This window comes from Methylobacterium hispanicum (assembly GCF_022179285.1).
Taxonomy (GTDB): domain Bacteria; phylum Pseudomonadota; class Alphaproteobacteria; order Rhizobiales; family Beijerinckiaceae; genus Methylobacterium; species Methylobacterium hispanicum.
Map to the genome: position 1 here is coordinate 1 of NZ_BPQO01000003.1, position 54,507 is coordinate 54,507.

Annotated in this window: 54 protein-coding genes, 1 tRNA gene and 2 rRNA genes (1 of these 57 only partly in view); 35 read left to right on the plus strand and 22 right to left on the minus strand. The window is 73.6% G+C overall.

Going from position 1 to position 54,507, the window contains the following annotated elements:
• From MFF56_RS03970 to MFF56_RS03995, 6 genes are all read left to right on the plus strand, one after another.
• Nucleotides 1-171: ribosomal RNA gene (locus MFF56_RS03970) — 23S ribosomal RNA — on the plus strand; the annotation flags it as partial.
• Nucleotides 172-376: 205 nt separating this feature from the next.
• A 5S ribosomal RNA gene (gene rrf, locus MFF56_RS03975) occupies nt 377-492 on the plus strand.
• A 52-nt stretch (nt 493-544) separates the two neighbouring features.
• Nucleotides 545-621 (plus strand) — tRNA-Met (locus MFF56_RS03980).
• Between the two features lie 57 nt (nt 622-678).
• Nucleotides 679-1,425, plus strand: coding sequence for a precorrin-6A synthase (deacetylating) (gene cobF / locus MFF56_RS03985; protein ID WP_066926109.1), 747 nt, complete (start codon nt 679-681; stop codon nt 1,423-1,425).
• A 160-nt stretch (nt 1,426-1,585) separates the two neighbouring features.
• Nucleotides 1,586-3,244, plus strand: coding sequence for a DEAD/DEAH box helicase (locus MFF56_RS03990; protein ID WP_238229556.1), 1,659 nt, complete (start codon nt 1,586-1,588; stop codon nt 3,242-3,244).
• Entirely contained in the window at nt 3,241-3,570 is a 330-nt protein-coding gene (locus MFF56_RS03995) for a PIN domain-containing protein (RefSeq protein WP_066923371.1), read from the plus strand. Before MFF56_RS03990 ends, MFF56_RS03995 begins: the two co-directional genes overlap by 4 nt.
• 55 nt (nt 3,571-3,625) lie before the next feature.
• Here the strand turns inward: MFF56_RS03995 and MFF56_RS04000 are convergent, their stop codons facing one another.
• Entirely contained in the window at nt 3,626-4,024 is a 399-nt protein-coding gene (locus MFF56_RS04000) for a group III truncated hemoglobin (RefSeq protein ID WP_066923376.1), read from the minus strand.
• A gap of 274 nt (nt 4,025-4,298) precedes the next feature.
• Here MFF56_RS04000 and MFF56_RS04005 point away from each other — a divergent pair, with 274 nt between their 5' ends.
• On the plus strand, nt 4,299-5,300 hold the full coding sequence (locus tag MFF56_RS04005; protein ID WP_156453789.1) for a sensor domain-containing diguanylate cyclase: 1,002 nt from the start codon (nt 4,299-4,301) through the stop codon (nt 5,298-5,300).
• 45 nt (nt 5,301-5,345) lie between these two features.
• Here MFF56_RS04005 and MFF56_RS04010 read toward each other — a convergent pair whose 3' ends face one another.
• From MFF56_RS04010 to MFF56_RS04025, 4 genes are all read right to left on the minus strand, one after another.
• Nucleotides 5,346-5,813: a hypothetical protein gene (locus MFF56_RS04010; RefSeq protein ID WP_238229557.1), complete on the minus strand. Its 468-nt coding sequence runs from the start codon at nt 5,811-5,813 to the stop codon at nt 5,346-5,348.
• Between the two features lie 56 nt (nt 5,814-5,869).
• Nucleotides 5,870-9,124 (minus strand): efflux RND transporter permease subunit, encoded by a 3,255-nt coding sequence (locus MFF56_RS04015; RefSeq protein ID WP_238229558.1) that lies wholly within the window; start codon nt 9,122-9,124, stop codon nt 5,870-5,872.
• A complete protein-coding gene (locus MFF56_RS04020) occupies nt 9,117-10,223 on the minus strand; it encodes an efflux RND transporter periplasmic adaptor subunit (protein ID WP_066926658.1) in 1,107 nt (368 codons plus the stop codon). The genes MFF56_RS04015 and MFF56_RS04020 overlap by 8 nt, the downstream gene beginning before the upstream one ends.
• A 104-nt stretch (nt 10,224-10,327) precedes the next feature.
• Nucleotides 10,328-11,512: a sensor histidine kinase gene (locus MFF56_RS04025; protein ID WP_066926656.1), complete on the minus strand. Its 1,185-nt coding sequence runs from the start codon at nt 11,510-11,512 to the stop codon at nt 10,328-10,330.
• A 158-nt stretch (nt 11,513-11,670) separates the two neighbouring features.
• Here MFF56_RS04025 and MFF56_RS04030 point away from each other — a divergent pair, with 158 nt between their 5' ends.
• The 5 genes from MFF56_RS04030 to MFF56_RS04050 all read left to right on the plus strand — a co-directional run bounded on the left by MFF56_RS04030 (nt 11,671) and on the right by MFF56_RS04050 (nt 17,038).
• A complete protein-coding gene (locus tag MFF56_RS04030) occupies nt 11,671-11,934 on the plus strand; it encodes a hypothetical protein (protein ID WP_066926654.1) in 264 nt (87 codons plus the stop codon).
• 649 nt (nt 11,935-12,583) lie between these two features.
• The gene (locus MFF56_RS04035; protein WP_238229618.1) at nt 12,584-12,871 is read left to right on the plus strand and encodes a hypothetical protein; all 288 of its coding nucleotides are present in this window, start codon (nt 12,584-12,586) and stop codon (nt 12,869-12,871) included.
• A gap of 200 nt (nt 12,872-13,071) precedes the next feature.
• Nucleotides 13,072-13,779: a carbonic anhydrase gene (locus MFF56_RS04040; protein ID WP_066920844.1), complete on the plus strand. Its 708-nt coding sequence runs from the start codon at nt 13,072-13,074 to the stop codon at nt 13,777-13,779.
• Between the two features lie 10 nt (nt 13,780-13,789).
• Nucleotides 13,790-15,364, plus strand: a complete 1,575-nt coding sequence (locus MFF56_RS04045; RefSeq protein WP_066920846.1) for a SulP family inorganic anion transporter — start codon at nt 13,790-13,792, stop codon at nt 15,362-15,364.
• Nucleotides 15,365-15,484: 120 nt separating this feature from the next.
• Nucleotides 15,485-17,038, plus strand: coding sequence for an alkaline phosphatase D family protein (locus MFF56_RS04050; protein ID WP_238229559.1), 1,554 nt, complete (start codon nt 15,485-15,487; stop codon nt 17,036-17,038).
• A gap of 78 nt (nt 17,039-17,116) precedes the next feature.
• Here the strand turns inward: MFF56_RS04050 and MFF56_RS04055 are convergent, their stop codons facing one another.
• Nucleotides 17,117-17,704 (minus strand): YgjV family protein, encoded by a 588-nt coding sequence (locus tag MFF56_RS04055; protein WP_082772889.1) that lies wholly within the window; start codon nt 17,702-17,704, stop codon nt 17,117-17,119.
• A 257-nt stretch (nt 17,705-17,961) separates the two neighbouring features.
• Between MFF56_RS04055 and mdoH the strand changes: the two genes are divergently transcribed.
• The gene (gene mdoH, locus MFF56_RS04060) at nt 17,962-20,094 is read left to right on the plus strand and encodes a glucans biosynthesis glucosyltransferase MdoH (RefSeq protein WP_283207409.1); all 2,133 of its coding nucleotides are present in this window, start codon (nt 17,962-17,964) and stop codon (nt 20,092-20,094) included.
• A gap of 82 nt (nt 20,095-20,176) precedes the next feature.
• On the opposite strand, the gene MFF56_RS04065 is transcribed toward mdoH, so the two are convergent.
• Nucleotides 20,177-22,021, minus strand: coding sequence for an AsmA family protein (locus MFF56_RS04065; protein ID WP_238229561.1), 1,845 nt, complete (start codon nt 22,019-22,021; stop codon nt 20,177-20,179).
• A gap of 324 nt (nt 22,022-22,345) precedes the next feature.
• Here MFF56_RS04065 and MFF56_RS04070 point away from each other — a divergent pair, with 324 nt between their 5' ends.
• On the plus strand, nt 22,346-23,083 hold the full coding sequence (locus MFF56_RS04070) for a CoA transferase subunit A (protein ID WP_066921538.1): 738 nt from the start codon (nt 22,346-22,348) through the stop codon (nt 23,081-23,083).
• Between the two features lie 107 nt (nt 23,084-23,190).
• Complete coding sequence (locus tag MFF56_RS04075; protein WP_238229562.1) at nt 23,191-23,850, plus strand: 3-oxoacid CoA-transferase subunit B; 660 nt, start codon at nt 23,191-23,193, stop codon at nt 23,848-23,850.
• Between the two features lie 216 nt (nt 23,851-24,066).
• Here MFF56_RS04075 and tatC read toward each other — a convergent pair whose 3' ends face one another.
• The 3 genes from tatC to MFF56_RS04090 all read right to left on the minus strand — a co-directional run bounded on the left by tatC (nt 24,067) and on the right by MFF56_RS04090 (nt 25,851).
• Nucleotides 24,067-24,867: a twin-arginine translocase subunit TatC gene (gene tatC, locus MFF56_RS04080; protein WP_066926136.1), complete on the minus strand. Its 801-nt coding sequence runs from the start codon at nt 24,865-24,867 to the stop codon at nt 24,067-24,069.
• Nucleotides 24,864-25,409, minus strand: a complete 546-nt coding sequence (gene tatB / locus MFF56_RS04085) for a Sec-independent protein translocase protein TatB (protein ID WP_066926139.1) — start codon at nt 25,407-25,409, stop codon at nt 24,864-24,866. Before tatB ends, tatC begins: the two co-directional genes overlap by 4 nt.
• Before the next feature lie 166 nt (nt 25,410-25,575).
• Nucleotides 25,576-25,851: a twin-arginine translocase TatA/TatE family subunit gene (locus MFF56_RS04090; RefSeq protein WP_066926142.1), complete on the minus strand. Its 276-nt coding sequence runs from the start codon at nt 25,849-25,851 to the stop codon at nt 25,576-25,578.
• A 209-nt stretch (nt 25,852-26,060) separates the two neighbouring features.
• On the opposite strand from MFF56_RS04090, the gene chrA reads away from it, so the two are divergent.
• Nucleotides 26,061-27,455 carry a chromate efflux transporter gene (chrA, locus tag MFF56_RS04095; protein ID WP_066926146.1) on the plus strand — a complete coding sequence of 465 codons (1,395 nt, stop codon included), beginning with the start codon at nt 26,061-26,063 and terminating at the stop codon, nt 27,453-27,455.
• Between the two features lie 146 nt (nt 27,456-27,601).
• Here the strand turns inward: chrA and MFF56_RS04100 are convergent, their stop codons facing one another.
• Nucleotides 27,602-28,168: a c-type cytochrome gene (locus MFF56_RS04100; protein ID WP_066926150.1), complete on the minus strand. Its 567-nt coding sequence runs from the start codon at nt 28,166-28,168 to the stop codon at nt 27,602-27,604.
• A gap of 83 nt (nt 28,169-28,251) precedes the next feature.
• Entirely contained in the window at nt 28,252-29,532 is a 1,281-nt protein-coding gene (locus MFF56_RS04105; protein WP_238229563.1) for a PQQ-dependent sugar dehydrogenase, read from the minus strand.
• Between the two features lie 236 nt (nt 29,533-29,768).
• Between MFF56_RS04105 and MFF56_RS04110 the strand changes: the two genes are divergently transcribed.
• Nucleotides 29,769-31,064 carry a serine hydrolase domain-containing protein gene (locus tag MFF56_RS04110; RefSeq protein ID WP_238229564.1) on the plus strand — a complete coding sequence of 432 codons (1,296 nt, stop codon included), beginning with the start codon at nt 29,769-29,771 and terminating at the stop codon, nt 31,062-31,064.
• On the opposite strand, the gene MFF56_RS04115 is transcribed toward MFF56_RS04110, so the two are convergent.
• Nucleotides 31,030-31,566 (minus strand): cupin domain-containing protein, encoded by a 537-nt coding sequence (locus MFF56_RS04115; RefSeq protein ID WP_082773396.1) that lies wholly within the window; start codon nt 31,564-31,566, stop codon nt 31,030-31,032. The genes MFF56_RS04110 and MFF56_RS04115 overlap by 35 nt on opposite strands.
• 570 nt (nt 31,567-32,136) lie before the next feature.
• On the opposite strand from MFF56_RS04115, the gene MFF56_RS04120 reads away from it, so the two are divergent.
• Nucleotides 32,137-32,640 (plus strand): response regulator, encoded by a 504-nt coding sequence (locus MFF56_RS04120; RefSeq protein WP_238229565.1) that lies wholly within the window; start codon nt 32,137-32,139, stop codon nt 32,638-32,640.
• A 67-nt stretch (nt 32,641-32,707) separates the two neighbouring features.
• On the opposite strand, the gene MFF56_RS04125 is transcribed toward MFF56_RS04120, so the two are convergent.
• The 4 genes from MFF56_RS04125 to MFF56_RS04140 form a co-directional block, all read right to left on the minus strand.
• On the minus strand, nt 32,708-32,929 hold the full coding sequence (locus MFF56_RS04125; RefSeq protein ID WP_066926666.1) for a hypothetical protein: 222 nt from the start codon (nt 32,927-32,929) through the stop codon (nt 32,708-32,710).
• Between the two features lie 116 nt (nt 32,930-33,045).
• Entirely contained in the window at nt 33,046-33,891 is an 846-nt protein-coding gene (locus MFF56_RS04130) for a metallophosphoesterase (protein WP_066926664.1), read from the minus strand.
• A gap of 1 nt (nt 33,892) precedes the next feature.
• The gene (locus MFF56_RS04135; protein ID WP_238229566.1) at nt 33,893-34,501 is read right to left on the minus strand and encodes a cation efflux transmembrane domain-containing protein; all 609 of its coding nucleotides are present in this window, start codon (nt 34,499-34,501) and stop codon (nt 33,893-33,895) included.
• A 132-nt stretch (nt 34,502-34,633) separates the two neighbouring features.
• Nucleotides 34,634-35,047, minus strand: a complete 414-nt coding sequence (locus MFF56_RS04140; RefSeq protein ID WP_238229567.1) for a hypothetical protein — start codon at nt 35,045-35,047, stop codon at nt 34,634-34,636.
• 169 nt (nt 35,048-35,216) lie between these two features.
• On the opposite strand from MFF56_RS04140, the gene croR reads away from it, so the two are divergent.
• The 9 genes from croR (at nt 35,217) to MFF56_RS04185 (ending at nt 45,065) form a co-directional block, all read left to right on the plus strand.
• Entirely contained in the window at nt 35,217-35,681 is a 465-nt protein-coding gene (gene croR, locus MFF56_RS04145; RefSeq protein WP_066918698.1) for a 3-hydroxybutyryl-CoA dehydratase, read from the plus strand.
• Nucleotides 35,682-35,745: 64 nt separating this feature from the next.
• Complete coding sequence (locus MFF56_RS04150; protein WP_238229568.1) at nt 35,746-36,603, plus strand: TrmH family RNA methyltransferase; 858 nt, start codon at nt 35,746-35,748, stop codon at nt 36,601-36,603.
• A 229-nt stretch (nt 36,604-36,832) separates the two neighbouring features.
• Nucleotides 36,833-38,401, plus strand: a complete 1,569-nt coding sequence (locus MFF56_RS04155) for a phytoene desaturase family protein (RefSeq protein ID WP_373324019.1) — start codon at nt 36,833-36,835, stop codon at nt 38,399-38,401.
• Nucleotides 38,402-38,406: 5 nt separating this feature from the next.
• Nucleotides 38,407-38,922, plus strand: coding sequence for a DUF2141 domain-containing protein (locus tag MFF56_RS04160; RefSeq protein ID WP_156453509.1), 516 nt, complete (start codon nt 38,407-38,409; stop codon nt 38,920-38,922).
• 4 nt (nt 38,923-38,926) lie between these two features.
• The gene (locus MFF56_RS04165; RefSeq protein ID WP_066919029.1) at nt 38,927-39,907 is read left to right on the plus strand and encodes an ABC transporter ATP-binding protein; all 981 of its coding nucleotides are present in this window, start codon (nt 38,927-38,929) and stop codon (nt 39,905-39,907) included.
• Nucleotides 39,904-41,097: an ABC transporter permease gene (locus MFF56_RS04170; RefSeq protein WP_066919027.1), complete on the plus strand. Its 1,194-nt coding sequence runs from the start codon at nt 39,904-39,906 to the stop codon at nt 41,095-41,097. Before MFF56_RS04165 ends, MFF56_RS04170 begins: the two co-directional genes overlap by 4 nt.
• 113 nt (nt 41,098-41,210) lie before the next feature.
• Nucleotides 41,211-42,761, plus strand: coding sequence for a phytoene desaturase family protein (locus MFF56_RS04175; RefSeq protein WP_066919025.1), 1,551 nt, complete (start codon nt 41,211-41,213; stop codon nt 42,759-42,761).
• Between the two features lie 388 nt (nt 42,762-43,149).
• Nucleotides 43,150-43,917 (plus strand): lysophospholipid acyltransferase family protein, encoded by a 768-nt coding sequence (locus MFF56_RS04180; RefSeq protein ID WP_066918875.1) that lies wholly within the window; start codon nt 43,150-43,152, stop codon nt 43,915-43,917.
• The gene (locus MFF56_RS04185; protein ID WP_066918863.1) at nt 43,914-45,065 is read left to right on the plus strand and encodes a glycosyltransferase family 2 protein; all 1,152 of its coding nucleotides are present in this window, start codon (nt 43,914-43,916) and stop codon (nt 45,063-45,065) included. Before MFF56_RS04180 ends, MFF56_RS04185 begins: the two co-directional genes overlap by 4 nt.
• Before the next feature lie 80 nt (nt 45,066-45,145).
• Here MFF56_RS04185 and MFF56_RS04190 read toward each other — a convergent pair whose 3' ends face one another.
• The 3 genes from MFF56_RS04190 to MFF56_RS04200 are packed head-to-tail and all read right to left on the minus strand — an operon-like array spanning nt 45,146 to nt 47,090.
• Nucleotides 45,146-46,273: a beta-ketoacyl-ACP synthase gene (locus MFF56_RS04190; protein WP_066918865.1), complete on the minus strand. Its 1,128-nt coding sequence runs from the start codon at nt 46,271-46,273 to the stop codon at nt 45,146-45,148.
• Nucleotides 46,270-46,761 (minus strand): 3-hydroxyacyl-ACP dehydratase FabZ family protein, encoded by a 492-nt coding sequence (locus MFF56_RS04195; protein ID WP_066918867.1) that lies wholly within the window; start codon nt 46,759-46,761, stop codon nt 46,270-46,272. Before MFF56_RS04195 ends, MFF56_RS04190 begins: the two co-directional genes overlap by 4 nt.
• A 20-nt stretch (nt 46,762-46,781) precedes the next feature.
• Complete coding sequence (locus MFF56_RS04200) at nt 46,782-47,090, minus strand: acyl carrier protein (protein WP_066918869.1); 309 nt, start codon at nt 47,088-47,090, stop codon at nt 46,782-46,784.
• Nucleotides 47,091-47,366: 276 nt separating this feature from the next.
• Between MFF56_RS04200 and MFF56_RS04205 the strand changes: the two genes are divergently transcribed.
• Entirely contained in the window at nt 47,367-48,491 is a 1,125-nt protein-coding gene (locus MFF56_RS04205; protein ID WP_082772839.1) for an AI-2E family transporter, read from the plus strand.
• Between the two features lie 26 nt (nt 48,492-48,517).
• On the opposite strand, the gene MFF56_RS04210 is transcribed toward MFF56_RS04205, so the two are convergent.
• Nucleotides 48,518-49,162: a L,D-transpeptidase gene (locus MFF56_RS04210; protein ID WP_066918871.1), complete on the minus strand. Its 645-nt coding sequence runs from the start codon at nt 49,160-49,162 to the stop codon at nt 48,518-48,520.
• A 192-nt stretch (nt 49,163-49,354) separates the two neighbouring features.
• On the opposite strand from MFF56_RS04210, the gene MFF56_RS04215 reads away from it, so the two are divergent.
• Nucleotides 49,355-49,825, plus strand: a complete 471-nt coding sequence (locus MFF56_RS04215) for a VOC family protein (protein ID WP_066918873.1) — start codon at nt 49,355-49,357, stop codon at nt 49,823-49,825.
• Nucleotides 49,826-49,847: 22 nt separating this feature from the next.
• On the opposite strand, the gene MFF56_RS04220 is transcribed toward MFF56_RS04215, so the two are convergent.
• Nucleotides 49,848-51,095 carry a flagellar biosynthetic protein FliO gene (locus MFF56_RS04220; RefSeq protein WP_308445264.1) on the minus strand — a complete coding sequence of 416 codons (1,248 nt, stop codon included), beginning with the start codon at nt 51,093-51,095 and terminating at the stop codon, nt 49,848-49,850.
• A 221-nt stretch (nt 51,096-51,316) separates the two neighbouring features.
• On the opposite strand from MFF56_RS04220, the gene flgB reads away from it, so the two are divergent.
• The 6 genes in view from flgB to flhB are tightly spaced (at most 49 nt apart) and all read left to right on the plus strand, a layout consistent with a single transcriptional unit that may run on beyond the window.
• Nucleotides 51,317-51,718 carry a flagellar basal body rod protein FlgB gene (flgB, locus tag MFF56_RS04225; protein ID WP_066921480.1) on the plus strand — a complete coding sequence of 134 codons (402 nt, stop codon included), beginning with the start codon at nt 51,317-51,319 and terminating at the stop codon, nt 51,716-51,718.
• Between the two features lie 35 nt (nt 51,719-51,753).
• Nucleotides 51,754-52,161 carry a flagellar basal body rod protein FlgC gene (gene flgC / locus MFF56_RS04230; protein ID WP_066921478.1) on the plus strand — a complete coding sequence of 136 codons (408 nt, stop codon included), beginning with the start codon at nt 51,754-51,756 and terminating at the stop codon, nt 52,159-52,161.
• Nucleotides 52,162-52,168: 7 nt separating this feature from the next.
• Nucleotides 52,169-52,483, plus strand: coding sequence for a flagellar hook-basal body complex protein FliE (fliE, locus tag MFF56_RS04235; protein WP_066921476.1), 315 nt, complete (start codon nt 52,169-52,171; stop codon nt 52,481-52,483).
• A 49-nt stretch (nt 52,484-52,532) separates the two neighbouring features.
• Nucleotides 52,533-52,799 (plus strand): flagellar biosynthesis protein FliQ, encoded by a 267-nt coding sequence (gene fliQ / locus MFF56_RS04240; RefSeq protein WP_066921474.1) that lies wholly within the window; start codon nt 52,533-52,535, stop codon nt 52,797-52,799.
• 45 nt (nt 52,800-52,844) lie between these two features.
• A complete protein-coding gene (gene fliR, locus MFF56_RS04245) occupies nt 52,845-53,606 on the plus strand; it encodes a flagellar biosynthetic protein FliR (protein WP_066921472.1) in 762 nt (253 codons plus the stop codon).
• Between the two features lie 42 nt (nt 53,607-53,648).
• Nucleotides 53,649-54,507, plus strand: the 5' portion of a protein-coding gene (flhB, locus tag MFF56_RS04250; RefSeq protein WP_066921470.1) for a flagellar biosynthesis protein FlhB. It continues 209 nt past the right edge of the window; the window shows 859 of its 1,068 coding nt (coding positions 1-859); it begins with the start codon at nt 53,649-53,651; its stop codon lies beyond the right edge, outside the window.

Consider the following 54,507-nt stretch of genomic DNA (forward strand, 5'->3'; position numbering starts at 1 on the left):
GCATAGCTATGTACGGACGGGATAACCGCTGAAGGCATCTAAGCGGGAAACCCCCCTCGAAACGAGGTCTCCCTTGAGGGCCGTGGAAGACGACCACGTCGATAGGCCGGAGGTGCAAGCGCGGCAACGCGCTGAGCTGACCGGTACTAATCGCCCGACAGACTTGATCGTCTCTCGTGATCCATCGCCGCATACACCGATCCCAGCAGGATCGGCACCGATCCGCACAGGATCGGCACAGCGGTCGCAACACAAGACCAGGCCCGGCCCGCAACACGCGGACCGTCGCCCGAACCTGCTTGCCGAACGATTGGGTCTCCCGCCGTCGCCGAACCCTGCGACAGCGAACGTCCCAAAAGAACCTGTGCTTGGCCGGTCTGGTGGCCTGAGCGGTGTGCCCAGAACCCGATCCCATCTCGAACTCGGCCGTTAAACACACCAGCGCCCATGGTACTGTGTCTCAAGACACGGGAGAGTCGGTCGCCGCCAGACCCGCCAAACACAGGACAGACACACCCCCTCGACACGATGCAGAACACCCTGGCGCGGGGTGGAGCAGCCCGGTAGCTCGTCAGGCTCATAACCTGAAGGTCGTTGGTTCAAATCCAACCCCCGCAACCAAATCCGAACGGCCCGTCCTCTCCAGAGGGCGGGCCGTTCGCATGTCCGGAGCATGCCATGCGAACCCTGCGCGTCATCGGGATCGGTACGGGCAATCCCGAGCACCTGACCTTGCAGGCGGTGCGGGCGCTCGCCGACGTCGACGCGGTGTTCGCCCTCGACAAGGGCGCCGAGACGGCGGACCTGCTGGCGCTGCGGCGGGCGATCTGCGCCGAGCACATCCGCAAGCCCTACCGCTTCGTCGCCGCCGAGGATCCGCCGCGGGACCGGCGTCCGGCCGATTACGGCGGCACGGTCGAGGCATGGCACGCCGCGCGCGCGGAACTCCTCGAAAGGCTGATCCGGGACAATCTCGGGGCAGGGGAGGTAGGGGCCTTCCTGGTCTGGGGGGACCCTTCCCTCTACGACAGCACCCTGCGCATCCTGGAGCGCATCCGGACCCGCGGCACCCTGCCCTTCACCTGCGCGGTGGTGCCCGGCATCACCAGCGTGCAGGCGCTGACGGCGGCGCATCGGATCCTGCTGAATCGGATCGGCGCGGACGTGGCGATCACCACGGGCCGCAACCTCGCGGACGGGGTGCTGCCGGCCGACAGCACCGTGGTGATGCTCGACGGCGATCCCGCTTTCGACCATCTCGACCCGGAGCTGACGATCTACTGGGGCGCCTATCTGGGCTCGCCAGACGAGATCCTGCTCGCCGGCCGGCTCGGCACGGTCGGCCCGGAGATCCGGCGGCTGCGCGCCGAGGCCCGCGCCCGCCACGGCTGGATCATGGACACCTACCTGCTGCGCAAGCCCTAGGTCCCGGTTTCGAAAGGCCAAGGCCTTTCGCGGGTCCAGGGCAGCGCCCTGGTTCTTGGCCGCCGCCCGGTGTGGCTGCGCCACCTCAGGGCTCCGCCCCGAGGCCCCGCCAAAGGGCGAAGCCCTTTGGAAACCCGGATCGGGGCCGTAAACGGCGCCCATGCTGCAGCTCAGGGATTATCAGCGCGCGAGCCTCGACGCGCTCCAGGCGGCGTGGAGTGGGGCAGGGGGGGCAGCGATCCGGGACGGGCTGATCGTGCTGCCGACCGGGGCCGGCAAGGCCCTGGTGATCGCGGCCCTCGCCCGCGAGACCCTGGAGCGGGAGCCTGGGGCCCGCATCGTCGTCGTGACGCACAGCCGCGAGCTGATCGCGCAGAACCACCGCGAGCTCGTGGGCTACTGGCCGGAGGCGCCGGCCGGCATCTTCTCGGCCGGGCTCGGGCGGCGCGAGGCGGGTGCGCAGGTTCTGGTCTGCGGCATCCAGTCGGTCTGGGACAAGCTCGGCGCGGTCGGCCCGCGCGACCTCGTCGTCGTGGACGAGGCCCACCTGATCCCGCGCGCCGCCGAGACCCGCTACGGGCGCTTCCTCGGCGGCCTGCGCGCGCTGCGGCCGGAGATGCGCGTCGTCGGCTTCACGGCGACCCCCTACCGGCTCGACAGCGGGCGCCTCGACGAGGGGCAGGGCTCCCTGTTCGAGCGCATCGTCTACGAGGCGAATGTCGGCGACCTGATCCAGCGGGGCTGGCTCAGCCCCCTGCTCTCGAAGGCGACGCTGACCGCCCTCGACGTCAGCGGCGTCGGGCGGCGCGGGGGCGACTACATCCCGAGCCAGCTCGAGGCCGCGGTGAACCAGGACTGGATCACCCGCGCGGCGGTCGAGGAGATGGTCGGCTACGGCCGGGACCGGCGGGCCTGGCTCGCCTTCTGCGCCGGCGTCGCCCACGCGGAGGCCGTGCGCGACGCGGTGCGGGCGGAAGGGTTCTCCTGCGAGGCGATCTCCGGCGAGACGCCGCGGCGGGCGCGCGACCGGCTGGTCCAGAGCTTTCGCGAGGGGCGGATCCGCTGCCTCACCTCGGTCGGGGTGCTGGCCACCGGCTTCAACGTGCCGGAGGTCGATCTCGTCGCCCTGCTCCGTCCGACCCAGAGCACCGGGCTCTACGTGCAGCAGGTCGGCCGGGCGCTGCGGCGGGCCCCGGGCAAGGTGGACGCGCTGATCCTCGACTATGCGGGGCTGGTGCGGATGCACGGGCCGGTCGACATCGTCACGGCGCGCACCGCCGCTGAGGTGCGGGGGCGGGAAGGGGCGGTGCGGGCCAAGCCCTGCCCCGGCTGCGGCGCGCTGATCGCCCTCAATGCCTCGACCTGCGAGGCCTGCTGGGTCGAGCCCGAGGCCGAGGAGGACGCGGAGGCCAAGCACGAGGCGGCGGCCGAGGACGCCCTGCCGATCCTCTCCGAGCGGGTCACGGCGGCGCTCCGCGCCGCGGACGGCTGGCAGCCGGTGCGCGCCTGGCATCTCGCCACCGAGCCCGCGGGCCTCGCGGTGGAACTCGCCTGCCCTGGCGGCCCGCGGCGGATCCGGCTGGCGCTGGAGGGCAGCGGCTACGCCCGGGAGAAGGCGGTGCTGTGGTGGCGCGGCCTCGGCGGCGGGCGCGACGCGCCACTCAGCGCCGCCGAGGCGATCGAGCGCCGGGACGAGCTGGAACGACCGGACGCGGTCCGGGTGCGGCAGGCCGGACGGCTCAGCGTGGAGGTGGCGCTGCGCTTTCCCGACGGGCGCGTCTTCACCGATACGCGGCGGGTGGAGGATCTGGCGGCTTGACCGGGGAGGGGGCTTTCCGGGACGACAGGCGCGCCCTCGCCGACATGGGCGGGCGCTGTTTCGGCCGGGAACGTTTGTATATACGATCTCGTATAGACGTCGACGGGGCATCTCGTGGCGCGGACCCGCATCTTCCAGTCCGGAAACAGCCAAACGGCAGGCTGCGCGCGGATCTGGCGGCGGCCGGACGTCTCATCGGCGGCAACGACCTCTGGATCGCAGCACACGCACGCGGGGCGGACCTGGCGCTGGTGACGAACAACGTCGGAGAGTTCGAGTGCGTGGACGGCCTCAGGATCGAGGATTGGACGATCGACATGGCGTGAGGCCCGGGGCTGAAGGCCGACACGACCGGGGAGGGTGCCCCGAAGGCCCCTCGCCTCAGGGCCGGCCCTGCCCGCCCGGCACGTCCGGCCGGAAGAACAGGCCGGCCTTCAGGCTGTCGCCGATCCGGTGGGCGCGTTCAGTCAGCGCTGCGGCGATCTCGGGCGGGAATCGCTCGGCCGCCGTCGCCTCGAACAGGCCGAGCCAGCGGGCGAAATGGGCGGGCTCCAGCCCGCCGAGGGCCTGATGCTTGCCGAAGGGGTTGCCCTTGTAGCGGCCGGTCTTCAGCAGCACCGAGGACCAGAAGTCCCGGATCGTCGCCATGTGGCGCGGCCAGGCGGCGTCCGGGACCGCCGCGGCGAAGACCGGGCCGATCAGCGGGTCCTGCCGCACGCGGGCGTAGAAGGCGTCGAGGAAGGCGGCGAGGGCGGCCTCGTCGAGGATCGGGTCGGGCATCGGCATCTGGCATGCCACGGTAGGACGGCGGGCATCAAGGCTCCGGACCAGCCGAGGCAGGCCCCCTCACCCGGTCGGATCGGCCCTTATGTTCCATAATATATCTTATGCGAACGAAGTTTCCGGCGGCGGACCCTGGCCGCGTGCCGGATCGCCAACCTACCCCCGGCCCGGCTTGACGCTTCTTTAACTCTCCTGCCGCAGGCTCCCGCGAATGGCCGATCACCCGGCATCGGATCCGCGACGAATCCGCCAGCGCATGCCCGAGGATGCCTTGCTCCGCCCTGCCCCGGTGCCCTGCATCGACGGGCCCGTCTCCGCCTTCGCGGCGACCGGGCCGGCGGCCCTGGCGCACTGGCATCGGGTGTTCGAGCAGGCTTCCGCGACCGCCCGGGTCGGGCTGTGGGAATGCCGCCTCTCCGACGAGGCGCTGTCATGGAGCGGCGCCGTCTACGACCTCTTCGGGCTTCGCCGCGGTGCCCCCCTGCGGCGCGGCGCCATCCTCGAATGCTACGCGCCGGGCTCGCTGGACCGCCTGCAGCGCCTGCGCCGGACCGCCATCCGGACGCGCACCGGCTTCCGGTTCGACGCCGAGATCGTCGCCAGGACGGGCGAGCGGCGCTGGATCCGGCTCACCGCCGCGGTCGCCTGCGAGAACGGGACACCGGCGCGACTCTACGGGATGAAGCAGGACGTCACCGCCGAGCTGTCCGAGGCGCAGCGCCTGCGCACGCTCGCCGAGCGGGACACGATGACGGGCCTTGCCAACCGCGCCCTGTTCGAGCAGCGGCTCGCGGCCGCCGCGGGCGGCCCGGCAGGTGCGGCGCTGCTCCTCGTCGACCTCGACGGGTTCAAGCAGATCAACGACGGCCACGGCCATGCCGCGGGCGACCTCTGCCTGGTCGAGTCGGGCGCGCGCCTCGCCCGCATCTGCGTCGCCGCGGAACTCGTGGCGCGGATCGGGGGCGACGAGTTCGTCGTGCTGCTCAAGGACGAGCGTGACCGGGATGCGCCGGAACGCCTCGCCGACCGGATCATCGCGGCGCTCAACAAGCCCATCTGGCGGGACGGCCAGAGCTTCCGCCTGGGCGCCTCGGTCGGGATCGCCCGCAGCGGGGGCTGCACCGGTCCCGAATGGCTCGCGCGCGCGGACCAGGCCCTCTACGCGGCCAAGGCAGCGGGCCGCAACACGTTCCGGAGCTTCGACCGGTACGGCGGCGCCTCGGCGGGGCCGGGGCGCCGCATCCCTCCTGAGGCACGCATCTGGATCGGGTGAGGGCGGCTTTCGGGCCCCTGCCCCGCCCAGGCGCCGCCGTGCAGATCAGCGCACCGAGACCTTCACGTCCGACTCGTAGCCCGATCCGTCGGCGTTGATCACGAGGAGGCGGAAGGTGTCGACGCCCTCGAATCCCGCCTCCGGCTCGTAGGTCAGGCGCGTGCCCGGCACCTTGCGGCCGTTGCAGGCGGCGAGCGGCGAGCCGGGCCCGTAGCGGGGGAAGGACTCGGCCGCCTCGACGGTCAGCTGCCCGCGCGCGGGTGGCGTCAGGGTGCGGACCACCACGGGGCCGATCACCGAGCAGTCCGGGTTGAGCGAGGCGTAGAAGGCGATGGCCCGCGCCTCGCCCTTCGGCACCACGCGCAGCAGCGGGAAGTTCGGGATGGTCTGTGGCGGAGGCGGAGGCGGAGGCGGAGCGGGCAGGGCCTGGGCGGCCGCCGGAGGGCTCGTGTCCGAGAGGGCCGGGGCCGGCAGGAGCGCGGCCGCGAGGGCAAGGAGCAGGGCCGGGGGCACGAATCAACTCCGCGATGGCTCGGGGAAGCCTAGCAGGCCGCGCCGCCGCGGACACGTCACCGGAGCGCGACCGGGGAGGGCAGACCCGCCCGCGGGCCGTCGCCCGTCTCGCCCCCCTCCCCGGCCGCCCGGCCGGGACCGGGCTCCATCCCCCTGCCCTGCGGGTCCCCCCCGAACCGGGCGAAGCGCAGCGCGAGGCCCGGCAGGATCAGCAGGTTCAGCACCGTCGAGCTGACGAGGCCGCCGAGGATCACGATGGCCATCGGGCCCTCGATCTCGCGGCCGGGCTCGCCCGCCCCCAGCGCCAGCGGCATCAGGCCGAGCCCCGTCACCAGCGAGGTCATCAGGATCGGCACCAGCCGGTCGGCCGCGCCGAGGATCGCGGTGCCCTCCGTCCAGGGCCGGCCCTCCACCGTCACCAGATGCTCGTAGTGGGCGATCATCATGATGGTGTTGCGCAAGGAGATGCCGAACAGCGTCACGAAGCCGACGATCGAGCCGAGCGAGAGCACGCCGCCGGTGGCCGCGACCGCCGCGACGCCGCCCACGAAGGCCAGCGGCAGGTTGACCAGGACGAGTGCGAGGTTGGCGCCGGAGCCCGTCACGACGGCGAGCAGCAGCACGATGCCGAGGCCGGCCGCGCCCGAGGCGATGAGCAGGTCGCGCCGGGCCTGGGTCTGCGCTTCCGCCGAGCCCGCGAAGGCGACGTAGACGCCCTCGGGCAGTTGCACCTCCTTGGCGATCTTGCGCTTGGCCGCCGCCACGAAGCCGGCAATGTCCCGCCCCACCACGTTCGCGGTCACCGCCTGGACCCGCTGCGCGCCCTGATGCTGCACCTGGTAGCGGCCGGTGGTCTCGTAGATGTCGGCGACCTGGGCGAGGCGGATGTAGCGCCCGCCGGGCGTGCGCAGGGGCAACTCACCCAGGCCCGAGAGCCGGCCGCGCGCCCGCTCGTCGAGGTTCACCAGCACGTTGAACACCGCGTTGCCCACGTAGGTCTGGCCGACCACGTCGCCCTGGTAGGCGGTGCGCACCGTCTCCAGCACCTCGATCGCGTCGAGGCCCCAGTGGCGCAGGTCCGCCGGGCGCAAGCTCGCGGTGATCTGCGGCATGCCGGCGGGCGAGGCCTGCTGCACGTCGCGGGCGCCGCGCACCTCGGCGAGTTCCCGCGCGACCGCGCGCGCCGCCGCCTCGATCCGGTCGAGGTCGTTGCCCACGAGGTTGACCACCACGGGCGCGGTGTAGCCGGAGACCGTCTCCTCGATCCGCTCGGTCAGGAAGGTCTTGAGCGAGAAGGCGGCGCCGGGAAAACCCGCCGCGAGCGCCCGGATCCGCGCCTCGACCCTCCGCTGGGCGGCGCCGTCGAGCCCTTGATCGAGATCGACGTGGATCTCGCTGTAATGCGTGCCCGCCGTGTCCTGGCCGGCCTCGGCCCGGCCGATCTGTGCGGCCACCGCGCGGATGCCGGGGATCTGCCGGAGCTCCGCGGTGATCTGGACGCCGAGGCGCTGCGATTCCTGCAGGGACGTGCCGGGCGCGCCGGCCATGTGCAGGATCAGGTGGCCCTCCTTCAGGTCGGGCAGGAAGGTGCCGCCGAGCGTCGGCAGGAGCGCCGCGCCGCCGAGCGTGACGAGCGCCGCGCCTGCGATCACCGCCCGCGGATGGCGGCCGATCCGGGCCAGCAGGGCGCCGTAGCGGGCGCGCGACCAGACCATCAGTGGGGGTTCGCGCGGCTCGCGGACCCCATCCTCTGCCCCATCCTCTGCCCTTTGCCCTCTCCTGCCGAGGAGCAGCAGGGCGAGCGCCGGCGTCACCGTGAGGGCGACGCCGAGGGAGGCCAGCACCGCGAAGATGTAGGCCAGCGCCAGCGGGCCGAAGAGCCGGCCCGCGACGCCCGAGAGCGCCAGCACCGGCAGGAAGACCAAGAGCACGGCGACGGTGGCGTAGGCGACGGCCGTGCGCACCTCCAGGACCGCGTCGAGCACGATGCGGGCGGCGGGCGTCCGGTCGCCGGCGAGCCGCCGCTCGCGCAGGCGCCGGACCACGTTCTCGACGCCGATCACCGCGTCGTCCACCACCTCGCCGATGGCGATGGCGAGGCCGCCGAGCGTCATGGTGTTGAGGCTCTCGCCCGCCGCCATCAGGGCGAGCACCGCGGCGACCAGCGAGAGCGGGATCGCGACCGCGCTGATCAGGCTGGTGCGCCAGTCGGCCAGGAACACGAACAGCACGATCACCACGAGCGCGCCGCCCAGGCCCAGCGCCTGCAGCACGTGGTCGTTGGCGACGGCGACGAAGTTCGCGGGCCGGAACAGGTCGGGCCTGAGCACGACCCCTGCGCGGGCGAGTGCGGGGGCGAGGTCGGCGAGCGCGGCCTCCGTCCGGGCGGTGACCTCCAGGGTGTTGGCCCCGATCTGCGCGCCGACCATCAGCAGCACGCCGGGCTTGCCGTCGATCAGCGCGGCGCTGATCGGCGGCTCGGGCGCGACCCGGACGGTCGCCACGTCCGCCAGCACCACGCTGGCGCCGCCCTCGTTGATGAGGACGGTGCGGCCGAGCACCTCCGGGTCGAGGGCCTGCCCCTCCGTGCGCAGCACCACGCGCTGGTTCGGCGTGTCGACGAAGCCGGCGCCGCGCACGCCGGTCGCCTTGCGGGCGGAGGCCACCACGTCGTTGAGGCCGACCCGGAAGCGCACGAGGTCGTTGGGGCGCACCTGAACCTGGAGGGAGCGCACCCCGCCGCCGTAGACCGAGACCTGGGCGACGCCCGGCACCGCGAGCAGGCGCTGGCGCACGGTCCAGTCGGCGACCGTGCGCAGGTCGAGATCGTCGCGGCTCTCCGAGGTCAGGCCGACGAGGAGCACCGTGCCGGTCGAGGAGGTCAGCGGCGTGATGGCGGGCGCCATCACCCCCTGCGGCAGGCGGCCGGCGAGCGCCGCGATCCGCTCGCCGACGCGCTGGCGCACCCGGTCGATGTCGCTGCCCGACCGGAAGGTCGCGGTGATCACCGAGAGGCCCTGGATCGAGGAGGAGCGCAGGGCCTCCAGCCCCGGAAGCCCGTTGACCGCCACCTCGACGGCCTGGGTGACCAGCACCTCGACCTGCTCCGGATCGAGCCCCGGCGCCTCGGTCTGGATCACCACGGTGGGCGGGGCGAATTCCGGGAAGACGTCGTACTTGGCGCGTGACAGGCCGTAGAGGCCGAGCACGAGGAGCGCGCAGGCCAGCGTCAGCACCACCCGGGGCAGGCGGACCGAGAACCCGACCAGGGCCGCCTGCAAGCCCTCCCGTGGTGCGCGCGGCTCAGTCATCGTCGTCGCCCGCGACGCGGATCTGGCTCTTCAGCTCCTCCGAGAGCAGCGCCTGCCCGCCCCGGAGCACGATCTCGGTGCCGTCGGGCAGGCCCTCGACCACGTAGGAATCGTCCGACATCGGCGGGTCGGTGCGGATCGGGTGGCGCACGTAGGCCCCGCCTTGGCCGCTCCCTGGAGCGCCCTCCCCGATTGCGCGGTAGACCCAGGTGCCGCCCTGCCCGTGCACCACCGCGTCCTCGGGCACCAGCACGCCCGTCACCGCGCGCTCCGCGGGCAGGAAGGCCAGCGTGCTCATGCCGGGCAGGAGGCCGCCCTCGCCCGAGACGAGGTAGTAGAAGCTCTGGCCCTGGATGCGCGGGTCGGTGCGCGGGGCGGGCCCGACGAGGCGTAAGGCAACCCGCGCGCTCTGCGGCGGCACCTCCGCGAAGGCCGCCTCCGGGGCCGCGCTCAGGGACTCGCCCGGCGGCAGCGTCACCTGCATCAGGAAATCGGCGCGCTCGATCAGCCGGGTGACGGCGGGCGCGCGCTCGACGATGGCCTTCCCGATCACCGCCCCCCATTCCTGCTGGGCGGTGGCGGCGAGGGTGCGGACTTGCGATTCCGCCGCCGTCAGCGCGGCCGCGTCGGTCTGGTAGGTGCCCTCGGCGGTCTCGACCTGCACGGTGGTGGCGTATTGCCCGAGGTTCCGCGCCCGGCGCGAGGCGCTGCCCGAGACCTCGGCCCGCGCCCGCGCCTGCTGCAGCTGCGCCCGCGCGCTGGCATAGGCGTTGGTCAGCTCGGTCACCCGGGCGAGGTCGAGCACGAGGCCGTAGGCCTGCAGCTCCTGCCGGTGGGGGAGGGCGCGGCGGATCTCCGTCACCAGCCCGATCCGGGCGCGCTCCTCGGGCGCGAGGCGCACCACCGTGCGGCCGTCCTCGACCGCCGTGCGGGATGCGGGCAGCGGTGCCTGGACGGGCGGGGCCGTGAGCGCGAAGACGTCGGCGGTGCGGGCGCGCAGCGCCGCGCCGGTCTCGGTGAGGAAGGCGGCGCCCGCCAATCCCCCGGCCAGGAGGGCCGCGCCCGCGAGAAGCACGGGGCGTCTGCGCCTCTGGAACACCGCAACCCTCCCCGCCGCGACAGGACCGGACCGCCCTCCCCCGCGGGATCCGGCGTGGCCATTGCCACTTTTGCCCGGTTTTTTCGACCGGATCTACCCGGATCCTATCCCGGCAGCGGCACCGCGAGGTGGAAATGCGCGCCCGGCCCGTCGCGCGGCGTGGTCAGCGTCGCGCCGAGCTGGCGGCCGAGGTTCGCGATCACCCGCATGCCGAGGCTGCGGGTGGCCCGGGCGATGTCGAAATCCTCCGGCAGGCCGACGCCGTCATCGGCGACGTCGAGGACGAGCCGGCCCTCCGCCAGCGCCGTGCGCACCCGGATCTCGCCGCCCGCCGGGCGGCTCGCCTCCGGATAGGCGTACTTGATCGCGTTGGTGACGAGTTCGTTGACGAGGAGCCCGATCGGGATCGCGAGGTCGGCCGCGATGCGCAGGGGCGCGACCGTGCAGACGAGGCGGTGGCGCGGCGCGCCGCTCTGCAGGTTCGCCGTCAGGGTCTGTAGGAAGGGCGCGAGGTCGATCTCGCCGGGGACCGCATCGCCCTCCCCGTCGCCCTGGCGCCAGAGCTGGTCGTGCACGCCCGCGATCGCCTCGACGCGGCTGCGCGCGTCGATGAGGGCTGCCCGCACCGCCTCGCCGTCCGGGCCGGCTTCCGCGCTGCGGGCCTGGAGCGCCAGCAGGCTCGCCACGATGGCGAGGCTGTTCTTGACCCGGTGGCTCATCTCGCGGGCGAGCAGGTCCTGCCGGGCGAGCGCCGCCCGCAGCAGGCTCTCGGTGCGCTGGCGCTCGATGGCGCCGCCCAGCAGGTTGGCGAAGCCCTGCATGAAGGCGATGTCGGCCTCGCCGAACATGCCCTCGCGGGTGTCGTCCACCTCCAGCACCCCGAAGGCGCCGTCGCGGTTCTCGATCAGCACGTTGATCGCCCGGCGGATGCCGTGCTCGGCCATGAGCTGGGGCGTGCGGAAGCGCGTCTCCTCGGCGAGGTGGTTCGAGATCACCGGGCGCCCGGTCTTCAGGGCGAAGCCCGCGGGCGAGGCGAGGTCGGCCCCGACGCGGGCGCGCCCGATCACGTCCGGCGCCCAGCCGATGCCGGCGCGCACCAAGAGCGTGTCCTCGGCCCGCAGGTATTCGAGCGCCTTGCAGAACTGCGCGCCCATCCCCTCGGCGCAGAGCTCGGCCGCGCGCTGGAGCAGGACGTCGACGTCGTCGCCGCGCAGGGCCTCGACGCCGAATTCGGAGAGGATCGCCTGCTGGCGCAGACGGAGGGAGAGATCCGCAGAGCACGTATCCATGACGGGCGGACCTTTAGCAGGAAGTGCCGCATGGTGCGACGCGGTCCGCGGCGGACGATCTCGCGAACGGCCCTTGCACGGTCTTCCGCGTCCCTTCGACGCTGCAGCCTCCGGCTCCCTCGCCCGTTGACGGGCCGACCACAGGAGGAGGCGCGACCATGGCCGACGGCACGCAGGGACTTTCCGACAAGGCACTCTCGATCTTCGCCTTCGCGGCCTACCATCGTCTGCTCAGCGGCGAGCGCGTCTCCTCGGTGATCCGGCGGGACGGGGCCGGCCACGAGGCCGACCCGGACGGCGTGGCCGAGCTGGAGCGCCGGGGGCTCGCCAGCGCGAGCGAGACCAGCATCGATCTCACCGAGGCGGCGCAGGACTTCACCGAGACGCTGGTCGAGGCGATGCGGCGCGCCGCGGGCGCGTAGCCGCCGACCGTCCGGGCGCCCGGCGGGGATGGCCCGGATCCGTTGCGCCGAACGGGGCGGCTGCCGATGCGTCCGCGGGGCGCGCCGCCGGCCCGCGCCTGTCCGAAGCGCGCGAGGGCCCCGCGACCCGCATGCCGCGGACGGAGCGTACCGTTCCGCCCAAGCATCGCATCGGCGACGGCGCCCGCTCCGTCCGGATGCGGCGGCCATGCTCGGCGTCCGCGCGTCGCAACCCGGGCCGACGCCTGACTATTCGCCCGTTCAAAGCCGCTAGTATACTGGCATTTCATTATGCCAGCGCGGTGCCGTGCGCGCGCGCGCACCCTCGCGGCGCGAACATCCCCGCCTCCGAATGTCGAGAATCCCTTGCTCCCGCGGGGGGTTGTGCCGTTGCGTGACCGGCCGCTCTTTTGCCGGACCTAGTAGCGGCCCGCCTCGGCGGCCGAGTCATCCTGCGGCGCAGACGCGCATGGTGACGGCGATGTGCGCTGATCCACCCGAATGAACCTTGGATCAGGATTAAAACTTGAAGTATATTGGGGTGTCTTACCGCACAAACACAAGATAAAATCCGATATAGACCTCTCTCGTCGGCGGCGATCACCAACGATCGACGCAACTGATCGCACGAAGAGGATGGATTATCATGATGAAGCGCATCGTTACGACTGTCGCCATGGCCGCCGCCCTTGGTCTGCCGCTGGCCGCTCAGGCCGGCGAGGGCGGGGGCGGGGAGCGCATGGTGGCCGGCGGGGGCCACATGAGCAGCTTCGTCAACGACCCCTACCACGACCCCCGCTCCGCCTACTCGCAGCGCCAGGGCAGCGGTCAGATCCTCGGCGCGCCGATGCTGCACGAGCCCGCCCCCGTCGTCGCCCGCCGCAACGTCGTGTCGCCGGCCTGGGCCGCGGGCTGGTCCAAGCGTCCGGCGCGCTGATCCCAGCCGGCGATGCGGCGCACGACGTTCAGGCCTGCATCGCGGCGAGAGGGCCGCCCATCCAAGTCCTGCGATGGCACTTTCGCGATTTTCGAAAGTATCCGTCGCCCATCGTGATCATGCGGCGCGCCAAGATGCGCGATCTCTCGCACAAAGCGCCGCGCGTCACCGTCGACCTTCTCGCACAACGAGGATCTCACGTGGACAACATCATCCAGGGTATCTCGACCTTCAAGGGCCAGATCTTTCCCGGACAGCAGCAGATGTATCAGCGCCTGGTCCGGGACGGGCAGAGCCCGAAAGCCCTGATCATCGCCTGCGCGGATTCCCGCGTCTCGCCCGAGCACATCACGCAAGCCGGGCCCGGCGAGCTGTTCGTCTGCCGCAACGCCGGCAACATCGTGCCCCCGTTCACGCAGCAGAACGGCGGCGTCTCCTCGGCGATCGAGTACGCGGTCGTGGCGCTCGGCGTGCGCGACATCGTGGTCTGCGGCCATTCCGATTGCGGCGCCATGAAGGGGCTGATGACGCCCGAGGCGCTGGGCAGGATGCCGAGCGTCGCCGCCTGGCTGCGCCACGCCGCGGCCGCCGAGCGCATCGTCTGCGAGGCCTACCCGGCCGGGATGGACCCGAAGGAGCACCACCGGGCACTCGCCCTGGAGAACGTGATGGTGCAGCTCGCCAACCTGCGCACTCATCCGAGCGTCGCCGCCGCGCTCGCCAAGGGCGAGCTGACGCTGCACGGCTGGTTCTTCGAGATCGAGAGCGGCGAGTTGCTCGCCTACGACGGCGAGGCCGCCCGCTTCGTGCCGCTCGGGGACGAAGCCGACCTGCCCGTCGCCCAGGCCTCGCTGACCCGCCGGGTCGCGGAGCCGGACTACCGGACCGCCCCCGTCGCCGCCGCCTGAGGACAGGTCCATGCAGGCACTGTCCCGATCCGTGTCCCGATTCCTGCCGGCGGGCGCGCGCGCGAACCTCGCGCGTGGAAATCTCGCCAGCGATTTGCCCGCCTCCGTCGTCGTCTTCCTGGTCGCCCTGCCGCTCTGCATGGGCATCGCCATCGCGTCGGGCGTGCCGCCCGAGCGCGGCCTGATCACCGGCATCGTCGGCGGCATCGTCGTCGGGCTCATCGCCGGCTCGCCCCTCCAGGTCAGCGGGCCGGCAGCCGGCCTCGCCGTCATCGTGTTCGAGTTCGTGCGCCAGCACGGGCTCGACGTGCTGGGTCCGGTGCTGGTGCTGGCGGGCGCCTTCCAGCTCCTGTTCGGGGCGCTCCGGGTCGGCGGCTGGTTCCGGGCGATCTCGCCGGCCGTGGTGCACGGGATGCTCGCCGGCATCGGCGTGCTGATCGTGCTGGCCCAGATCCACGTGCTCACCGACGCGATGCCGCAGGCCAGCGGCCTCGACAACCTCGTGGCGATCCCGGCCGCCTTCTTCAACTTCGTCTCCGGCGAGGGCAACCGCTTCGGCGCGGTCGCGGTGGGGCTCGCCACCATCGTGGCGATGATCGGCTGGGAACGCCTGCGGCCGGCGAGCCTCCGGGTGCTGCCGGGCGCGCTGGTCGGCGTGCTCGCGGGCACGCTCGTGGCCACGCTCGGCGCGATGGACGTCAAGCGCGTCGAGGTGCCGGACGCGATCCTCGCCAGCATCGCGCTCCCCACCGCGGAGCTGTGGGGGCGGCTCGCCGAGCCGACGCTGATCGTGATGGCGCTGACCATCGCGGTGATCGCCAGCGCCGAGAGCCTGCTGTCGGCGGCCGCCGTCGACCGCATGCACGACGGGCCGCGCACGCAGTACAACCGCGAGCTCGGCGCGCAGGGCGTGGGCAACGTGATCTGCGGGTTCCTCGGCGGCCTGCCGATGACCGGCGTGATCGTGCGCTCCTCGGCCAACGTCCAGTCGGGGGCGAAGACCCGGGCCTCCACGGTGCTGCACGGCACCTGGATCCTGGCCTTCCTGCTCCTCCTGCCCTTCGTGCTGAAGCTGGTGCCGACGGCGGCGCTCGCGGGCATCCTCGTGGTCACCGGCTGGCGCCTCGCGAGCCCGGCCCACGCGCTGCACCTGCACGAGCGCTACGGCCTCGTCACGGCCGGGATCTGGCTCGCCACCCTGCTCACCGTGGTGCTGGTGGACCTGCTCTCGGGCGTGCTGACCGGTCTCGCGCTCAGCCTGGTCCAGGCGATCCCGGCGCTCCGCAAGGGGCCGCTGAAGATCGAGCACGCGGCGGCGGCCGAGCGGGCGGGCGTGCCGGAACTCAGGCTCTCGGGTGCTGCCACCTTCCTCCAGCTGCCCCGTCTCACCGAGGCGCTGGAGAAGACCCCGGTCGGCGGCGAGGTCCGGCTCTCCACCCACCGCCTCGCCCATATCGATCACACCTGCCTGGAGATGATCGAGGATTGGGCGAACCGCCGCGCCGCGGATGGGACCCGGGTCGCCGTGGTGGGCGGCTCCGGCACCCCGCACCGCAAGCTCGCCGAGGCCGTCGCCGCGGCCTGACCGAGCGAGCCCCTCCCCCGCCCGCGGGGGAGGGGCTCGGCCCTCGTCGTCGCGCCGTCATCCCCCTGTCAGACGGTTGCGCTCTGTCTCGCCGGCCCCATCCGCCGGCGAGAGAGCCCGATGTCCCCTCCCCTCACCCGCCGCCGCGTCCTGGCGACGGCCGCCGCCCTCACCCTCGCCCGGCCGGCGATCAGCCGCGCCGCCGACCGGCCCGCGCTCAGCCACGGGCTGCAATCGGGCGACGTCTCGGGCGACGGGGCGGTCGTCTGGGCCCGGGCCGACCGGCCGTCACGCGCCGTCATCGCGTGGGCGACGACCGAGAGCTTCCGGGACATCCGCGGCGGCGTCTTCGTCGACGCCCTCCCCGAGAGCGACCTCACCGTGAAGACGGCCCTGCAGGGGCTGCCCCCCGACCAGGACATCCACTACCGGGTCCGCCTGCAGAATCTGGCCGAGCCGACGATCCTGGGCGAGCCCATCACCGGCCGCTTCCGCAGCGCCCCGGCGCTGGCGCGGGACGTCAGCTTCTGCTGGTCGGGCGACACCGCGGGCCAGGGCTGGGGCATCGACGAATCCCGCGGCGGCATGACGATCTACGCCGCGATCGCCCGGAACCGTCCGGACTTCTTCCTGCATTCCGGCGACACGATCTACGCCGACGGGCCGATCCAGGCGGAGGTGCGGCTCCCCGACGGCGGCCTCTGGCGCAACCTTGTCACCGAGGAGAAGGCCAAGCCCGCCGAGACGCTCAGTGAGTTCCGCGGCGCCTACAAGTACAACCTCCTCGACCGCAACGTCCTCGCCATGAACCGCGAGATCCCGATCCTGGCGCAGTGGGACGACCACGAGGTCACCAACAACTGGTGGCCGGGCGAGCGGCTGACCCGGGCCGAGCACCGCCGCAAGGGCTACGCGGACGCCAACAGCCTCGTGCTGGCCGCCCGGGCCACCCGTGCCTTCCACGAGTACATGCCGATGCGCTTCGAGCCGGCCGAGCCGGGGCGCGTCTACCGCCGCGTCTCGTACGGGCCGCATCTCGACCTGTTCCTGCTCGACATGCGCAGCTACCGCGGCCCCAACGGCGCCAACGACGAGACCGAGCCGAGCGCCCGCACCCAGTTCCTCGGGCCCGCCCAGCTCGCCTGGCTGAAGCGGGCGCTGAAGGCCTCGCGCGCCACCTGGAAGGCGATCGCCGCCGACATGCCGCTCGGGCTCGTCGTCACGTACGACACCGATGCAAGATTCGGCTCGGAAGGCGTGGCGCAGGGCGACGGGCCGCCGCTCGGGCGGGAACTCGAGATCGCGGACCTGCTGCGCTTCATCCGCGACCAGGACATCCGCAACACGGTCTGGTTTACCGCGGACGTGCACTACACGGCGGCGCACCACTACGACCCGAGCCGGGCCCGCTTCCAAGAGTTCGCGCCGTTCTGGGAGTTCGTCTCGGGCCCGCTCCACGCCGGCACCTTCGGGCCGGCGGCGCTCGACGACACGTTCGGGCCGCAGCTGCGCTTCGTGAAGGCGCCGCCGGCCGGGCGCCAGAACCTCTCGCCGGCCGAGGGCTACCAGTTCTTCGGCCACGTCGCGATCGCGGGCGCCACCGGCCAGATGACCGTGACGCTGAAGGACGCCGCCGACACGGACCTGTGGCGGACGGTGCTCGACCCGGCGTGAGACGCGCCGATGGATCCCCTCTCCCCGCGCGCGGGGAGAGGGGAACCCCCGTATCCGCGCGGTCCACAGGAAGCGGTGTCAGGCCGCAGCCGGCCGCCCCCCGGCCGAGCGGCCCATCGCCACCAGCAGCCCCGAGATCGTCAAGAGATCGCAGGTCAGGCCGAAGGCCGAGCCGACCAGCAGGTTGTGGCCGGCCCAGGCCAGCGAGGCCCCGAGGAACAGGCGGCGCATGGCGCCGGCCTCCGTCTGCAGCCGGGCGCGGGTGGCGAGCAGCGCGCCGATGCCGGCGCAGGCCGAGGGCCAGCCGTTCCAGGTCGCGGCGGTCAGGCCGAGCACCGCCACGAAGCCGAGCCCGAAGAACGGCACGAACCAGGCCGGGCGCCGCGCCCGCCCGCCGAACCGGGCTGCGGCGAGGCTCTGCGCCACCGAGATCACGCACATCGCGGTGCCCGTATGGGCGCCGAGCCGCAGGAAGTGCAGCGCGAAGCTCGCCGCGCAGGCGGCGGAGGCGATGAGGATCGCCTCCCGGCGCGGCATCATCCCGGCCGCGAAGCCGAGGAGGAGGCCCAGCGCCCCGAAGATGTCGAGATGGCCCGAAACGGTCTCGGCCAGGGCGAGGACAGTGTCGCGAAGGACTTCATGCGACAGGACGACTTGGGACGACATGGTGGGCTCTTGCGGCGCCGGATCTGCACTGTGACGAGACCCGAGCCGCTAGGCCCGCATGGTAACCGGTTCGTTAACGGGGCCCGCGGCGACGGGCCGGTGTGGCGCCCGTGCCGCGCCCGGCCGTGCATTTGCCGGACACAATCGCCTAAACAGGGAACTGGCGCGTTCCTGGCGCACGCCCCCTTGAGCCCGACCCCCGAGGAAGCCGGCCCACCTTGCGTATCGACGACACCGCCCTTCCCGGCCCCGCCCCGATCGGGGCCGCGCCGGACCAGCCCCCCGCAATGCCTCGGGAAGCCGCGCTCGCCATGCCGGTGCAGGATCTGGCGCGCTTCGATGCCGCCACGGTCCGCCGCCCGGTGGGGCGGCACGCCGCGCCCTGGGGCGCCCGGATCCTCGTCTTCGGCGGGGCGCTGGCGCTCACCGCCTATGGCGGCTGGCAGATGTACGAGACGGTCGCGGTGTCGGGCAGCCCGACGATCCTGCAGCTCGTCCTCGTGGCGCTCTTCCTCCTCACCTTCTCCTGGATCGCGCTCGCCTTCACCAGCGCGGTGCTGGGCTTCGGGGTGCTGCTGCGCAAGCGCGCCCCGCCCCCGGCGCCGACGGCGCTCGCCGGCCGCACCGCCGTCCTGATGCCCGTCTACAACGAGGCCACCGCCCGCACCTTCGCGGGGCTTGAGGCGATGCACGAATCCGTCGCGGCCACCGGGCTCGGCGCCGCCTTCGACTGGTTCGTGCTCTCGGACTCGACCCAACCCGACGCCTGGATCGCCGAGGAGCGCGCCTTCCTGGGCCTGCGCGACCGGCTCGGGCCCGACGCGCGCCTCTACTACCGGCACCGGCCGAAGAACCACCACCGCAAGGCCGGCAACATCGCCGACTTCGTCACCCGCTGGGGCGGGGCCTACGACCACATGCTGGTGCTCGATGCCGACAGCCTGCTCACCGGCGACTGCGTGGTGCGGCTCGCCGCCGCCATGGAGGCGGACCCGGATGCCGGCATCGTCCAGTCGCTGCCGCTCATCATCAACCGCAACACCCTGTTCGCGCGCCTCCAGCAATTCGCCGCCCGCATCTACGGGCCGGTGATCGCGGTCGGGCTCTCGGCGTGGTCGGGGCGCGACGGCAACTACTGGGGCCACAACGCCATCATCCGCACCCGGGCCTTCGCGGAGGCCTGCGGCCTGCCGGACCTCGCCGGCCGCCCGCCCTTCGGCGGCCACGTGCTGAGCCACGACTTCGTCGAGGCGGCGCTGATCCGGCGCGCGGGCTGGGCCGTCACCATGCTGCCGACGCTGCCGGGCTCCTACGAGGAGAGCCCGCCCTCGCTGATCGACGTGGCGGTGCGCGACCGGCGCTGGGCGCAAGGCAATCTCCAGCACAGCCGCATCATCGGCGCGGCCGGGCTGCACTTCGCCTCGCGCCAGCACTTCGCCACGGGCATCGCCGGCTACGTCGCCTCGCCGCTCTGGCTCTGCCAGCTCCTCGTCGGCATCGCGCTGGTGCTGCAGACGGCCTACGCCAAGCCCGAATACTTCCCGCAAGGCTTGGCGCTCTACCCGGTCTTCCCGCGCTTCGACCCGGTGCGCGCGCTCAAGCTCTTCGGGCTGACCATGGGCGTCCTGCTGGCGCCCAAGGTCCTGGGGCTGGTCCTCGCCCTGCTGAACGCCGAGCTGCGCCGGGCCTGCGGCGGCGCGGGCCGCCTCGTCGCCTCCTGCGCCCTCGAGATCCTGCTCTCGGCGCTGATCGCGCCGGTGGCCATGCTGATCCAGTCGGGCTCGGTCGCGGGCATCCTGCTCGGGCGCGACACCGGCTGGAACCCGCAGCGGCGCGACGACGGCTCGATCCCGCTCCGCGACATCGTCAGGCGCCACCGCTGGCACACCCTGCTCGGGCTGGTGGCGGGGGTGGCGGCCTTCGCCATCGCCACCTCGCTCTTCCTCTGGATGTCGCCGACGATCCTCGGCCTCGTGCTGGCGATCCCGATCTCCTGGGCGAGCGGGCAGCTCGCCTACGGCCTCGCCCTGAAGCGGCGCGGCCTCCTCGTGACGCCGGAGGAGCGCGATCCCCCCGCCGTCGCCCTGCGGGCCGGGGAACTCGCCGCCCGGAACGCCGAGGCCGGCCTCGACGAGGCCGACGCGCTCCACGCGCTCCATGCCGAGCCGGCGCTCGCCGAGGCCCATGCCGGGATGCTGGTGCCGCCCGCGCCCCGCCCGCGCGGGCGGATCGAGCCGGACCGCGTGCTGGCCGAGGCCAAGCTCGGAGAGGCCGAGAGCTTGGCCGAAGCGGCCTCCTGGCTGGGCCCGAAGGAGCGCATGGCGCTGCTGCACGACCCCGCCCTCGTCGCCCGGCTCGCGCGCCTGCCGCGGGAGGCGGGCGCGTCCTGAGGGGGGATGGCCGCGCCGTCTCAGGGCGCCGCCCTGAGAACCCGCCCAAGGGCCACAGGGCCCTCCGGGATCCCCCGAAGCCTCAGGGCGCGTAGGCGCGGGCGCGGGCCGGCAGCAGGGCGGGGCCGGCCAGGGGCTCGGCCGCCAGGGTGCCGGCCGGCAGGTCCGGCTCGTCGGAGCGCAGCGCGCGCACCGCGAGGTCGTCCCAGGGGCCGGCGAGGTCGAAGAGCGGGCCGGGCCGCGCGCCGGCCGCGCGCGGGCTCAGCTCGGCGCGCGCCCGCAGGGAGCGGTCGGAGAGCGAGAACCCGCCGCGCAGCGCCGCGGTCAGGGTCTGGGCCTGCAGCGTGGCCTCGCCGATCTCGCCGGCCCCGTCCGCGAAGCGGACCGAGAGGTTGACCCGCTCGAAGGGCGTGCGCCCGTTGCGGCGGGCGAGCGCGCCCGCGGCGACGCCGCCGTTGCGCTGGATCACGTCGGCGAGGTCGAGCCCGACGAGGGTTCCGCGATCGACCGAGACGGCGGCCCGGCCGCTCAGCCGCGCCATCAGCGCGGCGAGGTCGCGGCCGCGGCTCTCCAGGGCGAGATGCCCCTGCCCCTGGCCCTGCATCCAGCGCGGGGCGCCGAGATCGGCGAGCAGCGCGCCGAGATCGGCCCGGTCGAGCGCTCCTTGCGCCTTCAGCTCGGTCTCGGCCGGGTCCGCCTCGGCGGGCGCGAGCGCGACCCGGCCCTTCAGCGTGCCGCCCTGCAGGCCGGCCCGGTTCAGGGCGAGTTCCATCGCGCCGTCGCGCACCAGCACGCTGGCTGCGACGTCCTCGAGGGCGACCGGGCCGAGCCGGGCCGCGGCGGCCGAGAGCCTGAGGTCGAGATCGCCCCCCGTATAGGGCGCCAGCGCGACCGGTGCGCCCGCGCCGCCCTCCAGCGCCTCGGCGACCGGGGCGACCAGGGGGCCGAGATCCAGGCTCTCGGCGGCGAGCGTCGCCTGCACGGCGGTGCGCGCCGCTCCGATATTCACCGCGCCCGCGCCGTCGAGCACGTTCTGGCCGAGGCTGACGCGCAGCCGCGGCAGCATCACTGCCGGTCCTTCGGTCTCGAAGCGGCCCTCCAGCGCGAAGCTCCGGGCGAAGGGCAGCAGCGCCGCGTCGCGGCCGAGGGCGGCGAGCAGGCGGGGCAGCGCGCGCGTCTCCAGCCGGCCCTCCCCGGCGAGCCGCAGCCCGTCCGCGAACCGGGCCTGCCCGTCCGCCGAGAGGGATCCGGCGCCCCAGGCGAGGCGGGCGGAGAACGGCGAGAGGCCGCCCGAGGCGAGGTCGGCCGGGTGCAGGTCCGTCAGCGCGAGCCGGACGGCCTCGCCCTCCCAGGTGAAGCTGGCCTGGGCCTCGGCGGCGGCGCGCCAGGCCGGCCAGGCGATGTCGAGATCGAGGTCCCGCAGCACGACCCGGCCGTCGAGGGCCGCGCGGTGCAGGACGACCCGGTGCGGGTGGCCGCCCCAGCCGGCCCGGCTCCGCTCGGCCAGGCGCCGCAGGGGACCGGCCCAGCGCGCGTCGTCCGCGCCCTCGGGCAGGTGCAGGCGGGCGTCGTCGAGGCTGAGGCTGCCGATGCCGATCCGGCCGCCGAGCAAGGCGCGCGGCAGGGTGAGGGGATCCAGCACGAGCGAGAGGCGGCCGCCCTCCGCGAGCGGCAGGCCCGCCGCCTCGCTGAAGCGCACGCCGCGCAGGTCGAGGCGCGGCAGGGGCAGGAGGCGCACGCTCGCCGGCCCGCTCGCGGCGAGAGCCACCCCGTAGGCGTCGAGATCGGCCGCGACCAGGCGCAGGGCCGTGTCCGTCCCGATGCTCCAGGGCATCGCGCCCGCGATGCAGCCGAGGGCGAGCGCGGTCGCCGCCAGGGTTGGCCAGCGGGCGGAGAGCGGGGCGGGGATCGGGCGGTGCGGCGACATCGCGCTCCGGGCTTGCAGGATCGGCCGGATCGGCCGGGTACGGTGCCCGTTTCAGGCCGCCCCCAGCCGTCACGGTTCGCCCGCTCGTGAAGATGGCCATAGCCCCTTCGGTGCGCTTTGTCTGCCGGGCCGTCGCGGCAAAGCGTTGGCTGAGCCTTGGCCGAGCCTTGGCGGATCCGTGGCGGATCCGTGGCGGCGGCATGGTCCTTGTGAGCCCGGCGGAGGCCGGCATGCCGTGCCGGGCTGGACCCGCCGCACGGAATCGGGGACAGCATGGGATCTCAGGCGCCCGCCTCGCGGCCGCGCCGCCGGGAGGGTGTTCGAATGAAGAAAGTCTACGCGGATCCGACGAGCGCGCTGGCGGGGCTCCTGCGCGACGACATGACCATCATGTGCGGCGGCTTCGGCCTGTGCGGGATCCCCGACGAGCTGATCGAGGCGGTGCGCGCCTCCGGGGTCAAGGGCCTGACGGTCGTCTCCAACAATGCCGGCATCGACGGCGTCGGCCTCGGCAAGCTCCTGGAGACCCGGCAGGTCGCCAAGATGATCTCCTCCTACGTCGGCGAGAACAAGGAGTTCGCCCGGCAGTTCCTGGCCGGCGAGCTGGAGATCGAGTTCAACCCGCAGGGCACGCTCGCCGAGCGCATCCGCGCTGGAGGGGCAGGCATCCCGGCCTTCTTCACCAAGACCGGCGTCGGCACCAAGGTCGCCGAGGACAAGGAGGTGCGGGAGTTCGACGGCGAGCACTACGTGATGGAGCGCGGCCTGTTCGCGGATCTGGCGCTGGTGCACGCCTACCGGGGCGACACCGAGGGCAACCTCGCCTACCGGCTCACCGCGCGCAACTTCAACCCGATGATGGCCACCGCCGCCAAGGTCACGGTCGCGCAGGTCGAGCACCTCGTCGAGCCGGGTGAGATCGACGCCGAGAACATCCACACGCCCGGCATCTTCGTGAAGCGCATCGTGCACGTGCCGGTGCGCGAGAAGCGCATCGAGCAGCGCACCACCCGCAAGCGCGCGGACGCCGCCCCGGCGGCCGCCGGCGGCGGCGCCGTCTGAGCCCGAACATCCCCGGCCGCGAGGCCGCTAGCGCGACGGCGCGCCGCCGCCCGTGCGGCGGACGGCGCGGTCGCGAAGAGAACGCGCCACACAGGAGATATCTCATCATGGCCTGGACCCGCGAGCAGATGGCGGCGCGCGCCGCGCGTGAGCTGGAGGACGGCTTCTACGTGAACCTCGGCATCGGCATCCCGACGCTGGTGTCGAACTACATTCCGGACGGCATGTCGGTGCAGCTGCAATCCGAGAACGGCATGCTCGGCATGGGCCCCTTCCCGTACGAGGGCGAGGAGGATCCGGACCTGATCAACGCCGGCAAGCAGACCATCACGGCGCTGCCGACGACGAGCTACTTCTCGTCGGCCGATTCCTTCGGGATGATCCGGGGCGGGCACATCAACCTGTCGATCCTCGGCGCCATGCAGGTCGCCGAGAACGGGGACCTCGCCAACTGGATGATCCCCGGCAAGATGGTGAAGGGCATGGGCGGCGCCATGGACCTCGTGGCGGGCGTCAAGCGCGTCGTGGTGGTGATGGAGCACGTCGCCAAGAACAAGGACGGCTCGGAGAGCGCCAAGCTCCTGAAGGCCTGCGACCTGCCGCTCACCGGCACGCACGTGGTCGACATGGTGATCACGGATCTCGGCGTCTTCACCATCGACAAGCGGGGGGACGGCGGCATGACGCTGATCGAGCTCGCCGACGGCGTCACCGAGGAGGAGGTGCGGGCCAAGACCGAGGCCGCCTACACGGTGGCGCTGAGCTGAGACCGCGCGAAACGCCCCCTCCCCCCTCTGCGGGGGAGGGTGGCCCTCGCGTCAGCGAGGGTCGGTCGGGACGTAGGCCCGCAGAGAGGGGTGAGCGCTTCAGGCACGGGCTCTGCCCTGCATGAAGGCCGCGCCTCGACCTGAAGCCGGGGCCCCTCTCCCGTCACCCTTCGGGTGCCACCCTCCCCCGCAGAGGGGGGAGGGAGAGCGTCGCGGTTACGGATCGAGCCCCTCGGCCTTGCGCCTGGCCGCCCGCAGCTTCTCGATGCGCGCGACCGAGAGCACCGAGGCCTCGTAGAGCAGCAGCATCGGCAGCGCGAGCGAGAGCTGGGAGATCACGTCGGGCGGGGTCAGAACCGCGGCGGCGACGAACACCAGCACGATGGCGTAGCGGCGCTTCTCGCGCAGGAAGGCCGCGTCGATCACGCCGATCTGTCCCAGCAGGGTCAGGATCACCGGCAGCTGGAAGGCGAGGCCGAAGGCGAAGATCAGCGTCATGATCAGCGAGAGGTACTCGTCGACCTTCGGCAGCAGCTTGATCGTGGCCTCGCCCGGCTGCCCGATCTGCTGCAGCGAGACCGAGAACTGGATCAGCAGCGGCATCGCCAGGAAGTAGACCACCAGCGCGCCGAGGATGAAGAAGACCGGCGTCGCCACGAGGTAGGGCAGGAAGGCCCGCCGCTCGTTGCGGTAGAGGCCCGGCGCCACGAAGGCGTAGATCTGCGTGGCGATGATCGGGAAGGCCAGGAAGCCGCCGCCGAACACGCTGAGCTTGATGTTGGTGAAGACCTGCTCGAGGAAGTGCGTCGCGATCAGCTCGGCGTTCTGCGCCCCCACGATCGAGACGTAGGGGTGCACCAGGATGTTGTAGATCTGGCGCGAGAAGAAGAAGCACCCGAAGAACATCACCACGAAGGCGATCAGCGACTTGATCAGCCGCGCACGCAGCTCGATCAGGTGTTCGAGCAGCGGGGCCCGCGAGGCCTCGATCTCGGCTTCGTCCGCCTCGTCGATCATCTGTCGGCCTCCGGCCGAACAGCGGCCTCCGGCCGATGGCCTTGCGCGGGCGGGGCGAGGGGATCGGCAGGCGAGCCCGGGAGGGGAAGCGGCGCCTCCGGCGGGGTCTCTGCCAGCATCTCGGGCTTCATCTCCTGCGGCCGGGGGACGTCGTAGCGGCCGCGCTCCGGCGGCGGCGCCTCGGCCGCCTTGAGCTGGGCGGTGGCCGCGGCCAGCGCGCCGGGCGCCGGCGCCTCGGTGCCGTTCGTCCCGCGCGCCTCGACCGCACCCTTGATCTCGTCGCGGATGGTCTGGACCGGGTTGAAGCCGCCGCCCGCGCCCTTGACCGTGTTGCGGATGCCGTCGACCTCGCGGCGGACCTCGTCGAGCTCGGCCTCGCGGATCGCCTCGTTGAACTGCATCTGGAACTCGCCGGCCATGCGGCGCAGCTTGGTCGTGATCTGCCCGACGGTGCGCAGCGCCTTCGGCAGATCCTTCGGCCCGATGACGATGAGGGCGACGCCGCCGATCAGCATCACCTCGCCCCAACTCATGTCAAACATGTGCTTGCCGACCTTGCCGACGGTCCCGCTGCTCGGGCGCCCAGAACCCGGGACGCCCCGGTTGGGCCTCGCGCGAAGCCCTATGGGACGTCGCGCCGAGGTCCTGCCGGGAGGGGCTTACACCACTTCGCGGCCGGCGGAAGCCCGATCCCGGATCAGGGGCGGATCAGACGGGCTTGCGCTCGCCGGCCGGCAGGTGGCTCGCCGGGACGGCGGTGCCGGGGCTGGTCTCGGCAGCGTGCGGGATGGTGCGCACGGGCTCGGCCGGCGCCACCGGGGCGGCCGGGGGCTGGGCGGGCGTCTCGTCGTCGGCCATGCCCTTCTTGAAGGCCTTGATGCCCTTGGCGACGTCGCCCATCAGGTCCGACACCTTGCCGCGTCCGAACAGCAGCATCACGATGACGGCGACGACGACCCAGTGCCAGATACTCATGCTGCCCATGGCAACCTCCTGCGCCGCGGGCGGAACCCCGTGCCGCGCGGCGACCGAACGCGTAATCGTAAGATCGCGCCGAACCTAGGGACGGGCCGGCCCGAACACAAGGCACGGGCGGCCCCGTGTCACGCGACGCGCGGCGGCGCATCGCCCGTCGCTTCCGGCCGCCGCCCGTGCGAAGAGGCCGCCCGTACGCTTGCCCGGGGACGACACGCATGGCCACGCTCGAACCCGCGTCCCGCGACGCGCCCCGTCCCGCGCCCCCGCCCGTGACCCTGGGGCAGGCCGTCCCGGTCTGGGCGCGCGTCGCCGCCCTCTCCTTCGGCGGACCGGCCGGCCAGATCGCGGTGATGCACCGGGTGCTCGTCGAGGAGCGGCGCTGGATCTCGGAGGCGCGCTTCCTGCACGCGCTGAACTTCTGCACGCTGCTGCCGGGGCCGGAGGCGCAGCAGCTCGCCACCTATGTGGGCTGGCTGATGCACGGCGCGCGCGGCGGGCTCGTCGCGGGCGGGCTGTTCGTGCTGCCTGGCCTCGTCGCCATCATGGCCTTGAGCTGGATCTACGTGCTCTACGGGCAGGCCGGGCCGGTCGCCGGACTGTTCTTCGGGCTGAAGGCGGCGGTGCTGGCGGTGGTGGCGGAGGCGGTGCTGCGCATCGGCCGCCGGGCGCTGCGCGGCCCTGCCCTGGCTGGGCTGGCCGCCGCCGCCTTCGCGGCGCTCTTCCTCCTCGACGTGCCCTTCCCGCTCGTCGTGCTGGCGGCCGGGATCCTCGGCTATCTGGGCACCCGGACCGGGTTGATGGCCTTCCGCGGCGGCGGCCACGGGGAGGCCGCGCCCGACGCGGGCGGACCCTACCTGCTCGGCGACGGTGCGACCCCGCGGGAGCGCGTCGCGCCCGGCCGGACGCTGCGCGTGGTGGCGGCCTGGGGCGCGGCCTGGCTCGTGCCGGTCGCCGCCATCCTCCTCGCGCTCGGGCCCGGCGACGTGTTCGGCCAGATCGCGCTGTTCTTCTCCAAGATGGCGCTGGTGACCTTCGGGGGCGCCTACGCGGTGCTCTCCTACGTCGCCCAGCAGGCGGTGGAGCATTACGGCTGGCTGAGGCCCGGCGAGATGCTGGACGGGCTCGGCATGGCCGAGACCACGCCCGGCCCGCTCATCATGGTCACGCAGTTCGTAGGCTTCCTCGCCGCCTACCGGGCGCCGGGCGCGCTGCCGCCGCTGCTGGCCGGCACGCTCGGGGGCCTGCTCACCACCTGGGTCACCTTCGCGCCCTGCTTTCTCTGGATCTTCGCGGGCGCCCCTTACGTCGAGCGCCTGCGCGGCAACCGGGCGCTCTCGGGCGCGCTCGCGGCCATCACCGCGGCGGTGGTGGGGGTGATCCTCAACCTCGCGGTCTGGTTCGCCCTGCACACGCTGTTCGGCGCGCTACGCGCGGTCCGCCTCGGGCCCCTGCGGCTCGACCTGCCGGTCTGGTCGAGCCTCGATCCCTACGCCCTGGCGCTGGCGCTGGCCGCGATGCTCGCCCTGTTCCGCTTCAAGCTCGGGGTGCCAACGGTGCTCGCCGCCTGCGCCGCGGCCGGCCTTGCCCTGCGGGTCCTCGGACTGGTCTGATCCCGGGATCCCGAAGGGTGGACCACCCTTCGGCGGGGTTCGGGGCGGCGCCCCGCAATCGGCTTCGCCGAACGACCAGGGCCAGAATCGGGACCCTTGCCTGGACCCGCGAGAGGTCTCGACCTCTCGACTCCGGGACGGGCCGCTCAGCGGTGCGCGAGGTAGTAGGACAGGGCCGTGATGTCGTCCTCCGACAGGCCCTGCGCCACCTCGTTCATTGCCGGATCGTAGCCGGCCCGGGCGCCCGACTTGTAGGCGCGCAAGGTCGCCAGCAGGTAGTCCTCGCGCTGGGCGCCGACGCGCGGGATCTGGTCCTGGCCGGCGAGATCCGCCCCGTGGCAGGAGCCGCACTGGTGCTTGGCGGCGAGCGCCCTGGCCGCCTCCATCCGGGCCGGGTCGGGATTCGGCTCCGGCTTCGGCGCCGGCAGCTTGGCGACCGCATCGCCCAGCGTGCGCAGGTCGTCGTCCGAGAGCCCCTCGGCCATCGCGTTCATCGGGTCGGCGACCCGCTGCCGCTCGCGGAACAGGTAGAGCTGCGTGACGACGTAGTCCGCCGGCATCGCGCCGAGCGAGGGCACGCCGGGATTGGCCGAGGTTCCGCTCTCGCCGTGGCAGGCAAGGCAGGCCGGCAGCCGCTCGGCCGCGCTCTCGGCGTTGGCCGGCGCGGTGAGGAGGGCGAGGAGGCAGAGGGCGGACGGCGCGAGAGGGCGCATGGGTCAGGGTCCTGTGTTGATGCGGCGGCGTCGCCTCGTCGCGCTCCCTCCCCCGCAGAGGGGGGAGGGAGCGCGCGTGCGCCTCAGCGCGCCGCGCTGATGCGGTAGACCGCGCCGTTGTAGTCGTCCGAGACGAGGAGCGCGCCGTCACGCGCCACCAGCACGTCCACGGGCCGGCCGACATAGCGGTTGTCCTGCAGGAAGCCGGTCAGGAAGGGCTCCAGGCTCGCCATCTTGCCGTCGGTCCCGAGACGCGCCACGACCACGTCGCCGCCGAGCTTCTGCGTCTTGTTCCACGAGCCGTGGCGGGCGATGAAGATCGCGTTCCTGTAGGCCTGCGGGAACTGCTCGCCCGTGTAGAAGCGCATGCCGAGCGCCGCGGTGTGCGGCCCGAGGAGGCCCGCCGGCGCCGTGAACTCCGCGCAGGAGCGGCCCCAGCCGTATTCCGGGTCGGTGAAGTTGCCCTGGTGGCAGAACGGGTAGCCGAAATGCTGCTTGCCCGGCTCCGAAAGCACGTTCAGCTCGTCGTTCGGGATGTCCTCCGAGACCCAGTCGCGGCCGTTGTCGGTGAAGGTGAGGTTCTTCGTCTGCGGGTTCCAGTCGAAGCCCACCGTGTTGCGCACGCCGCGGGCCACCACCTCGACGTTCTTGCCGTCGAGGTCCATCCGGCGGATCTGGGCGTGGGTGTCGGGCGGGTTCAGGATGTTGCCCGGCGCGCCCACCGGCACGTAGAGCTTCTCGTCCGGCCCGATCGCGATGAACTTCCAGCCGTGCGCCTCGTCCTTCGGGAAGTCGTCGCTGACGAGGACGGGCTTGCCCGGCGCGTCGAGGTTGTTCTCGATGTCGTCGAAGCGCCAGATCTTCGAGAGCTCGGCGACGTAGAGCGCGCCCTTGTGGAAGACGACGCCGTTCGGCCGGTGCAGGCCGGTGGCGATCACCTTCACCTCCTGCTTCCCGTCCACGGTGCGCACGGCGTAGACCCGGTCGAGCGAGCGGGTGCCGACGAAGAGCGTGCCCTTGTCGCCCTGCGCCAGCGAGCGGGCGTTGGCGAGCCCGCTGGCATAGACCTCGATCTTGAAGCCGTCCGGCACCTTCAGCTTGTCGAGGGGCAGGCGGGCGGCCGGCGTCGGCAGCGGCGGGCCGGCGATCGGGGCGAGCTTGGCGGCCTCGCCGCCCTCGGGCCGGCCGTAGAGGGCCGAGCCGCGGTCCTGGGCGGGCGCGGGGGCGGCGGCGGGCTTCGGCGCGGTGCCGTCCGTGCTGCCAGGCGTCGGCGTGCCGCTCGGCGCCTGCTGCGCCCCGGCGGGCCCGAGGGGCAGGAGCAGTCCGGCCAGAAGCAGTCCGGTCAGGCGTGCGGAACGCGGCATCGATGGCGTCTCCTCTTGTGCGGCAATGCCCGAGGCCTCCCATCCCGCGCCGGGCCTTACAACCCCAGGACTGGTAAATTCACGTCGTGATTGTGTCTCTCTGTCACCTGCGCACAGGCGAGGCGCCCCGGGCGGAGCTTGGCGGCACCGGCCGGCTCCGGCATCGTCGCGGCCGGCACAGCGGGGCGTTTCAAGGATCCGTCTAAAGATCCGCGCTGGCGTTCGGGAGGTTGCGCGTGGTTCTGAGACGTCTGGTGTCGGCGCTCGCCCTGGTGGGGCTCGCCTCCGCTTCCCTGGCGCAGGAGGCGCCGCAGCCCCCGCCCCAGCCGTTGCCGCGGGCTGACCCGGCCGCGATGGGCTTCTCGCCCGAGCGCCTCGCCCGCATCGGCACGGTGCTCGACCGCGAGGTGGCGGAGGGCCGGATGCCCGGCGCCGTCCTGATCATCGCCCGCGAGGGCCGGGTCGTGTTCCACGAGGCCTACGGCTTCCGCGACAAGGCGGCCGGCGCGCCGATGCCGCGGGACGCGCTGTTCAACATCGCCTCGATGACGAAGCCGATGACGGCGGTCGCGGTGCTGGGGCTGGCCGAGCGCGGCGACCTCGTCCTCGACGATCCCGTGAGCGCCTACCTGCCGGGCCGCTTCGCCGACCAGCGGGTCGCGAGCCTCGACCTCGCGGGCAAGCTCGCCGGCACGGTGCCGGCCGCGCGGCCGGTCTCGCTGCGCGACCTCCTCACCCACACCTCGGGCCTCGTCTACGGCGGGCGCGGCACCACGGAGGTGCACCGGATGCTGCCCGCCGGCAGCGTCGCGGCGGCCAAGGACCTCGACGGCGACCGGTTCCTCGACGCGCTCCAGGCCGCGCCCCTGCTGCACCAGCCGGGCACGGTCTGGGATTACGGCTTCGGCCTCGACGTCGCCGGCCTCGTGGTCGAGCGCCTGACCGGCCGCACGCTCGACGCCTACCTCGCCGAGACCGTGTTCGGCCCGCTCGGCATGCGCGACACCGGCTTCGTGATCCCGCCCGGATCCGCGGACCGCTACGCCCGCGCGCTCCCCGAGGATCCGGCGACCGGCAAGCCGCAGGTTCTGGAGCCCGACGCGACCCGGCCGACCCGGTTCGCCTGCGGCGGCGGCTGCGCCGTGTCGAGCGCGGAGGATTACCTGCGCTTCGCCCTGGCGCTGATGAACGAGGGCGAGCTCGGCGGGCGCCGGGTCCTGAGCCCCGTCTTCACCCGCGCCATGCTCACCGACCAGCTCGGTCCCGGCGTGCGCAACCTCATCGGCAACGCCGACCCGACCCGGGCCGATTACGGCTTCGGGCTCGGGCTCGCGGTGCGCACCCGGCCCGGGGTGGTGCGGCTCCTCGGCTCGGTCGGCGACTTCTCTTGGCCGGGCTCCAGCGGCACGAACTGGTGGGTCGATCCGGGCCGCAAGCTCGCCGTGGTGTTCATGGCCCACACGCCGGGCACCGCCCGCTGGCGCTACCGCTACCTGATCAACAGCCTCGTCTATCAGGCCCTGGAGCGGTAGGGGCCCCGTCCGGTCCCGACTCAGGGCCCGGTCGCAGCGCGTCGAGATCGGGCCGGAGCACCACGCTCTCCTGCTCGTTCGGGTCGGTGCGGGCGATCACCGCGGTGCAGGGCTCGGTCGGGCTCGGGTTGTAGGGCAGGTGCGGCACACCGGCCGGGATGTAGAAGAAATCTCCCGGCGCCATCGTGGCGTGGTGCTCCAGCCGCTCCCCGTACCAGCAGCCGGAGGTGCCGCCGAGCGCGTAGATCGCGGTCTCGTGGTCGGCGTGCAGGTGGGCCCGGGCGCGGGCGCCGGGCGGGATCGTCACGAGCTGGAGATGGATGCCCCGCGCGCCGACGCTCTCGGCCGAGATGCCGACCGCGTAGTCGAGCCCCTGCTTGCCCGTGAAGGTCGCCCCGGCCCGGACGAGGCGGCAGCCCGGCGACCCGGACCGGGGGGCGCCGCCCCCGGGCGGGACCGCGTCCCCGGGCGCGGCGGGCGGCTCGTGCGCGATACGGTTCATGATCCCCTCCTCGCGGTCCCGGGGGTGCCCCGGCGTAGGGATGATGCGCCCGTCGGCGCGTGCGGGGAAGCGGGCGCGGTCGTCGTCGGGCACGGTCGTCGTCGGGCATGGGTCCGGCAGCGGGCGTCGGCCGTGCCCGCGAGGCCTCGCGAGGCCTCGCGAGGTCGTGCCGGACGGGCGCGCGCGAAGGTGCACCGGAGGCCGGCGCATCGGGCTGAATCCGGATTTCCTCCGCGGCCAAGCTGAAACCATCGGCAGGCACGCACATTTCTTGAGGCAATCTGTCACAAGACGGAGCCTCGCGCTGGCGCGTCCGGAGGATGTGCACTCGGCTCCGGTTCGAGACCGGAAGCGGCGGGGAAGGCGTCGCTCCGGAAGGAGCTTTCATGCGCCACTGCGCCAGCCTGAGCCCGAACCGATCGAGCACCACCAGCGATCCGCGTCTGAACGGCATCGGCCACGCCCTGGAGGCGCTTTACGCGCCCGTGCTGCAGGCGGGGCTGCCGGAGGCCTGGCTGCACCTGCTGGATCGGGACGGCGCGACGCGCGGCGGAGAGACGGAGAGAGGCGATGGGGGTGGATCGGCGGGAGAACCGGCGGGCGGGCCAGGGTCCGTCGCCCAGAATCACTCAAACCACTATCACTCACACCGCCATCACCCACACCGCCCCGCTGGCGCTCGTCGTCGATGAGAGCCCGGCCGCCCGGGACCGGGCCGCGCTCCTGCTGGCGGAGACCGATCTCGACCCGATCACCTGCGCCAGCGGCGAGGCGGCGGTGGCCGTGCTGCGGCGCTGCGGCGACGACGTCGCCCTGGTCCTGACCGGCGCCAGCCTGTCGGGCGTGATGGACGGCCCCCGGCTCGCGCGGGCGGTCGGCCGGCACTGGCCCGGGATCCACCTCGTGGTGGGCCGGGACGAGGCCTGCACCCTGCCCCCGGAGGCGGTGCGCCTGCACCGGCCCTGGCTGCCCCTCGACCTCCTGGTCCAGGCCCATCGGGCCGTCCGCGCGGCGCGCGGCCGGAGCCGTTCCCGGATCCCCCGCGACCGGCTCTTGGTTCGCGTCGTCGCATGATGGTGTCGGGAAACCGGCGTCCCCTTCCCCGCATCATGCGTTCGGCCCGCTCCGGGCGGCTTCCATCCTAGCCGCCCGCCTTCACCCGGCGGCACTCCGTCTTGAGGTAGGCGGTCCGGCCGATCTCCTCGCGCAGGTCCGTGCGGGCGATGATCTCCTGCCAGCCGCTGGTGCAGCCGAGCTCGTTGGCGACCTTCACCTTGCGCACCTCGATGGCCCGGTCGTCGGTGCACTCGGCCTGCGCGAGCCCGTTGGCGCAGACCAGCACCACGGCGATGAAGCTGTTCATGGGGCCTTCCTCCCGGCCGCGTCCGTTCTCAAGGCGGCTCTTGTTCCCGGGAAGCTAGCGCCGCGGCGGTACCGGGCGAGCGGGCGGCCCGCGGCACGCGCCCGCAGCCCTGTCCCTCACCCGACCTCCACGACGAGATCCGGCCTGAAGGTCCGGCCCTCGACCGGGTTCGCCACCCAGCGGCAGCGCCCGAGCCGCATGTCGTGGCCGGCGTGGAAATGGCCCGAGATCCAGAGGTCCGGGCGCTCCGCCTCGGGCAGGTCGTCCAGCACGGTGGTGGCGTAGAAGGCCGGCACCCACCAGGGCACGCCGGGCGCCTCCCGGTAGGCGTCGGCTGCGCGCGGGCTCGCCGGGTGGTGGGTGATCGCGACCGTGGGGCCGTCATGCGGCCGCGCCAGCCCCGCCAGCAGGTCGGCGCGCTCGGCCGCGTGGGCCCGCATCGCGTCCGCCGGCTGCCAGGGCGTGCCGTCGGCGTTGCGGATGGAGCCCAGATACTCGCGCGAGCCCGTGACCGGGTCGGTCATCCGCGCGGCGGCGTAGGCGACCGGATCCTGCGGCCGCTCGGGCGCGTCGGAACCGAGCCAGCGCCCGGCGAGCGACCAGTCGCTCCACAGGGTCGCGCCGACGAAGCGCACCCCGTCGATCACGCAGGCGCCGCCCCGCTGCAGCAGGTGGATGCGGGCCCCCGCCCCGTTCAGGCGCACGACCTCCGCCTCCAGCGCCGCCAGGAGCTGGGGCGCGGTCCGGCCGTCGCCGGTCGGGGCGTAGCGCTCGTGGTTGCCCGGCACCAGCACGACCGGGCGCCCCCGCGCGAGGTCGAGGAGGGCGGCGAGCCCGCGCTCGGGATGGCCCTCGTGGAGGTCGCCCGCGCAGGCCAGCACGTCGAAGGGGGCGGTGGGCGCCGGGATCAGCTCCGGCCGGCGCCGCTCGAGATGCAGGTCGGAGATCGGGAAGAGGCGCATCCTACGCTCCTCCGGCCGCACGCGCGGCCCGCCGCTCGGCCCGGGCCGCCCGGAAGACGTCGCCGGCCGCGTCCGCGTTGATCACCGCGATGCCCGCCGCCGCGACGAGATCCGGCCAGGGCGAGGCCCAGAACACGGTGACGAGGCCGGCCGCGATGATGGCGAGGTTGGCGTAGGCGTCGTTGCGCGCCGAGAGGTAGGCCGCCCGGGTCAGGCTGCCCGAGCCGTGCCGGTGGCGCGCCAGCATCAGCGCGCAGGCGAGGTTGACCGCGAGCGCCCCGAGGCCGGTCAGCGTGAGCGGCAGCGGCGCCGGGGCGGTGAAGTCCGCGAGCTTGTCCCAGGCGGCCCAGGCGGTGGCGAGCGCCGGCACCAGGAGGATGAAGGCCATCACCGTGCCGAGCCGGGCGCGGTTGGCCGCCGACCAGCCCAGCCCCGCGAAGATCAGCAGGTTGATCGCCGCGTCCTCCAGGAAATCGAGGCTGTCGGCGATGAGCGCCACCGAGCCGATGGCGAGCGCCACCGCGATCTCGATCCCGAAATAGCCGAGGTTCAGCGCCGCCACGCGGGCGACGACGGGGCGGAGCGCGGGGGTGGGGGCGGGCTTCGGCACGGGCGGGTCCCTGGAACCGGCGCCTCTTGGCCGATGCGGCCCGGCCTGTCGAGGGCGTCGGTGCGGCGCACACCCCGCGGCCTTCGGTCCCGGCCCGCGATGCGCCAGCCGCGCCGCTCGGCCGGCGCCACCTCACGGTTCGACCGCGCGATCCGCCCCGCCCGCCGCGCCCGCCCCGGCGGGCGGCGCGCCGTCCTGGAACCTGCGGGCGGCCATGGACAGGGCGGCGTGGACCCGCGGGTCGCGCTGCGAGAGCGGCATCGACCAGTGCCCGGGCAGGGCGATGTCCGCCGGCACCCGGATGGACACCGCGGGTCCGCGCGCCGGGGCCGCCGCGCGGGGCGGGGGCGCCGCGTCGGCGGGCGGGCTGCGCGCGGGGCGGCGCAGGCCCGCGACCGCGAAGGCGCCGAGCGCCGTCACGAGGCAGCCCGAGGCCGTCGCGATGCGCTCCGGGCTCGGGGTCTCGCCGAGCATCAGGGCGGCGAGACCCGTCACCGCGAGGGTGGCGCCGATACGTCCGGGCGAGAAAGGATCTGGGTCCTGCATGCAGACCCTTGTCCGATACGGCGATTGCGGGCTTGTGAAAGCGATCCGTCGAATTGGACCAAAGTCCGCTGCGGAGCTGCGTGGCCGGAGGCTGGATTCGCGACGGCAGCTGTGCGAGGCCAGCGTCAGGCGCCGACACGGGCGCGATCGTCTCAAGGGAGCCTGCCCGATGTTGCCCGAGCTGCGCGTTCTGTACTTCGAGGATCTGGAGGTCGGCCTCTCCGAGACCCTCTCGAAGGTGATCGCCTCCTCCGACGTGGTGGGCTTCGCCGAGATCACCGGCGACCGCAACCCGATCCACCTCTCCGAGCACTTCGCCGCGCGCACGCCATTCGGCACCCGCATCGCCCACGGGCTCTACACGGCCGGCCTGATCTCGGCGGTGCTCGGCACGCGCCTGCCCGGCCCCGGCGCCGTCTACATCAGCCAGACCCTGAACTTCCGCGCGCCCGTGCGCATCGGCGACACCGTGGACGTGACCGTCGAGGTCGCCGAACTGGTGCCCGAGCGCCGCCGCGCCCGTCTCAAATGCACCTGCGCGGTCGCGGGCGAGATCGTGCTCGACGGCGAGGCCCTGGTGAAGGTGCCGACCCGGGCCGAGGCCGACCCGCTGGCCAGCCGCCAGAAAGCGTGACCGGTCCCATGCAGGGCGCCGCCCTGCACCCGCCAGAGGCCTCGGCCTCTGGACACCGGGACTGATGAGCCCCGTGACGCCCGTCGCGATCGTCGATCCGGCCGACCCGCGGCTCGCGCCCTACGCGGCCATGCGCGAGCGCGACCTCGTCGGCCGCCAGGGCCGCTTCATCGTGGAGGGCGAGGTCACGCTGCGGCTGATGGCGTCGGCCCGCGCCCGCTTCCGGACCGAATCCGTGCTGCTGGCGCCCGAGCGCTGGCCGGGGCTCGCGGACGTGCTGGGCCGCCTCGGCGCGCCGGTCTACCTCGCGGGCAAGCCCGTGATGAGCGCGGTTGCGGGCTTCCCCATCCACCGCGGCGTGCTGGCGGTGGGGCTCGCCGGCCCGGCGCCGGAGCCCGCCGCGCTCGTGCCGCAGCCCCCCGCCCCGGCCCTGGTGCTGGGGCTCGCCGGGCTGACCAACCACGACAACGTCGGCGCCTGCCTGCGCAACGCCGCCGCCTTCGGGGCCGACGCGGTGCTCCTCGACGCCGCGAGCTGCGATCCGCTCTACCGCAAGGCGATCCGCGTCTCGGCGGGCGCCGCCCTGATCACGCCCTTCGCGCGCCTCCCCGCGGGGGCGGACTGGCTCGCGATCGCGCGATCCCTCGCCCTGGAGCCGCTGGCGCTGAGCCCCTCCGGCCGGGAGACGCTCGACGCCGCGCCGCCGCCGGCCCGCGCGCTCCTGCTGCTCGGGACCGAGGGGCCGGGCCTGCCCGCCGGCCTGATGGCCCGCGCCCGCACCCTGCGCATCCCGATGGCGTCGGGCTTCGACTCGCTCAACGTCGCGACCGCGGGCGCGCTCGCCCTGTCCCGGCTGGCCGGCGCGGCCGGCCGGCTGATTCCGGCTCCCGCGGCCGGTCCGGATCCGCGCGAAGACTGCTGAGACGCGGGCTTCGAGCCTGCACGCAGTCCTATCCAAGTCCCATCCATGTCCCATCCATGTCCCCATCCATTTCGGTGTAGGCGGCCGCGCGCGGCAAAAGGATGCAATTGCCGAATGCCGAATCATCTCTAGCTTGGCCGTATGCGGAGGGGTTACGGTGCGGCGGTCCCGACGCGGATCGTGCGCACGGGTTTGGGAGACGGGAGCGTTGCTTCACGCGGGAGACGGCATGCGGAGGCTCTCCGGACGCCGGGTCGTCATCGTCGGCGCGGGCCCCGGCGGCCTGGCCTCGGCCCTGCTGCTGGCGCGCGCGGGGCTCCACGTCACCCTGATCGAGCGGGACGCCCAGGTCGGCGGCCGCACGAAGACGGTCGAGGCGCCGGGCGGCTACCGCTTCGACATCGGACCGACCTTCTTCCTCTATCCGCAGATCCTGGCCGACATCTTCGAGAGCTGCGGCGAGCGGCTTGAGGACCATGTCCGGCTGGAGCGGCTCGACCCGCAGTATCACCTCGTCTTCGAGGGGCCTGACGGGGTCTCCGGCGAGATCCGCGCCACCGGCGACGTCGGGCGCCTGGAGGCGGAGATCGCCCGGATCGCCCCGGACGACGCCCCGAACGTCAGGACATTCTTCGCCGAGAACCGGACGAAGCTGCGCTTCTTCAAGCCGGTGCTGGAGCAGGCCTTCCACCGCTTCCGCAGCATGGCGAGTCCCGCGATGCTGGCGGCCCTGCCCTACCTCCACCCCGGCCGCAGCGTGGACAAGGATCTGCGGCGCTACTTCGCCGACCCGCGGGTGCGCCTCGCCTTCTCGTTCCAGACCAAGTACCTGGGCATGTCGCCCTTCCGCTGCCCCAGCCTGTTCACGATCCTCTCGTTCCTCGAATACGAGCACGGGGTCTACCACCCGGTCGGCGGCTGCGGCGCGGTCTCGGAGGCGATGGCCGGCTTGGCCCGCCGCATGGGCGTCGACATCCGCCTGAACACGAGCGTCGAGCGGGTGCTGTTCGAGGGCAAGAAGGCGGTCGGCGTGGTGGCGGGCGGCGAGACGCTGCGGGCCGACGCCGTGATGATCAACGGCGACTTCGCCAAGGTTGTGCCGGAGCTGGTGCCCGAGGCGCGCCGCCCGCGCTGGCGCGACGCCAAGGTCGCCAAGGCCCGCCTCTCCTGCTCGACCTTCATGCTCTATCTCGGCATCGAGGGCCCGATGCCGGCGGCGCTCGGCCACCACACCATCCTGCTGGCCGACCAGTACGAGCGCAACATCCGGGAGATCACCGAAGGGGTGCTGCCGATGTGCCCTTCCGTCTACGTCCAGCACGCGGGCTTCACCGACGGCGGCATGGCGCCCCCCGGCCACACCGCCCTCTACGTGCTGGTGCCGGTGCCGAACCTGAAGGCCGGCATCGACTGGGCGGCGACCCGGGACAGCTACCGGGCCCTGGTGCTGGAGCGTCTGAAGCTCCTGGGCATCGAGAACCTCGAATCGCGCATCCGCTACGAGCGCGTGATCGACCCGACCCAGTGGCGCGACGACTTCGCGGTGCACGAGGGCGCCACCTTCAACCTCGCCCACGACCTGATGCAGATGCTCTGGTTCCGGCCCCACAACAAGTTCGGGCCCGGCCTCTACCTCGTCGGCGGCGGCACCCATCCGGGCTCGGGCCTGCCGGTGATCTACGAGGGCGCGCGCATCTCCGCCCGCCTGCTGATCGAGGACTTGCTCGGCGCCCGCGTGCCGGCGAGCGCCGGTCTGCCCGAGACGGCCCCGCTGGCCACCGGCGGCGAGGCCTCGTGAGGGGGATGACCACCGCGCATCCCCTCTCCCCGCGCGCGGGGAGAGGGCTCGGCCGACGGCAAGGGGGGCTCGCCCCTCTCCCCGCGCGCGGGGAGAGGGAGATCCGCGGCCTCCTCCTCGCTCTCCTCCTCGTCCTCCCCCTCCCCGCCCAGGCCGCCGGCCTGCAGGTCACGGTTGACGGCATCGAGCCCGGCGGCGGCGCGGTCTACGTCACGCTCTGCCAGGGCGGCCTCTCGGAATCCGCCTGCACCCTCGGGCAGGAGGCCTCGGGTGAATCCGAGGCCCGGACCTTCGTGTTCGCGAGCGTGCCCGCCGGCACCTACGCGGTCGCCGCCTTCCAGGACCGCGACGGCGACCGCCGGCTCGGACGCACCGGCCTCGGCCTGCCGACGGAGCCCTACGGCCTCTCGGGCGGGGCCGGCCGGCGGGCGCGGCCGAGCTTCGAGGAGGCCGCCTTCTCCCTGCGCGAGCCCGGCGCCGCGATCCGGGTCCGGCTCGCCCGCGCCCTGCCCCGGCGCTGAGCCGGTGGCGCCGCTCCTCGCCTGCACCGGGCTCGGTCTCGCCTATCGCGGACGGCCGGTCCTCGACGGGCTCGACCTCGCGCTGGATCCTGGCGAGATCCTGGCGCTGCTCGGGCCCAACGGCGCCGGCAAGACCACGCTGATGCGCCTCGTCGCCGGCCGCCTCGTCCCGGGGGCCGGCACGGTCCGCGTGTCGGGCCGCGACCCGCGCACGGAGGCCGACGCGCGCCGCCGCGTCGGCTGGGTGCCCCAGGAGATCGCGCTCTGGCCGCGCCTCAGCGTCGCCGAGAACCTCGGCGTCTTCGCGAGCCTCGCCGGCCTGCCCCGCCGCGGGCGGCGCGGCGCGGTCGCCGCCATGCTGGCGCTCGCCGACATCGAGGCGGTGGGGGCGAGCCTCGTCGGCCAGCTCTCCGGCGGCTACCAGCGCCGGGTCAACATCGCGGCCGGCCTGATCGGGCAGCCCCCGCTCGTCCTCCTCGACGAGCCGACGCAGGGAGTCGACCGGGCGGCCCGCGCGGCGATCCACGCCATGCTGCGGCGCCTGCGCCGGGCGGGCACCGCGATCCTCGTCGCCACCCACGACTTCGCCGAGGCCGAGCGGCTGGCCGACCGGGTCGCCTTCCTGCGCGGCGGCCGGATCGTGCGCGAGGGCCCGCTCGCCGCCCTGCTGGCGGGCCTCGCCGCCGGCCCCCCCGAGCGCGAGCTGGTGCTCGCCGAGATCCCGGACGACGCCGCCGAGCGGGCCCTGCGCCGGGCCGGCTTCGCGCCCGACGCCGAGCTCGCCTGGCGCGAGACCGGCCCCGGACGCGACGACGGCGCGGGTCCCGCCCAGCGCCTCGACGGCGCCGCCCTGCTCGGGCGCCTGCGCGCAGAGGGCGTGCCGGTGAGCGAGGTGCGGGTGCGCGCGCCGGGACTGGAAGCCCTCTACCGCGACGCCCTCGAGACCCGCGCGCGCGCCGCCCCGGCCCTGGAGCCGGCCCGATGATCGGCGCCGCCTTCCGGGTGATGGCGCTCACCCTTCTGCGCGACCGCGCCGCCCTGGTGATGGCGTTCGTGCTGCCGACCGTGATCTTCGCGATCTTCGCGGCGATCTTCTCGGGCGCGGTCGGCGACCGCATCCGCATCCATCTGGGACTGGCGGATCTGGCGGGGACGCCCGCCACCGCGCGCCTCGTCTCGGCGCTCGCGGCCGACACGAGCTTGCGTGTCACGCGGCTGCCCGCCGACCTCGCCGCCGCAACGGAGGCGGTGCGCGCGGGCGAGGTCGACGTGGCGCTGGTGCTGCGCGGCGACCTCGCGGCGGCACCCTCGGGCGCATCCGCGCCGGACCACCCGGTTGTGCTGGTCGAGAACCCCGCCAAGGCGCTCGCCACCCCGATCGCGCTGGGCCAGCTCCAGCGGGTGCTCAACGAGGCCCTGCCCGACGTGGTGCTCTCCCGCATCGTCGCGGACGTGGAGCGCACCGGCAAGATCGGCCCGGACGAGCGCGCCTTCCTGGACGAGGCCTTCGCGGAGCAGCGCGCGAAGAAGGAGCCCTTCAGCTTCTCGGCGCTGGTCGAGCGGCAGAGCACCGCGGCCGCCGTCGGCAACGCCCGGGTGAGCTACTACGCGGGAGCGATCGCCGCGGTGTTCCTGCTCTTCGCCGCCATGCAGGGGGCGCTCTCGCTGGTCGAGGAGCGCGAATCGGGTCTCGCCGACCGGCTCAGCGCCGGGCCCGGCGGCCTCGGCGTGATCGTTGTGGGGAAATTCCTGTTCCTGACGCTCCAGGGCGTGGTCCAGGCCGGGCTGATCTTCGGCGCGGCGGCCCTGCTCCACGGCGTGACGATCGGCCCGCACTGGCCGGCCTTCCTCCTCACCTGCGGGCTCGTCTCCGCCATGGCGGCGGGGCTGGCGCTCGCCGCCTGCGCGGCCGCGGCGACGCGCCAGCAGGCGCATCTCTTCGCCACCTTCGGCGTTCTGCTGCTCTCGGCGGTCGGCGGCAGCATGGTGCCGCGCTTCCTGATGCCGCCCTGGCTCCAGCAGGCCGGCTGGTTCACCCCGAACGCCTGGGCGATCGAGGCCTTCCAGGGCGCGCTCGGCGAGGGCAGCGCCGTCCCGGCCTGGGGCGTGCTGGCGGCGCTGGCGCTCGCCGGCCTCGGCGCGGCCCTCGCCCTCGTGGCCCGGCGGCCCGCATGAGCCGCTCCCGCCCCTTCCCCACGCGACGGACCGGCGCGTTGACGCCGGTCTCAGCCCCCGTCAGCTTGAGCCCCGGCGGCACCCCGCCCGGGCGTTCCGCAGGAGCCTAACAGATGAGTTCCGGTTTCCCTGCCCGTCCTTCGGGCGGTTCCTCGGTCGCCGTCATCGGCAGCGGCCTCGGCGGGCTCGCCGCCGCCTGCGTCTCGGCCGCGCGCGGCCACCGCGTCACCCTCTACGACAAGAACGACTGGCTCGGCGGCAAGGCCGCGGTCTTGCACGAGGGCGGCTTCCGCTTCGACATGGGGCCGACCATCCTCACGGTGCCCCGCGTGCTGGAGCGGATTTTTTCCGAGGCCGGCCGCGATATCAACGACTACCTCGATCTGCGCCGCCTCGACCCGCAATGGCGCTGCTTCTTCGACGACGGCACCCGGATCGACCTGATGCAGGACGTCGCCACCATGGCGGCGGAGATGGACCGCTTCGTGCCCGGCGCCGGCGCGGGAGAGGGCTACAAGAAATTCCTCTCCATCTCGGAGCACCTGCACGGTGTGTCCGAAAAGTTCTTCTTCTGGAAGCCGGTCGAGGACCTGTTCGACACGATCAACATCCGGGCGAACATGAACCCCGGCACCCTGCGGGACGTGCTGAGCTTGCGCATGCACGCCTCGGTCGCCAGCACCATCCGCGGCAAGGTGAAGGACGCCCGCCTCGCCCAGATGCTCGACCACTTCGTGCAGTATGTCGGCTCCTCGCCCTACGGCGCGCCGGCGGTGCTCTGCGCCATCGCCCACATGCAGACGGCGGACGGGGTCTGGTACCCGATGGGCGGCACCCGCGCGGTGGCCGAGGCGCTGGCCAAGCTCGCGGGCGAGCTCGGCGCGACCCTGAGGCCCGGCTCCGAGGTGACGGGGCTCGACATCGAGAACGGCACCGTGCGCGGCGTGCGCACGCAGGGCGGTACGACCGCCTACGACGCCGTGATCTCCAACATGGACTCGGTGCGGACCTACCGGGAACTCGTCGGCGGCGAGGTCGGCCGGGCCTACGAGAAGAAGAACCCCGAGCCCGCCTGCTCGGGCGTGGTGCTCTATCTGGGGCTCAACAGGCGCTACGAGCACCTGAACCACCACGACTTCGTCTTCTCGCGCGATCCCGAGGAGGAGTTCGACTGGATCTACCGGCGGGGCGAGCCCGCCCCGGACCCGACCGCGTATCTGGCCGCCCCCTCCTCCACCGACCCCTCGGTGGCGCCCGAGGGCGGCGAGGCGCTCTACGTCCTGGTGCACACGCCCTATCTGCGGCCCCACCACGACTGGTCGAAGATGTTCCCGGCCTACCGGCAGGTGATCCTCGACAAGCTCAAGCGCACCGCCGGGATGCCGGACCTGGAGGAGCGCATCGTGGTCGAGCGGCACCTGACGCCGCAGGACATCCACGACCGCTACAAGGTGCTGAACGGGGCGATCTACGGGCTGGCCTCGCACGGCCGGGTGATGGGCGCGTTCAAGCCGGGCAACCGCTCGCGGCAGGTGCGCAATCTGTATCTGGCGGGCGGCGCCGCCCATCCGGGGCCGGGGATGCCGATGGTGATGATGTCCGGCTGGATCGCCGCCGACGCGCACGACCAGGACGCGCGCGGCGGCCTGCGCCAGTCGGCATGACGCGACCACGCAGCGCCCCCTCCCCCCTCTGCGGGGGAGGGTGGCCCCTGCGTCAGCAGGGGTCGGTCGGGACGAAGTCCCGCGGAGGGGGGAACCCGGCTTCAGAGAGGGACTGTGCCCTTCGTGCAGGCCTCGCCCTTTCCTTTCCCGTGGCTCCCCTCTCTGCGGGACTTCGTCCCGACCCCCCTGCTTCGCAGGGTACCCTCCCCCGCAGAGGGGGGAGGGAGGGCGTCGCCGCATGACGCTGGCCGAACCCCCTGCCCCGCCCCGGATTGAACCCGAGGACGGCGCGCGCGCCGCCCCGGCGGAGGCGCGGCGCGTGGTGGACCCGAGACCCGGACGGCGCCCCGCCGACCTGCACCCCGTCTCGCCCCAGCTCTGGCGGTTCATGCTCGGCTATTTCGAGCGCTTCGTGGGGCGCCACCTCAACGCGCTGCGCCTCGCCCGCTGGGGCCTGCCGCAGGGGCTCGACCATCCGGGCCCGATCGTCGTCTACTGCAACCACCCGGCCTGGTGGGACGCCGCGGTGATGATCGTGCTGGCCGGCAGACTCTTCCCCGGCCGCGAGGGCCGCGCCCCCTTCGACGCCGCGGTGCTCGGCAAGTACCGCATCTTCGAGCGGATGGGCGCCTTCGGGGTCGATCTCGACAGCCCGCGCGGGGCCGCCGCGTTCCTGGCCCACGCCCGCGCCATCCTCGCGGCACCGCACCGGATGCTCTGGATCACCGCGCAGGGCCGCTTCAGCGATGGGCGCGCCCGGCCGCTGGCGTTGCGCCCCGGCGTCGCGCGCCTGCCCGAGATCGCTCCCGACGCCCTCGTGCTGCCGCTCGCCCTCGAATACGCCTTCTGGGAGGAGCGCGGCGCCGAGGCCTTCGCCGCCTTCGGCGCGCCGATCTCAGGCGGCGACCTCGTCGCCCTCCCCCGCCCCGAGCGCCTCGCCCGGCTGGAGCGCGAGCTCACCGCCACCCTCGACCGGCTGAGCGCCGACGTGATCGCCCGCGAGCCGGAGCGCTTCCGCGAACTCGTCGCCGGGCGCAAGGGGATCGGCGGGATCTACGACCTCTGGCGGCGGCTCCGGGCGCTCGTCGCCGGCCGCCGCTTCGACCCCGCGCACGGGGGCGCGGCCCAGGACGGCCCCCGGGAGCCCACACCATGACCGCCAACGCCCTCCTCACCGGGCTGGCGCTCGCCTGCCTGATCGTGGCGCTCCAGCCCGCGCTCTTCGCGGCCCTGAACCTCGGCCTGCTGCGCAGGCCGGAGCCGGAGCCCGGCGGCTCCGGCCTCGTCTCGATCCTGATTCCGGCCCGCAACGAGGCCGAGCGGATCGGCCCGACGCTCGTGGCCGCGTTGGCCAGCACCGGCACGCCCGTCGAGGTCCTGGTCGGCGACGACCACTCGACCGACGGCACCGCGGCGCTCGTGCGGGCTCTGGCCGCCGGCGATCCGCGCCTGCGCCTCGAATCCGTGCCGCCGCTCCCAGAGGGCTGGACCGGCAAGAACAACGCCTGCGCCTACCTCGCCACCCGGGCGCGGGGCGAGCACCTCTTGTTCATCGACGCCGACGTGCAGCTCGCGCCCGGGGCCGCCGCGCGCCTCGCCGCCCAGGCGCGCCGCGGCGGGGCGGGCCTCGTCAGCGCCGTGCCGCGCCAGCGCATGGACACGCTCGGCGAGCGCCTCACCGTGCCGATGATCAACCTGCTGCTGGTCGGCTACCTGCCGGTCCTCGCCATGCGCCGCTCGCTCCACCCGAGCCTCGGGGCGGCCTGCGGGCAGATGATCCTGGCGACGCGGGCCGCCTACGAGGAGACGGGGGGGCACGGCGCCATCCGGGCCTCCCTGCACGACGGGGTGCGGCTGCCGCGCAATTTCCGCCGCCACGGCCTGCGCACCGATCTCGCGGCGGGCCGCAACCTCGCCCTCTGCCGGATGTACGGCGGCTTCCGCGACGCCTGGGCGGGCTTCTCGAAGAACGCCCACGAGGGCATGGCGACGCCCCGCGCCCTGCCGGTCTGGACGGCCTTGCTGCTGCTCGGCCACGTCCTGCCCTGGGGGCTCGTCGCGGCCGGGCTCCTCGGCGACCTGCCGCCCGCCGCCTTCGCGTGCGCGCTCGCGGCGCTCGCCCTCTCGCTCGCTACCCGGGCGGCGGTGACGCTGTGCACCGGCGAGCCCGCGGCCACGATCCCGCTCCACCCGGTGATCGTGCTGACCGCGCTCGCCATCCAGTGGAACGTGCTGCTGCGCCGCGAGCGCGCCGGCGCGGCGACGTGGAAGGGCCGCAGCTACCCCGTAGGCGGCGCCGAGTAGGGGCGGACGCCGTTCGGTTCGCGGGGAGCGGGGACGCTCCTAAGGTTCGTACGCCAGGGTCGGGACGGCCGAGCGCGGCCTCAAGCCGCCAGCACCCGCAGGACGCCCTCGCCGCGGCGGTGGCCGACCGCCGTGACGGCGACCTCCCTCAATCCGCGCTCCGCGACCAGTGCGGCGGCGAGCGCCGCACCGAGGGGCGCTGCGACCTCGAGCCCGTGGCCGGCGAGGTCTCCCAGCGCGTGGACGGGCGCGCCCGGGGCGAGGCGGGCGAGAACCTCGGCCTCCTCGGCGGTGATCGGGGCGACGCCGGTCGCGCCCGAGACCACCGCGTCCGGCAGGGCGATCCCGGCCGCCGACCAGAGGCCGGCGAGGCTGAGCCCCACCCGGCCCGGCTCGCGCCGGGTCAGGTCGCTCGTCACCGGCGCGAGGCGCGCCAGCGCCCGGGCGCCGCGGGCGGCGGCACCCTCGGCGGATTCGAGCAGCAGGAAGGCGGCGCAGCTGCCGAGGATGAAGCCCGGCGTCTCCGCGCGGGCGAAGACCGGCGCGTAGGCGCCGCGGCGCAGGTAGCCGCCCATCTCGTGGATCACGAGCACGTCGGGCCGCTCGGCGTTGTAGGAGCCGCCGACCAGCACCGCGTCGATCTGGCCCGCGGCGACGCGCGCCGCGCCGATCCGCAGCGCATCGACGCCGGAGGATTCCTCGCCCATGAAGGTGCGGGACGCCCCCGTGACCCCGTGCACGATGGCGATGTTGCCGGCGAGCAGGTTCGAGAGCTGGGCCAGGAACAGGGTCGGGCGCAGGTCGTTCTGCAGCCGCTCGTTGAGGTAGGCGCCGGGATCCGCCGCCCCGCGCAGCCCCGTGAGGATCGCCCCGTCGACCGCGTAGTCGCGCTCGCCGCCGCCCGCCGAGACCACGAGGTGCAGGTCCTGCTTGAAGGCGGCGTCGTCCTTGACGCCGGCCGCGTCGAGGGCGAGGCCCGCCGCGTAGACGCCGAGGCGCTGCCACGCCTCCATCTGGCGCTGGTCGGACTTCTTCGGGATCTGCCCGTCCCAGGCGATGCCCGGTGCCGGGTGGACCGCGTAGGGCGCGAAGCGCTCCGTGTCGGTGGCGGGCGCCGTGCCGGAATCCAGCGCTGCGAGGTGCGCGGCCACGCCCTCGCCCCGGCAGGAGACGAGGCCGAGGCCGGTGACGACGACGTCGCGGGTCATCTGGCGGGTCCTGCGCTGGCGTCGCCCGGTCCGCTCGCCCCGGTCAGGCCGATCTCGCGCGCGCGCGCGCGCATCAGCCCGTCGAGCTCCGCGGGGAACGGCATGGTGCGGAAGCGCAGCTCCGCGTCGGCGAGCGCCTTGTCCCCGTGCCGGATCGACGCCTTGGTGACGGCGTAGCCCGAGCCGTCGTGGACGAGGCTCGCCGCGACGATGAGTTCCGCGCCCGGACCCACGAAGGAGCGGAAGCGCGCCTTGTCGACCGCCATCAGGAACGGCATCAGCGCGAAGTCGAGATGGGCGAGGACGAGGTAGCCCGAGGCCTGCGCCATGGTCTCGGTGAGGAGCACGCCCGGCACCAGGGGGTAGCCCGGGAAATGCCCCTCGAAGACGGGGCTGGCGTCGGGCACCCGCGCCAGCGCCTCGATCCGCCCCGCCGCCCGGTCGAGCAGCCGCACGGAATCGATCATCTCGAAATATTCGAGGCGCATGACGGGCTATCCGCTGCGAATCAGGCCTTGGCGGCCTTCTCGGCCACCAGCGCGTCGATGCGGGCGCAGAGGTTCTTCAGCACGAAGTACTCCTCGGCCGGGACCTTGCCCTCGTTGACCTCCTGGGTCCAGCGCTCCAGCGGCAGCTTGATCCCGAAGGCCTTGTCGACCGCGAAGGCGATGTCGAGGAAGGCGAGGCTGTCGATGCCGAGGTCGTCGATGGCGTGACTCTCGGGCGTGATCTTCTCGCGCGGGATGTCGGCGGTCTCGGCGATGATGTCGGCCACGCGCTCGAAGGTGGCCGTGCTGCCGTTCTGGGGCTCAGACATGCGTTCTCGCCGATTCCGTCAGGTGTTCTGCCGCGCAGCCTTACGGGGACCGGTGGGCGAGCCCGCCCCCGCGCTCGTCCCCGCCTGCCAAGCCGACGCATTGCGGGGCCGCGCGCGGCCCCCTTCGGATGGGCGCGACCTCTACACGAGGGGTTCCGGAGGGGCAACCGTGTCGGTTTCGTGAAGCCGCCGCGGGGTCTTTCGCCCGTCCCGGCGATAGCGGGGGCGCCCTCCCCGACCTAGATCCCCGGCGCGGGGTGCGTGGAGGGTCGTGCGATGGATTCGAAGGTGGTCGCCCGGCCCGCGCCGGGCCCGGTCGCGCGCGATCCCGGCGCCGCCGCGCCGACGCGCAGCCCCCGCGCGCAAGGCATCGCCCGCGCGGGCCTCGTCCTGGCGCTCGCGGGCCTCGGGCTCTGGATCCTGCACGGCTTCCTGCCGGCGCTCGCCTGGGCGGTCGTGCTGGTGATCGCGCTCGGGCCCCTCTACGAGCGCGCCGAGCGCCGCCTGCCCCGCGACCGGCACAACATCCTGCTGCCGGGGCTCGCGACCTTGCTCGTCGCCCTGGTCATCCTGGGCCCCCTCGTGATCCTCGGCATCGAGGCGGCGCGCGAGGCCCACGACGTCATGGATTTCGTCCGCTCCGCCGAGCGGACGGGCATCCCGGCGCCCGAGTTCCTGAACCACCTGCCCTTCGGCGCCGCCCAGGCCCAGGCCTGGTGGGGCCGGACCTTCGGCCATCCGGAGGCGGCCTCCGACCTGCTGCACCGCCTCGACAACGGCCGGGTCCTCGGCGTCTCGCGCAATCTCGGGCGCGAGGTGGTGCACCGCGCGGTGCTGTTCGGCTTCAGCCTGCTCGCCCTGTTCTTCCTGTTCCGGGACCGCGACGCCGTGCGCGACCAGGCGCTCACCGCCTGCAACCGCCTGTTCGGCCCGCGCGGCGAGCGGGTCGCCCGGCAGATGGTGGCCTCGGTGCACGGCACGGTCGACGGGCTCGTGCTGGTGGGCCTCGGCGAGGGCGTGCTGCTCGGCCTCGTCTACTATCTGGCCGGCGTGCCGCACCCGGTGCTGCTCGGCGCGCTGACGGCCATCGCCGCGATGATCCCGTTCGGCGCCCCCGTCGCCTTCGGGCTGGCGGCCGTGCTGCTGCTGGCGCAGGGGCAGACCGTGCCGGCCCTCGTCGTGGTGGCGGCCGGCTTCGTCGTCACCTTCGTGGCCGACCACTTCGTCCGGCCGGTCCTGATCGGGGGCACGACGCAGCTGCCCTTCCTCTGGGTGCTGCTCGGGATCCTCGGCGGGGTCGAGACCTTCGGCCTGCTCGGCCTGTTCCTGGGGCCCGCCGTGATGGCGGCCCTGGTGCTGCTGTGGCGGGACTTCACCGGGGGAGCGAAGCGGGCGGGCTGAGGCCCACCGCGCGTCGGGCCCGGTCCTTAAACCCGGTACCGGCCGTTGCGCTTCACCAGAACCCGCGTGCCCACCGGCACCCGCTCGTAGAGGTCGGCGATGTCCTCGTTGAGCATGCGCACGCAGCCCGAGGACATCTGCTCGCCGATGCTCCAGGGCTCGTTGGTGCCGTGCAGGCGGAACAGCGTGTCGCGGTTGCCCTGGTAGAGGTAGAGCGCGCGGGCGCCCAGCGGGTTCTCGAGCCCGCCCTTGAGCGTGCGCGGCAGGTCCGGGTTGAGCGAGACCATCGTGGTGGTCGGGCTCCAGTCCGGCCAGACGCCCTTGCGGCCGACCCGGGCCTCGCCCTTCCAGGAGAAGCCGAGCTTGCCCACGCCGATGCCGTACTGGATCGCCGTGCCCTCGGCCTGGACCAGGGTGAGCTGGCGGTTGTCGATGTCGACCACGATGGTGCCGGGCGCCTCGAGGCCGGTGTAGCGTACGACCTGGCGGCGATACTTCGGATCGAGCCGGCCGGTATCGACCAGCGGGATGTCGTGCGGCTTGTCGGGCTTGGTGCCGACGTACCACGCGGCCTCCTCGGGGGTCGCGGCGAGTTGCGCGGGGCCGCGGCTCTGGCAGGCGGCGAGCGGCGCGACCGCGAGGGCGGCCAGCAGGGTCCGGCGGGCGAGCATGGGTTTCACCTTGCGGGCTTCGTCGTGGACGCCCTGACTAGACCCTCCGCCCGGCCCAAGATGTAGCTTTTGCGCCGCACGCCCGCGTGAAGAGCCCGCCACGGGAGCGTGAAGGGGCGGCGGCGCGCGCGCCGGAAGACTGATCCCCTGGGCGCCCTATCTGGTCGGCCATCCCCGTTCCGGAGCCCGCCGATGCCTGCGACCGAGACCCTTCCGGAGGGCGCCACGCCCCTCCCCGAGGTCGAGCCGACCTCCGCCCTTCCCGAGATCCCGACCCGGCCGGCGATCCATCTGGACCATTGCGTGATCCACGTCTCGGACTGGGCGCGCGCCACCGCCTTCTACCGCGACGTGCTCGGGGCCGAGGTGATCGAGCGGGGGGCCGGCTTCGCCTACCGCTTCGGCGGGGTGCAGCTGAACTGCCACGGGCCGGGCGTCGTCGCCGAGCCGCTCGCCGCCAAGCCGGTCCTGCCCGGCAACAGCGACCTCTGCTTCCGCTGGCCGGGCACGCTGGAGGAGGCGATGGCCCACCTTCACCGCCACGGCGTCGGCGTGGAGCGCGGGCCCGTGGAGCGCAACGGCGCCGCCGGGCCCGGCATCAGCGTCTACTTCCGGGACCCGGACGGGTCGCTGATGGAGTTCATCACCTACCCGCCGGCCTGAAGGGCCGGCCTCGGCCCGCCGGTCAGCGCTTGTCCAGCGGGCGCCCGAGCAGGCGGGCGAACTCCGCCTCGATCTCCTCGACCGAGAAGGGGTTGGGCGCGGCCGCGGGCTTGGAGGCCGCGGGCTGTGCGCCCGGCTGGGTAACCGGTTTGGCGACCGGCTTGGCGACCGGCGTGGGCGCGGACTCGCCTGCCGGCTCGGCCGGCGCGGGCTTGGCGGGGGCGGCCGGCGTCGGTGCGGGCGGCGCCGGCCGGGGCTGTGCGGGGGGCTCGGGCGCCGTCGCCATCGCGGCGGCCATGGGATCGACCGCGGGCCGGGGCTGCGGGGGCGGGAACTGCGCCGTGGAGGGCTGCGGCGGTGCGGGCGACGGGCCCGCGGGCGGGGGCGTCACCGCGGAGGACGGCCGGCTCAACGCCTCCTGAAGCTGGCGCGCCATGTCCGAGAGAATCACCGGATCGACCGAGCGTCGCGGCGGCCCCGCGGGGGATGCGGCATGAGAGGCGGCCTGAGACGCAGCATGAGACGCCTCCTGGGCTGCTGCGGGAGGCTCGGCGGCGGGCTCCGGCGCGGCGGCCGGGGTGGCCAGGGGCGGAGCGGTCCGGCGCAGCAGGCGCCGGGCGGGCCCCTCCTTCACCGGCCGCTCGCGCGCCGCCTCGGGGGGCGGCGCCAGCGGGGCGGGGGCGTCCGGAATCTCCCGGGCCGGCGGCACGGGGGCGGGCTCGCCGCCCTCGTCCGGTCCGAGCGCGGCTGCGTCGAGCGGGTGCGTCACCGGCGGGGCGGCGTTCGAGCGCGGCACGGCCGGCGGCACCACCACCGGCATCTCGAAGCGCGGCTCGAAGGCGGGCTCGGGCCGGCGGGCGGTCAGGCCGGGAAGCGGGCCCGGGGGCTCGAGCGCGGGCTCGGCCGGCTCCGGGAGCGGCTCGGGCTCGTGCAGGGCGTCGGGCCGCAGGGCCGGCTCGCCGAGCGCGCGCCCGCGCTGGATGTTGCGCTCGATCACCACGTCGTTCGGGCCGCCGACGAGGAGCAGGTGCTCCACGTTGTCCCGCCGCAGCAGGATGAGCTGGCGCTGCCGGTCGAGCTCGTACACGTCGACGATGCCGAGCCGCGGCTGGCGCCCGCGCTGCGGGCCGCGTCCCGGCACGGCGAGGCCGCCCCCGGTGAGGCGGCGCAGCACCAGCACGATCACCGCGAGGACCGCGAAGATCACGGCGAAGATGCTGACGTACTGGATGATCGGGGAGCCCTCGGAGCCGAACACGGACTGCAGCAAGGCTTCGCACTCTCGTTCTGGGCCCGCGCGGCCTCGACGCAACTTCGCTGCGCAGTTTAGCATGTGGACGGGTGCGGCGCGCAATCGCGCTTAAACTTTCGTTAACAGCTTCCCCCGGCGGTCCCGACGGGCGTGCCGCCCGGCTTAACGCTCCGTTAACCATGGACCCGGCAGATTCTGCCGGTCGGCAGATCTGTCCGACCACCCTGGAGGCGAGGCCCGTGGCCGTCACCGATCTGCCGCTGCTCGCCATGCTGCGCACCCGGATGCAGTGGCAGCAGGCCCGCCAGACCCTCATCGCCGAGAACGTCGCCAACGCCGACATGCCGGGCTTCCGCCCGCGCGACCTCGCGGCGCTCCGCCTGGACCCGGCGACGGGCAAGCCCGCCGCCTCCGGCACCCTCGCGCTGACCCAGGCCGGCCACATGGCGCCCGCCGGCACCGCGGGCCCGGGCGCCGACCCGCGCAAGGTCAAGAGCTTCGAGGTCCGCCCGAGCGGCAACGCGGTGAACCTGGAGGAGGAGATGATGAAGGCCGGCGACAACCAGTCGGACTACCAGCTCGCCGCCTCGATGTACCAGAAGAGCCTCGACACCCTGAAGATCGCCGTCGGCAAGCGCTGAGGGCGAGGCCGGATTTCGCCTGAAAGGATCGGGCCGTGGATTTCTCGAAGTCGCTCACCATCGCCGCCTCGGGCCTCAAGGCCCAGTCGGGGCGCATGCGCATCATCGCCGAGAACATCGCCAACGCGGATTCCTCGCCCCAGAGCGCGACCATGGAACCCTACCGGCGCAAGATCCCGACCTTCACGAGCCATCTCGACCGCGACACCGGCGCGAGCCTCGTCGAGACCGGCCGGGTCCGGCGCGACCAGAGCGCCTTCCGCAGCAAGTACGACCCCGGCAACCCGGCCGCCGACGAGAAGGGGGCGGTGCGCATGCCCAACGTCAACGCGCTGATCGAGAACATGGACATGCGCGAGGCCCAGCGCTCCTACGAGGCCAACCTCAACATGGTCACGGCGACCCGCCGGATGATCTCCCGCACCCTCGAGATCCTGAAGTAGTCGGGCCATGGCGAGCAGCAACTTCGCGGCCGGCGCCTACGCGGCGGTCCAGGGCATCGGCACCGGCCGCCCGGCGCCGCGGATCGGGCCCGTCTCGGGCACCGGCACCGACTTCACCCAGCTCCTCGGCCAGGCGATCGACCAAGTGGGCGCCGCCGGCCAGCGGGCCGACGCGCAGGCGATGTCGGTCGCGGCCGGCAAGGCCAACGTCGTCGATGTCGTCACCGCCGTCGCCGAGAGCGAGACCGCCCTGCAGACCATGGTCGCCGTGCGCGACCGCATGCTCTCCGCCTACGAGGAGATCATGCGCATGCAGATCTGATTCCTTTCCGATCTCCCGCGCCCTCCCCGCCTCCGCTCGCGTACCCCCAATGACCGGTCTCGCCATCCTCGACGTCGCCCGCGACGGCATCTTCGTCTTCCTGAAGATGGCCGGGCCCCTGATGCTGGTGGCGCTCGTCGTCGGCCTCGTGGTCTCCCTCGTCCAGGCGCTGACCCAGATCCAGGAGCAGACCCTGATCTACGTGCCCAAGATCGTGGCGGTCTTCGCGGCGCTGCTGCTGATGCTGCCCTTCATGGGCGACGCCATGGCCGGCTACATGACCCGCATCGCCGCCCGCATCGCGGCCGGCGGGTGATGGCTGCGCGGGACGTGTCCGCGGGCGCGTGCCATAAGGCGGGGGATGAATCTCCTTCTGCCCGGGATCGCGGCGGCCTACCTGCTCACCTTCGCGCGCGTCGGCACGCTGATCATGCTGATGCCGGGCATCGGCGAGAACACGATCTCGCCGCGCCTGCGGCTCGCCTTCGCGCTGCTGGTGGCGCTGGTGCTGTTCCCGACCGTGCGCCCGCTGCTGGGCGCCCCCGAGACGCTCGCCGGCCCGCGGCTCGTCGCGCTGCTGTTCGGCGAGACGCTGGTCGGGCTGGTGCTGGGGCTCACCGTCCGGATGCTGGTCGCCGCGCTCCAGACCGCGGGGCTGATCGTCTCGCAGCAGCTCGGCCTCTCCTACGCCATGACGGTCGACCCGACGATGGGCGGGCAGCAGGCGACCGTCGGCAACTTCCTGACCCTGCTCGGCATCACCCTGATCCTGGCCGCCGACCTGCACCACATCGCGCTGGAGGGGATCGGGCGCAGCTACGCGCTGCTGCCGCCGGACGGGGTGCCGGGCTTCGGCGACGCGGTGCAGCTGGCGCTCAAGGCGATCGCCCGCGGCTTCGCGCTCGCGGTGCAGATCTCGGCGCCCTTCATCGCCTTCGGCATCCTGTTCAACCTCGGGCTCGGCGTGCTCTCGCGGATGATGCCGCAGCTGCAGGTCTTCTTCGTCGCGGTGCCGGCCTCGATCCTGATCGGCATGGCGATCTTCGTGGGCTGCATCGGCGTGATGATGGGCGTCTTCCTGGACGACCTCGGCCGCTTCCTCGCGCAGCTCTCGGGGCGCTAGGCACCGTCCGGGCGCTGAGCACCCGATGCTTCGGGGGCCGCGATGTCTGACGACGCGGAGCAGGAGGACAAGACCGAGGAGCCGTCCCAACGCCGGCTCGACCAGGCGATCGAGCGCGGCCAAGTCGCCAACAGCATCGAGATCAACACCTTCGCGGCACTCGGCGCCTTCACGCTGGCGCTGGTGATCGCGGGGCCCGACATCGCCCGCACCCTCACGGTCGAGATGCGCGCCTTCCTGATGAACGCGCACGCCCTGCCGGACGACGCCCACACCATGCAGGGCGTGGTCTCGCGCGTGCTGCTGCTCTGGCTCCAGGCGCTCGCGGTGCCGGCGGGGCTCGCCGTCGCGGCCGGGCTCGCCGCGGGCTTGCTGCAGCACCCGCTCGTCTTCACCACCGAGACGCTGGCGCCGAAATTCGACCGGATCTCGCCGATGGCCGGGGTCAAGCGCATCTTCGGGGTCGAGGCCCTGGTGCAGTTCGGCAAGGGGCTCGCCAAGATGGGGGTCGTCGGCGTGGTCGTCGGCACCCTGCTCTGGAACGACCGCGACCGGCTGGAGGCCTTCGTGCGCCTCGACGTGGCGGCCTGCCTCGCGGCGATCTTCTCGATCAGCCTGAAGCTTCTCGGCGGCGTGCTCGCCATCCACCTCCTGATCGCGCTCGCCGACGCACTCTACCAGCGCTTCCGCTGGCGCCAGGGCCTGCGCATGTCGAAGGAGGAGATGAAGCAGGAGATGAAGGAGACGGACGGCAACCCGGAGGTGAAGGGCCGCATGCGGCAGTTGCGGGCCCAGCGCACCAAGAAGCGCATGATGGCCGCCGTGCCCTCCGCCACCGTCGTCGTCACCAACCCGACCCACTACGCCGTGGCCCTGCGCTACGAGGCGGGCATGACCGCGC

Coding starts and splice junctions, on each gene's coding strand:
- MFF56_RS04140 (WP_238229567.1), bottom strand. CDS start 35,047: ATGCAGGACCCAGATCCTTTCTCGCCCGGACGTATCGGCGCCACCCTC.
- MFF56_RS04055 (WP_082772889.1), bottom strand. CDS start 17,704: ATGTCGTCCCAAGTCGTCCTGTCGCATGAAGTCCTTCGCGACACTGTC.
- MFF56_RS04185 (WP_066918863.1), top strand. CDS start 43,914: ATGACCGCCAACGCCCTCCTCACCGGGCTGGCGCTCGCCTGCCTGATC.
- tatB (WP_066926139.1), bottom strand. CDS start 25,409: ATGTTTGACATGAGTTGGGGCGAGGTGATGCTGATCGGCGGCGTCGCC.
- MFF56_RS04035 (WP_238229618.1), top strand. CDS start 12,584: ATGAAGCGCATCGTTACGACTGTCGCCATGGCCGCCGCCCTTGGTCTG.
- MFF56_RS04190 (WP_066918865.1), bottom strand. CDS start 46,273: ATGACCCGCGACGTCGTCGTCACCGGCCTCGGCCTCGTCTCCTGCCGG.
- chrA (WP_066926146.1), top strand. CDS start 26,061: ATGGCCACGCTCGAACCCGCGTCCCGCGACGCGCCCCGTCCCGCGCCC.
- MFF56_RS04160 (WP_156453509.1), top strand. CDS start 38,407: ATGACCACCGCGCATCCCCTCTCCCCGCGCGCGGGGAGAGGGCTCGGC.
- croR (WP_066918698.1), top strand. CDS start 35,217: ATGTTGCCCGAGCTGCGCGTTCTGTACTTCGAGGATCTGGAGGTCGGC.
- MFF56_RS04045 (WP_066920846.1), top strand. CDS start 13,790: ATGCAGGCACTGTCCCGATCCGTGTCCCGATTCCTGCCGGCGGGCGCG.
- MFF56_RS04075 (WP_238229562.1), top strand. CDS start 23,191: ATGGCCTGGACCCGCGAGCAGATGGCGGCGCGCGCCGCGCGTGAGCTG.
- MFF56_RS04025 (WP_066926656.1), bottom strand. CDS start 11,512: ATGGATACGTGCTCTGCGGATCTCTCCCTCCGTCTGCGCCAGCAGGCG.
- MFF56_RS04015 (WP_238229558.1), bottom strand. CDS start 9,124: ATGACTGAGCCGCGCGCACCACGGGAGGGCTTGCAGGCGGCCCTGGTC.
- MFF56_RS04120 (WP_238229565.1), top strand. CDS start 32,137: ATGGGGGTGGATCGGCGGGAGAACCGGCGGGCGGGCCAGGGTCCGTCG.
- MFF56_RS04065 (WP_238229561.1), bottom strand. CDS start 22,021: ATGTCGCCGCACCGCCCGATCCCCGCCCCGCTCTCCGCCCGCTGGCCA.
- MFF56_RS04150 (WP_238229568.1), top strand. CDS start 35,746: ATGAGCCCCGTGACGCCCGTCGCGATCGTCGATCCGGCCGACCCGCGG.
- fliR (WP_066921472.1), top strand. CDS start 52,845: ATGAATCTCCTTCTGCCCGGGATCGCGGCGGCCTACCTGCTCACCTTC.
- MFF56_RS04210 (WP_066918871.1), bottom strand. CDS start 49,162: ATGCTCGCCCGCCGGACCCTGCTGGCCGCCCTCGCGGTCGCGCCGCTC.
- MFF56_RS04030 (WP_066926654.1), top strand. CDS start 11,671: ATGGCCGACGGCACGCAGGGACTTTCCGACAAGGCACTCTCGATCTTC.
- fliQ (WP_066921474.1), top strand. CDS start 52,533: ATGACCGGTCTCGCCATCCTCGACGTCGCCCGCGACGGCATCTTCGTC.
- MFF56_RS04090 (WP_066926142.1), bottom strand. CDS start 25,851: ATGGGCAGCATGAGTATCTGGCACTGGGTCGTCGTCGCCGTCATCGTG.
- tatC (WP_066926136.1), bottom strand. CDS start 24,867: ATGATCGACGAGGCGGACGAAGCCGAGATCGAGGCCTCGCGGGCCCCG.
- MFF56_RS04205 (WP_082772839.1), top strand. CDS start 47,367: ATGGATTCGAAGGTGGTCGCCCGGCCCGCGCCGGGCCCGGTCGCGCGC.
- MFF56_RS04125 (WP_066926666.1), bottom strand. CDS start 32,929: ATGAACAGCTTCATCGCCGTGGTGCTGGTCTGCGCCAACGGGCTCGCG.
- MFF56_RS04115 (WP_082773396.1), bottom strand. CDS start 31,566: ATGAACCGTATCGCGCACGAGCCGCCCGCCGCGCCCGGGGACGCGGTC.
- MFF56_RS04070 (WP_066921538.1), top strand. CDS start 22,346: ATGAAGAAAGTCTACGCGGATCCGACGAGCGCGCTGGCGGGGCTCCTG.
- cobF (WP_066926109.1), top strand. CDS start 679: ATGCGAACCCTGCGCGTCATCGGGATCGGTACGGGCAATCCCGAGCAC.
- MFF56_RS04100 (WP_066926150.1), bottom strand. CDS start 28,168: ATGCGCCCTCTCGCGCCGTCCGCCCTCTGCCTCCTCGCCCTCCTCACC.
- MFF56_RS04180 (WP_066918875.1), top strand. CDS start 43,150: ATGCTCGGCTATTTCGAGCGCTTCGTGGGGCGCCACCTCAACGCGCTG.
- MFF56_RS04000 (WP_066923376.1), bottom strand. CDS start 4,024: ATGCCCGACCCGATCCTCGACGAGGCCGCCCTCGCCGCCTTCCTCGAC.
- fliE (WP_066921476.1), top strand. CDS start 52,169: ATGGCGAGCAGCAACTTCGCGGCCGGCGCCTACGCGGCGGTCCAGGGC.
- MFF56_RS04170 (WP_066919027.1), top strand. CDS start 39,904: ATGATCGGCGCCGCCTTCCGGGTGATGGCGCTCACCCTTCTGCGCGAC.
- MFF56_RS04200 (WP_066918869.1), bottom strand. CDS start 47,090: ATGTCTGAGCCCCAGAACGGCAGCACGGCCACCTTCGAGCGCGTGGCC.
- MFF56_RS04175 (WP_066919025.1), top strand. CDS start 41,211: ATGAGTTCCGGTTTCCCTGCCCGTCCTTCGGGCGGTTCCTCGGTCGCC.
- MFF56_RS03990 (WP_238229556.1), top strand. CDS start 1,586: ATGCTGCAGCTCAGGGATTATCAGCGCGCGAGCCTCGACGCGCTCCAG.
- MFF56_RS04215 (WP_066918873.1), top strand. CDS start 49,355: ATGCCTGCGACCGAGACCCTTCCGGAGGGCGCCACGCCCCTCCCCGAG.
- MFF56_RS04195 (WP_066918867.1), bottom strand. CDS start 46,761: ATGCGCCTCGAATATTTCGAGATGATCGATTCCGTGCGGCTGCTCGAC.
- MFF56_RS04155 (WP_373324019.1), top strand. CDS start 36,833: ATGCGGAGGCTCTCCGGACGCCGGGTCGTCATCGTCGGCGCGGGCCCC.
- MFF56_RS04105 (WP_238229563.1), bottom strand. CDS start 29,532: ATGCCGCGTTCCGCACGCCTGACCGGACTGCTTCTGGCCGGACTGCTC.
- MFF56_RS04050 (WP_238229559.1), top strand. CDS start 15,485: ATGTCCCCTCCCCTCACCCGCCGCCGCGTCCTGGCGACGGCCGCCGCC.
- MFF56_RS04130 (WP_066926664.1), bottom strand. CDS start 33,891: ATGCGCCTCTTCCCGATCTCCGACCTGCATCTCGAGCGGCGCCGGCCG.